This window comes from Pseudoxanthomonas winnipegensis, from assembly GCF_004283755.1.
GTDB lineage: Bacteria > Pseudomonadota > Gammaproteobacteria > Xanthomonadales > Xanthomonadaceae > Pseudoxanthomonas_A > Pseudoxanthomonas_A winnipegensis.
Genome location: NZ_SHMH01000015.1, coordinates 1 through 41262, shown reverse-complemented (window position 1 = coordinate 41262; position 41262 = coordinate 1). Strand labels below are relative to the sequence as shown.

At 66.5% G+C, this 41262-nt stretch carries 55 protein-coding genes; all 55 read left to right on the top strand.

Annotation, left to right across the window (positions count from 1 at the left end; all coding sequences use genetic code 11):
- The first annotated feature begins 591 nt into the window (after positions 1–591).
- The 55 genes from EAT51_RS20005 (at position 592) to EAT51_RS19740 (ending at position 40677) form a co-directional block, all read left to right on the top strand.
- Positions 592–1041 carry a hypothetical protein gene (locus EAT51_RS20005; RefSeq protein ID WP_130561960.1) on the top strand — a complete coding sequence of 150 codons (450 nt, stop codon included), beginning with the start codon at positions 592–594 and terminating at the stop codon, positions 1039–1041.
- A 588-nt stretch (positions 1042–1629) separates the two neighbouring features.
- Entirely contained in the window at positions 1630–1902 is a 273-nt protein-coding gene (locus EAT51_RS20000; RefSeq protein ID WP_130561938.1) for a hypothetical protein, read from the top strand.
- Between the two features lie 1018 nt (positions 1903–2920).
- Positions 2921–3211, top strand: a complete 291-nt coding sequence (locus tag EAT51_RS19995; protein ID WP_130561937.1) for a hypothetical protein — start codon at positions 2921–2923, stop codon at positions 3209–3211.
- A complete protein-coding gene (locus tag EAT51_RS19990; protein ID WP_130561936.1) occupies positions 3211–3579 on the top strand; it encodes a hypothetical protein in 369 nt (122 codons plus the stop codon). Before EAT51_RS19995 ends, EAT51_RS19990 begins: the two co-directional genes overlap by 1 nt.
- A gap of 56 nt (positions 3580–3635) precedes the next feature.
- Positions 3636–3992: a hypothetical protein gene (locus tag EAT51_RS19985; protein WP_130561935.1), complete on the top strand. Its 357-nt coding sequence runs from the start codon at positions 3636–3638 to the stop codon at positions 3990–3992.
- 38 nt (positions 3993–4030) lie between these two features.
- On the top strand, positions 4031–4336 hold the full coding sequence (locus EAT51_RS19980; RefSeq protein ID WP_130561934.1) for a hypothetical protein: 306 nt from the start codon (positions 4031–4033) through the stop codon (positions 4334–4336).
- A gap of 4 nt (positions 4337–4340) precedes the next feature.
- Positions 4341–4739, top strand: coding sequence for a DUF6573 family protein (locus tag EAT51_RS19975; RefSeq protein ID WP_130561933.1), 399 nt, complete (start codon positions 4341–4343; stop codon positions 4737–4739).
- Positions 4740–4807: 68 nt separating this feature from the next.
- Positions 4808–4969, top strand: coding sequence for a hypothetical protein (locus tag EAT51_RS20375; protein ID WP_165422728.1), 162 nt, complete (start codon positions 4808–4810; stop codon positions 4967–4969).
- Positions 4966–5199 carry a hypothetical protein gene (locus EAT51_RS19970; RefSeq protein WP_130561932.1) on the top strand — a complete coding sequence of 78 codons (234 nt, stop codon included), beginning with the start codon at positions 4966–4968 and terminating at the stop codon, positions 5197–5199. The genes EAT51_RS20375 and EAT51_RS19970 overlap by 4 nt, the downstream gene beginning before the upstream one ends.
- A 13-nt stretch (positions 5200–5212) precedes the next feature.
- On the top strand, positions 5213–5809 hold the full coding sequence (locus tag EAT51_RS19965) for a hypothetical protein (protein ID WP_130561931.1): 597 nt from the start codon (positions 5213–5215) through the stop codon (positions 5807–5809).
- A gap of 78 nt (positions 5810–5887) precedes the next feature.
- Positions 5888–6517: a hypothetical protein gene (locus EAT51_RS19960; protein ID WP_130561930.1), complete on the top strand. Its 630-nt coding sequence runs from the start codon at positions 5888–5890 to the stop codon at positions 6515–6517.
- 15 nt (positions 6518–6532) lie between these two features.
- Complete coding sequence (locus EAT51_RS19955; RefSeq protein ID WP_130561929.1) at positions 6533–6739, top strand: hypothetical protein; 207 nt, start codon at positions 6533–6535, stop codon at positions 6737–6739.
- Positions 6736–6933, top strand: a complete 198-nt coding sequence (locus tag EAT51_RS19950; RefSeq protein WP_130561928.1) for a hypothetical protein — start codon at positions 6736–6738, stop codon at positions 6931–6933. The genes EAT51_RS19955 and EAT51_RS19950 overlap by 4 nt, the downstream gene beginning before the upstream one ends.
- Before the next feature lie 18 nt (positions 6934–6951).
- Positions 6952–7311, top strand: coding sequence for a hypothetical protein (locus EAT51_RS19945; RefSeq protein WP_130561927.1), 360 nt, complete (start codon positions 6952–6954; stop codon positions 7309–7311).
- An 877-nt stretch (positions 7312–8188) separates the two neighbouring features.
- Complete coding sequence (locus tag EAT51_RS20475) at positions 8189–8839, top strand: hypothetical protein (protein ID WP_205965183.1); 651 nt, start codon at positions 8189–8191, stop codon at positions 8837–8839.
- A gap of 84 nt (positions 8840–8923) precedes the next feature.
- The gene (locus EAT51_RS20705; protein WP_228258008.1) at positions 8924–9187 is read left to right on the top strand and encodes a hypothetical protein; all 264 of its coding nucleotides are present in this window, start codon (positions 8924–8926) and stop codon (positions 9185–9187) included.
- 402 nt (positions 9188–9589) lie between these two features.
- A complete protein-coding gene (locus tag EAT51_RS19925; RefSeq protein WP_130561959.1) occupies positions 9590–10378 on the top strand; it encodes a hypothetical protein in 789 nt (262 codons plus the stop codon).
- An 837-nt stretch (positions 10379–11215) separates the two neighbouring features.
- Positions 11216–11857, top strand: coding sequence for a ParA family partition ATPase (gene parA, locus EAT51_RS19920; RefSeq protein ID WP_130561958.1), 642 nt, complete (start codon positions 11216–11218; stop codon positions 11855–11857).
- Positions 11854–12186, top strand: coding sequence for a hypothetical protein (locus EAT51_RS19915; protein WP_130561957.1), 333 nt, complete (start codon positions 11854–11856; stop codon positions 12184–12186). Before parA ends, EAT51_RS19915 begins: the two co-directional genes overlap by 4 nt.
- A 232-nt stretch (positions 12187–12418) precedes the next feature.
- Positions 12419–12913, top strand: a complete 495-nt coding sequence (locus EAT51_RS19910; protein ID WP_228258007.1) for a DUF2840 domain-containing protein — start codon at positions 12419–12421, stop codon at positions 12911–12913.
- A 5-nt stretch (positions 12914–12918) separates the two neighbouring features.
- The gene (lepB, locus tag EAT51_RS19905) at positions 12919–13503 is read left to right on the top strand and encodes a signal peptidase I (protein WP_130561956.1); all 585 of its coding nucleotides are present in this window, start codon (positions 12919–12921) and stop codon (positions 13501–13503) included.
- Between the two features lie 4 nt (positions 13504–13507).
- Positions 13508–14098, top strand: a complete 591-nt coding sequence (locus tag EAT51_RS19900) for a lytic transglycosylase domain-containing protein (protein WP_130561955.1) — start codon at positions 13508–13510, stop codon at positions 14096–14098.
- Between the two features lie 292 nt (positions 14099–14390).
- Positions 14391–16517 (top strand): DUF3363 domain-containing protein, encoded by a 2127-nt coding sequence (locus EAT51_RS19895; RefSeq protein WP_228258006.1) that lies wholly within the window; start codon positions 14391–14393, stop codon positions 16515–16517.
- A 4-nt stretch (positions 16518–16521) separates the two neighbouring features.
- Positions 16522–18582 carry an IncP-type conjugal transfer protein TraG gene (traG, locus tag EAT51_RS19890; RefSeq protein WP_130561954.1) on the top strand — a complete coding sequence of 687 codons (2061 nt, stop codon included), beginning with the start codon at positions 16522–16524 and terminating at the stop codon, positions 18580–18582.
- Complete coding sequence (locus EAT51_RS19885; RefSeq protein ID WP_130561953.1) at positions 18579–19070, top strand: hypothetical protein; 492 nt, start codon at positions 18579–18581, stop codon at positions 19068–19070. Before traG ends, EAT51_RS19885 begins: the two co-directional genes overlap by 4 nt.
- Positions 19067–20074: an ATPase, T2SS/T4P/T4SS family gene (locus tag EAT51_RS19880; protein WP_130561952.1), complete on the top strand. Its 1008-nt coding sequence runs from the start codon at positions 19067–19069 to the stop codon at positions 20072–20074. Before EAT51_RS19885 ends, EAT51_RS19880 begins: the two co-directional genes overlap by 4 nt.
- A gap of 224 nt (positions 20075–20298) precedes the next feature.
- Positions 20299–20613 (top strand): TrbC/VirB2 family type IV secretion system protein, encoded by a 315-nt coding sequence (locus EAT51_RS19875; RefSeq protein ID WP_165422729.1) that lies wholly within the window; start codon positions 20299–20301, stop codon positions 20611–20613.
- 1 nt (position 20614) lies between these two features.
- Positions 20615–20881 carry a VirB3 family type IV secretion system protein gene (locus tag EAT51_RS19870; RefSeq protein ID WP_130561951.1) on the top strand — a complete coding sequence of 89 codons (267 nt, stop codon included), beginning with the start codon at positions 20615–20617 and terminating at the stop codon, positions 20879–20881.
- A gap of 69 nt (positions 20882–20950) precedes the next feature.
- Positions 20951–23518, top strand: coding sequence for a helicase HerA-like domain-containing protein (locus EAT51_RS19865; RefSeq protein WP_130561950.1), 2568 nt, complete (start codon positions 20951–20953; stop codon positions 23516–23518).
- Positions 23519–23536: 18 nt separating this feature from the next.
- Positions 23537–24322 carry a TrbJ/VirB5 family protein gene (locus tag EAT51_RS19860; protein ID WP_130561949.1) on the top strand — a complete coding sequence of 262 codons (786 nt, stop codon included), beginning with the start codon at positions 23537–23539 and terminating at the stop codon, positions 24320–24322.
- The gene (locus EAT51_RS19855; protein ID WP_130561948.1) at positions 24316–24777 is read left to right on the top strand and encodes a hypothetical protein; all 462 of its coding nucleotides are present in this window, start codon (positions 24316–24318) and stop codon (positions 24775–24777) included. The genes EAT51_RS19860 and EAT51_RS19855 overlap by 7 nt, the downstream gene beginning before the upstream one ends.
- Before the next feature lie 12 nt (positions 24778–24789).
- Entirely contained in the window at positions 24790–26265 is a 1476-nt protein-coding gene (gene trbL / locus EAT51_RS19850; RefSeq protein ID WP_130561947.1) for a P-type conjugative transfer protein TrbL, read from the top strand.
- Between the two features lie 6 nt (positions 26266–26271).
- On the top strand, positions 26272–26991 hold the full coding sequence (trbF, locus tag EAT51_RS19845; RefSeq protein WP_130561946.1) for a conjugal transfer protein TrbF: 720 nt from the start codon (positions 26272–26274) through the stop codon (positions 26989–26991).
- A 29-nt stretch (positions 26992–27020) separates the two neighbouring features.
- Positions 27021–28040: a P-type conjugative transfer protein TrbG gene (gene trbG, locus EAT51_RS19840; protein WP_130561945.1), complete on the top strand. Its 1020-nt coding sequence runs from the start codon at positions 27021–27023 to the stop codon at positions 28038–28040.
- 15 nt (positions 28041–28055) lie between these two features.
- Positions 28056–29396 (top strand): TraB/TrbI/VirB10 family type IV secretion system protein, encoded by a 1341-nt coding sequence (locus EAT51_RS19835; protein ID WP_130561944.1) that lies wholly within the window; start codon positions 28056–28058, stop codon positions 29394–29396.
- 22 nt (positions 29397–29418) lie between these two features.
- The gene (locus tag EAT51_RS20700) at positions 29419–29778 is read left to right on the top strand and encodes a hypothetical protein (RefSeq protein ID WP_228258004.1); all 360 of its coding nucleotides are present in this window, start codon (positions 29419–29421) and stop codon (positions 29776–29778) included.
- A gap of 10 nt (positions 29779–29788) precedes the next feature.
- Positions 29789–30028 carry a hypothetical protein gene (locus EAT51_RS19825; RefSeq protein ID WP_130561943.1) on the top strand — a complete coding sequence of 80 codons (240 nt, stop codon included), beginning with the start codon at positions 29789–29791 and terminating at the stop codon, positions 30026–30028.
- Positions 30029–30102: 74 nt separating this feature from the next.
- A complete protein-coding gene (locus tag EAT51_RS19820) occupies positions 30103–30357 on the top strand; it encodes a hypothetical protein (RefSeq protein ID WP_130561942.1) in 255 nt (84 codons plus the stop codon).
- A gap of 4 nt (positions 30358–30361) precedes the next feature.
- Positions 30362–32542, top strand: coding sequence for a DNA topoisomerase III (gene topB, locus EAT51_RS19815; protein ID WP_130561941.1), 2181 nt, complete (start codon positions 30362–30364; stop codon positions 32540–32542).
- Positions 32539–32931, top strand: a complete 393-nt coding sequence (locus tag EAT51_RS19810) for a hypothetical protein (RefSeq protein ID WP_130561940.1) — start codon at positions 32539–32541, stop codon at positions 32929–32931. The genes topB and EAT51_RS19810 overlap by 4 nt, the downstream gene beginning before the upstream one ends.
- Positions 32928–33161, top strand: a complete 234-nt coding sequence (locus EAT51_RS19805) for a hypothetical protein (RefSeq protein ID WP_130561939.1) — start codon at positions 32928–32930, stop codon at positions 33159–33161. Before EAT51_RS19810 ends, EAT51_RS19805 begins: the two co-directional genes overlap by 4 nt.
- Before the next feature lie 796 nt (positions 33162–33957).
- Positions 33958–34407 (top strand): hypothetical protein, encoded by a 450-nt coding sequence (locus tag EAT51_RS19800; protein ID WP_130561960.1) that lies wholly within the window; start codon positions 33958–33960, stop codon positions 34405–34407.
- Between the two features lie 588 nt (positions 34408–34995).
- A complete protein-coding gene (locus EAT51_RS19795; RefSeq protein ID WP_130561938.1) occupies positions 34996–35268 on the top strand; it encodes a hypothetical protein in 273 nt (90 codons plus the stop codon).
- A gap of 1018 nt (positions 35269–36286) precedes the next feature.
- The gene (locus tag EAT51_RS19790) at positions 36287–36577 is read left to right on the top strand and encodes a hypothetical protein (RefSeq protein ID WP_130561937.1); all 291 of its coding nucleotides are present in this window, start codon (positions 36287–36289) and stop codon (positions 36575–36577) included.
- On the top strand, positions 36577–36945 hold the full coding sequence (locus EAT51_RS19785; RefSeq protein ID WP_130561936.1) for a hypothetical protein: 369 nt from the start codon (positions 36577–36579) through the stop codon (positions 36943–36945). Before EAT51_RS19790 ends, EAT51_RS19785 begins: the two co-directional genes overlap by 1 nt.
- Before the next feature lie 56 nt (positions 36946–37001).
- Positions 37002–37358, top strand: coding sequence for a hypothetical protein (locus tag EAT51_RS19780; protein WP_130561935.1), 357 nt, complete (start codon positions 37002–37004; stop codon positions 37356–37358).
- Between the two features lie 38 nt (positions 37359–37396).
- Positions 37397–37702: a hypothetical protein gene (locus EAT51_RS19775; protein WP_130561934.1), complete on the top strand. Its 306-nt coding sequence runs from the start codon at positions 37397–37399 to the stop codon at positions 37700–37702.
- 4 nt (positions 37703–37706) lie between these two features.
- Complete coding sequence (locus EAT51_RS19770; protein ID WP_130561933.1) at positions 37707–38105, top strand: DUF6573 family protein; 399 nt, start codon at positions 37707–37709, stop codon at positions 38103–38105.
- Between the two features lie 68 nt (positions 38106–38173).
- Positions 38174–38335 carry a hypothetical protein gene (locus EAT51_RS20370; RefSeq protein WP_165422728.1) on the top strand — a complete coding sequence of 54 codons (162 nt, stop codon included), beginning with the start codon at positions 38174–38176 and terminating at the stop codon, positions 38333–38335.
- Positions 38332–38565: a hypothetical protein gene (locus tag EAT51_RS19765; RefSeq protein ID WP_130561932.1), complete on the top strand. Its 234-nt coding sequence runs from the start codon at positions 38332–38334 to the stop codon at positions 38563–38565. The genes EAT51_RS20370 and EAT51_RS19765 overlap by 4 nt, the downstream gene beginning before the upstream one ends.
- A gap of 13 nt (positions 38566–38578) precedes the next feature.
- Entirely contained in the window at positions 38579–39175 is a 597-nt protein-coding gene (locus tag EAT51_RS19760; RefSeq protein ID WP_130561931.1) for a hypothetical protein, read from the top strand.
- A gap of 78 nt (positions 39176–39253) precedes the next feature.
- Entirely contained in the window at positions 39254–39883 is a 630-nt protein-coding gene (locus EAT51_RS19755) for a hypothetical protein (protein ID WP_130561930.1), read from the top strand.
- Positions 39884–39898: 15 nt separating this feature from the next.
- Complete coding sequence (locus tag EAT51_RS19750) at positions 39899–40105, top strand: hypothetical protein (protein ID WP_130561929.1); 207 nt, start codon at positions 39899–39901, stop codon at positions 40103–40105.
- Positions 40102–40299: a hypothetical protein gene (locus tag EAT51_RS19745; RefSeq protein ID WP_130561928.1), complete on the top strand. Its 198-nt coding sequence runs from the start codon at positions 40102–40104 to the stop codon at positions 40297–40299. Before EAT51_RS19750 ends, EAT51_RS19745 begins: the two co-directional genes overlap by 4 nt.
- Before the next feature lie 18 nt (positions 40300–40317).
- Positions 40318–40677, top strand: a complete 360-nt coding sequence (locus tag EAT51_RS19740; protein ID WP_130561927.1) for a hypothetical protein — start codon at positions 40318–40320, stop codon at positions 40675–40677.
- Positions 40678–41262 lie beyond the last annotated feature (585 nt).

Below are 41262 nucleotides of genomic sequence, written 5' to 3'. Positions count from 1 at the left end.
CAGGCACGCCACGGGGCGCTGGCGCGCTCCTACGCGGCGCAGGGCATGGGCCGGCGCGTCCCCCAGGGCCGCTACCCCGCCCCACCCGAGCACGCCGGCGCAGATCCGCATGCGCGGATTCGCGCCGACGCCCGGAGCATGCCGGCCTGGTCGCCGAAGCGACCTACCGGGCCGGCCCCGAGCACGTCGGCCACCGGCGCGGCCGGGCGCGTGGCCTGGTGGCCACGTCAACCGCCCGGACAGCCCCGCGCCGGCGTCCACCGCACGACCTGGTGCGCGAGCTGGCCAGCGCAAAGCGCCCCCGGCGGCCCTGCCGGGCCACCGCGGGCAGAAGCCAGAGCAGCGGCCGGGATCGCCGCTGCGCGTCGATCGCGCCCGCCCAGGAGCACGCCGGCGCAGATCCGCGTGCGCGGATTCGCGCCGGCGAAATGCGATGAAAGGCAAAGTCCCGGCTTTCCGAGCCGGATCGCGGGCAGCGTGCCGACTGCGCGGAATTGGCGGTTATGTTCGGATTCCCCTTCATCCCGGTAGGGCTTGCAGCCCGACCTTCGCATGTTCGACAATCAAACTTGTATGTTTGATGGGTCGATCATGACAACCGCCATTTCCGTTACCACCCTCGCCGCCTTGGCGGCCGCGGGCGCTTTGCGTGCCGTGCAACTGGTCGGCCAGCGAGGCGGCTATGCCGTGATGGTGCGCGTAGGCCAGACCGAAAATCAATTGCATGGCCAGCGAGGCGAACCCCGCTTGTTCGCGTCGCTCGATACTGCCGCCGCTCAACTGCTGGCCTTGGGCGTGTCGTCGTTTGAGGTGTTGCCGGTGAATTACGTCCGCGATCCGAAACCGTACCGACGGGGCCGGCCCGATGCGATCAAGACGCTGGCAAAGCTCAAGCGTGAATCGAAGTCGGGGTCGCAGAAGAAGCCGAGCAGGCCTAAGCAGAAGAACATCCAGCCTAGTGATCGTGCGCAACTGAAATTGCCGGGATTGCCTCGATTGAGAAAGTCCAAGTCTCCCGAGCAAACCCATTCGCGGGCGTGACCGCAAGCGGTCATCGGCTTGGGGTGCTGCGCACCGATGCCGCGTCCCGCGTCATCGCCAGTCGGCCCTAATCCTCGCCCCTGCGCGCTCCGCTTGCAGAAGCAAGAGCACGCGGGCAAATCAGCCGCCGAACACGCCGGCACTATCGGCCGAGCCAGCCGCCAACCCGGTGCATCGGGCAGGCGCAGGCCTCGCCCTTTCCTTTCGGCCCCTCACGATCAGCATCCCCATCGACACCGAGCCGGTGCAACGCGAGAAGCCGCGGGTCGGGAAGGCCACGCCGCAGCGGAAGTGTGCAATGCCGTTGCAAGGTGTATTCTGGCCACCACACGCGGTCGCGGCCAGCGCGGCGCGGCGGAGTTCGGGTCGCATGGCCATCAACTCCCCCGGATTGTTGGGCGCGTGTGCTGTAACCGTGGCACTGTCGGGCAGCTCGCTTTGCGCGGTAAAGGGGATTCCAGGGTGGCCCGTGTCCTCGCTGCGCTGCGGGCCGCGCCAGCCACCCCTCCACCCCTTGACCGCTCGCTTCACCACCCGATGGCGACCACGCGCACAAGCGCATACCCAACAACCGAAGGAGTTAAGACGATGGCCAAGAACGCTTCCAAATCCGCTGCTGCCCCCGCGCCGGCCGAACGCGACCGCTTCGACGTGGTGACCCCCCACGAATACACCAAGCGCGACGGCGAAACCGGCACCGAATGGTTCCGCTGCGGCGTGGCCTTCCCGACCCAAAGCGGCGGCTTCACGCTCAAGCTGCGCACCGTCCCGGTTGCGGTCGATGGGGAAATCACGCTGATCGTGAAGAAGCGCGAGCCGAGGGAAAAAGACCAGGGCGAGGACTGGAACCTGCCCGAGTAATACGCACCAGGTTGGCGGCTGGGGATTCTCGGCCGCCCGCTTCCGCCGCCGGGGATTCTCGGCGGCTTTTTTTTGCCCGCGCCAAGCAACGGCAACGGCAGGCGGCCGCTGGCCGCCGGCGGATTCCGCTGCGCGAAAAAAGCGGACGCCCCGCCCTGCACTGGCTTTTCGACCAGCGCCGCGATTACCAGCGTCGCCAAGGCCAATGTCCGGCATCCAGCACCCCGGCCTCGATGCGTGCTCATAGTGCGCTTCCTTAGCATCGACGCAGCGTTGTTGATCGCCAGCATGCACCGAACATCGCATGGCGCGGCCGCCGCACAAGGGTTCGCTACGCCGAATCCTCACCCGTTCGCACTCCCTGCGGTCGCTTGCGCTGCGGCTTCCGGGTTCGCCCTTGAACGTCGCCCTTGTCCGCCATGCGCCTTATCGGTGCGCGATCAACAACCCCGCGCCGAAAGGAACGCACTATGAAAAACCGCACGCATCAAGTCCTCAAAACGGTGCTGGAAAACCTGCCGGCCATCATCACGGCCCTGGCGACGCTGGTAACAGCCATCGCGGCGCTGGTCGAAAAACTCAACTAAGGAGGGACGGGGCGAAAGCCCCGTTTTTTTCGCTTCGCTGCATCCGCCAAGAGCAGCGGCCGGGATCGCCGCTGCGCGTCGATCGCGCCCGCCCAGGAGCACGCCGGCGCAGATCCGCGTGCGCGGATTCGCGCCGGCGCACGGCACGGCAGCTATCGCCGCCGCTGATCGCGTTCATTGCCACCCGTGGCGTGTCCAAGCCTCGCATCACCGTCCCCCTTCGCCCCCGCTGAAAGGTAGGCCGGGCGCGCAGTCGTTAAAGGGGCCGCTATCGCTTTCCGGGGCGGCCCGTGTCCTCGCTTCGCTGCGGGCCGCGCCAGCCGCCCCTCCACCCCTTGAACGCCAGCTTGTCCGCCCGGCCGACCTACGCGGGAAGCACGGCGAAGGACGACGGCGACGCGATGGACACCAACCACCACAGGAGGCATGCAATGAACCACGCAAATCACCAGCAACAGCAACATCAAGAGCCGGCTCAGAACTCGGGTTCTGCGATGGGGGGGAAGGAGCGCGAGCAGGCGTTTAACCTGATCTACCGCCACGAGCACCGGGATTTCAAGGGCAGACTGCCGGACGGAACGCGCACGTTGATGAGCTGGGCGCGGTATGGCGGCGGGCTGGTGTCGCTGGACACCATCACCGATGCAGAGCTGGCCGAGCGGTTGCCGTTCGCGCGTACTGCCGAAGCCAAGCGGCGCGGCCTGACGCTGGGGAACCGCTGATGTTTCCCTTGCACTTGGAAATGTGGGATGCCGAGCCGTCGCCGGCGCTGACCGGCCTGCTGGCCAAGGTCGCGCAGCGCGTGGAGGAACGGCCGGAGCTGATGGGCCGGAGCCTGACCGCGTACCGCCTGACTGCCGAGCTGGCCGCTGGCGGCGCTTACGGCAAGCCGGGCATGTTGTGGGATGCCACGCATGTCTGCATCGCTTTCCGCGAGGACGGCCGCATTTACAGCTTGGACGAAGCCAGCGGCCGCAGTTCCGGCGGGTGGATGGGTTCGTGCATCCCGGCGGGCCGCGTCGAGGCCTTCGCCCGCGACTGGCTGGAACAGACCGACCCGCAGCGCACCGAGCAAATCGCCCTGTTTTGATTTTTCGCCCGTGGTGTGCAATAACAATGCACACCACACCTGCCGCAGGAGGAACCATGAACATCCAAGAACGCCAACGCATCGAGAATCGCATCGCCAAGGCCGCCATTGCCGGCCTTCTGGCCGCCGGCTACTTCGTGAGCGTGTACGACGGGGAGGAAGTGGCCTTGCGCCGCTCCCGCGATGCCAAGGCCATCTTTTCCGCGATGGGCGCGACCGATGAGGAAACGCTGATCGCTTACCGCCCGCTCCCGACCACCGACGACGCCCCGCGCTGGGAGCGCGTCGGCTCGGTGTTGTTCGTGTACGGGAACGACGGCTGGGACGTGATCGCAGACCACGCCACCAGCCTGGAAAACGACTTGCAGGCCGCCAACGAGCTGGCCGACGAGCTGGAACGTCGGCACGGCTGATCGCCGACGCCATAGACCACCACAGGAGGAACCAAGCAATGCAACTCATCGACCGAATGGCCGCCAACGTCGAAACCCACTACTGCCCTGCCGACCGGCGCTATCGCGTTGTTCTCGATCCGGCCGAGGCCTGCCCGGACGATCCGGGCAATGGAACCGTTGCGATGGTGTACGGCCCGCGCGAGGCCTGCGCCACGTTCGGATGCGCCAGCGACACCGGCGAGCTGGACTGCGGCGAGCACGAGCTGCCGCCGGCCGTCGCCCGCTGGCTGGAAGAAATCACCGAGTACGTGGACGACTTCACCAATGCCGCCTTCGACGCGGCCCGCAGCAAAGGAGCCTAAGACCATGTTCACCGCCGCCGACCTCATCCATTCCCACACCCGCGCCGACATGCTCGCAGACGGCGACCTGGTGGACGTGTCCACCGTCGCCCGTGAAGCCGGGTTCAAGATTCCCGTGGCCGTTTCCCGCGCCGTGTGGGAGGACTGCATCGCGTGGAGCGATGCAGACACCCGACGCAAGGGCGTGCCGCAGGACGAATCCGGCCGCTTGTGGGACGTGGTGTACATGGCCCGCGTTTTCGCTGCGCGCAACGCGCAGGGCAACCGCGCCGCGTTTCCGGTGTACCGGGTGCCGCGCTCCGGTCGTGGCCAGCGGCCGCGCCTGGTCACCCTGTACCTGCACCTTGGCCACGACGATGACGGCGCGCCGGCCATGACCATCATGCAGCCCCGCGAGGACTGACCTTTTTTTGCCTTGTGGTGTGCAAGCTAATTGCACACCACGGCCCACCCCAGCAGAGGAAACCGAAGATGAGCCAGAGCACGAACCCGAAGCGCACCCGTCGTCCGACTGCCGAGGATCGACTGCGGCAGATCGTCCGCTTGGGCGCGAGCATCCGCGCCACCGCGTGGGAAGCCGCGCAAGCCCAGCTTGCCGCCATCCGCTACGAGCGCCGGCGAGGTGCCGCATGAACGCCGCCCACAACCTGCGCGAGCTGATCGCCGACCACCGACGCCACGAGCGCGCCTGCCGCGAGCACGCGGCCCGACTGCGCCGTGAGGCCCGGCTGCTGCGGGAGCTGCCCGCCGGCGGCGTGCGCAGCCTGCACCGGGCGCACGAGCTGGCGCGCAAAGCCATTGCCCTTGCCGAGCAGGCCGACCACGACCGCGCGGCCGCCGAGCTGCTGGCCACCACCCACTGACCTGGACACGACCATGAATTACCGTTCCCTACCCCATCCCGCCACGCTGACCCCGGAAGATCGCGCCCGCTGGCGCGACATCATCGCGGGGCCGCGCTATGCCCAGCAACCGCACGACCTGACCGACGGCTCGCGCTACTACGTCGCCGAGGAAGCAGGCCGTGTCATCGTGACCGAGTTCCACGGAAAGAGCCTGAAATTCGACCGCTTCGCGTTCCGCTCGCAGGCCGAAGCCGACCACGAAATCGCCCGCTTCACCCAGCGCCGCGAGCAAGTCGCCGCCGCCGGTGCCGAGCGTCGCGCGGCCGCCAAGCGGCCGCACACGCTCGCCGTCGGCGACATCCTGGTTTCCAGCTACGGTTACGAGCAGACGAACGTGGACTTCTACGAAGTCGTCGCCGTGCAGAACCGTACCGTGACCTTGCGCGAGCTGGCCCAGGAGCGCGAGGCAACCGGGCCGATGTCCGGCCATGCCGTCCCCCGCCCCGGCCACTACGTCGGCGAGCCGATCCGCAAGCGGGCCAACCCGCGCAACGGCGTGAAGCTGGCGGCGGGTGTGTACGCACACCCGTGGAATGGCAGTAAAGTTTATTGGTCTAACTACGCTTGACAGCTTGTTTTTTTGCTTGTTGTGTGCAATGATATTGCACGCGAATACATACCCAAAAACCCTTGAAGCGAGGAACACATGAGCACCGACGCCAAAGCCAAGAAGAGCCTCACCGTCCGCGAGCTGCAAGCTATCCTTGCCGACTGCGATCCGGAGGCGACCGTTAGCTTGTCCCTGCCCGGATTCATCGACGAAAGCGACAAGGGTATTGCCGATGACCCCGACGTTCTCGGCACCCAGTACGGCTACACGCCGGAAGTTTCGGCGGGCTTCCTCACCAGCAGGGAGAACCGCGACCAGTTTTTCGATGAGGCCAACAATTGGCGGCCCGGCGTGAAGCCCAACCATGTGACGATCCAGCTTGCCGAGGCTGACACGGAAAGGCTGATCGAATCGCGGAAGCTGGCCATCGAGAGAAGCGTCGAAGAAGAAGGCTTGGAGCCGGAACCCGTCATCGCCGACGCCAACACCGTCATCGTTGACGTGAAGCTCCCGCGTGATCTGCATACCACCATCCGCCGGTTGCTGCACTCCGTGAACGCATCGCACCAGGTCAAGGTCGAGCAGGCCTGCACACATGGCCTGCTGACCGTTGCCGGTGCGCTGGAAATGCTCGCCGAAGACCTGGGCATGGTCGAAACTCGGCCCGGTTCCTGGGAAGGATCGAACATGTCGCAAGTGCTGGCCTCGCACGGCTACAACTACTGATAAAGGAGCTACGCCGTGCCGCTCGCCATGCTTGTGCTGTTCATTCTGTTCCTCGCCGGCGGCCTGGTGTCGCTCGGCCGTGGCAGGATGGCCAGCGCCATGCTTTCGCTGTTCCTCGCCCTGGTGGTGTACCTCTACGGCGCATCGCTGCGCGACAGCCAGGACGCCGGCACCGAGCGCGCCAAAGCCCAAGCCACCCATTCCCAGGGACGGACACCGTGACCACCAACAGCTCGACCCCAATTGACGAGCTGGGCGGCCACTTGGCCGCCATCGCTGACCTGCTGCGAAACCCTGCGGTTCCCGCGCAGCTCGGCCAAGGCCTCACGCGCGAAATCCGCTACGCGCTGGCCAGCTTCCGCGCTCGCTACCCCGAGCAGATGCCCGGCGCGCAGCGGCCGCTCCCCATCGACTGATCGACAAGGGCAACGACCATGACCAACCGGCCGCAACTCGTCCATTCCACCAGCGACGGCATCAAGACGGACATCGACCCCGTGCCGTCATGGGTGCATGTGATTCCCCGGCAAGACGGCAAGCTGCCGACTACCGAAGATGGCCGCCGGTGGCAATGGCTGCGCCTGGACACCATCACCAAAATCTACGCGGAAGTCGCGCTAAGCGGCATCGACGTTGCCGACCACCAGTACCAAATCGTCGTGGTGGCCAGCGGCGAGCAATACCACCCCACTAAGCTGCTGCTGGACGGCAACGAAAGCGGCATGGCCGAGTTCAGGCTGATGGAGCTGGTGAACGCGGCTATGCGCAAGGTCGCCGTGCCGGCGTCGCCCTGACGCCGGGCCAGGTTGGCGCACCGGGAAGGCGGCCGCGGGCCGCCTTTTTTCTGCCCGGCGGATCCGCTGCGCGGATTCTGCCGGCCAGCCGGTCGCGCCTCGATGTCGCCGGCGACGAGCACGGGCCGGCGGCCTGCGGCCGCCGGCCCGCAGCGGCCGCAGGCACGCCACGGGGCGCTGGCGCGCTCCTACGCGGCGCAGGGCATGGGCCGGCGCGTCCCCCAGGGCCGCTACCCCGCCCCACCCGAGCACGCCGGCGCAGATCCGCATGCGCGGATTCGCGCCGACGCCCGGAGCATGCCGGCCTGGTCGCCGAAGCGACCTACCGGGCCGGCCCCGAGCACGTCGGCCACCGGCGCGGCCGGGCGCGTGGCCTGGTGGCCACGTCAACCGCCCGGACAGCCCCGCGCCGGCGTCCACCGCACGACCTGGTGCGCGAGCTGGCCAGCGCACAGCGCCCCCGGCGGCCCTGCCGGGCCACCGCGGGCAGAAGCCAGAGCAGCGGCCGGGATCGCCGCTGCGCGTCGATCGCGCCCGCCCAGGAGCACGCCGGCGCAGATCCGCGTGCGCGGATTCGCGCCGGCGCACGGCACGGCAGCTATCGCCGCCGCTGATCGCGTTCATTGCCACCCGTGGCGTGTCCAAGCCTCGCATCACCGTCCCCCTTCGCCCCCGCTGAAAGGTAGGCCGGGCGCGCAGTCGTTAAAGGGGCCGCTATCGCTTTCCGGGGCGGCCCGTGTCCTCGCTTCGCTGCGGGCCGCGCCAGCCGCCCCTCCACCCCTTGAACGCCAGCTTGTCCGCCCGGCCGACCTACGCGGGAAGCACGGCGAAGGACGACGGCGACGCGATGGACACCAACCACCACAGGAGGCATGCAATGAACCACGCAAATCACCAGCAACAGCAACATCAAGAGCCGGCTCAGAACTCGGGTTCTGCGATGGGGGGGAAGGGCATCGAAGCGATGACCACCGCCGACAAGCTGCGCAACGCACGCATGGACAAGCTGGCGCACTTCCCGGAGCGGGACTATCGCGCAGGCCTCGACGGCATCACGGCCGTGGTGGCGGCGGACGGCGCTTACCCTTGCGCCTTCGGATTCCGGGGCCGTTCGACAAAGCCGGCTTTCCGGTATCGGTTCAAGGATGCAGCCGAGCGCGACAGCTACGCGGCGACATGGCTCACCGCTGAAAACGAGGTGATCGCGCAACGATTGGCCGAGAGGCAGAAGGCGCACACGCTCGCCGTCGGCGACGTGCTTTATTCAAGCTGGGGATGGGAGCAAACGAACATCGACTTTTACGAAGTCGTTGCCGTTCGCGGGGCCGTTGTGGACATCGTTCCGCTACACCAGGACAAGCGTTACACCGGCGACATGACCGGCACTTGCACCCCGCGCCGTGGCAGCTATGCCGGCGACGTGATGAAGGGCAAGCGGCCGAGCGGCAAGAACTCGATCCGCCTGAACAGCTATTCGTGGGCCAGCCCGTGGGATGGCCAGCCGAAGGGCTGGACGAGCTACGCCTGACCCGACCCGGAGCCTGCCCCCGCCACGGCGGCGGGCAGCTCCCCGACTTCACCAACCCACCACCAACAGGAGTAATATCGAATCATGAGCGCCATTCCCAACACCGACGCCGACAAGCTGCACGCCGAAATCGGCAAGATGCTGGCCGAGACTGCCCGCGCCTTGCAGGAAATCCGCGAATCGACGGCGCGCACCGCCAAGGCCGAAGCAGAGACGACCAAGCTCCGCGCCGAATCCAAGTGGCACCCCGTCGTCGTGGCTGCTGGCTTGCTGGGCGGCGGCGGCGCGCTGTTCGCCGCGCTGACCGGCGCAGTTGTCGCCATCACCAAGATGATTGGCGGCGGCTAACGACCGTTCGCCAGTTCGACCAGGTACACGCGAAAGGCCGGGGAAATCCCGGCCTTTTCGCTATGCGGCGGCGTCATCGCATCGTCGGCGCAGGTGTGCATCGTAGTGTGCAATGTGAATACACAGTGCTAACCCCTTGAAATTTGCACACCTCCGGTTCACACTCCCGGACAGTTTGCCGGGCTGGCACCCGGCAAACCGGAACCCCAAAACGAAAAAACCCGCCTTGGCAGGGCGGGTTTTTGAAAGCGAATCCTAAGCGGCAGAGACAAAGAATCCAGCGGACTTGGCGGTCACTGGTTCCAATCCTGCCGCAAGGGCACCCCCTTGTCAACAGGCAGCGATGAATCCGACAGCACCCCAAGCCCGGACACCATCACGCCCCGCACCCGCGGGGCGTAGATGAAGAAACCGGCCACCGCGCACCCTGGGAAGCCCCACAGCGCCCGCCAACATCGGCGGGCCGCTTGGCGTGGGCGGCTTCCCGGCAAGCGGCGGCCGCGGTTCATTGAGGCCGCCAGGGCCGAAATCGAGCGCGCCCTGTTCCACCGCCAGGGCGCGTTCTGGGCCTACTGCCGAACGCGGGCCATCGTCCCGCGCTACGGCCTCGCCCGCTGCCGGGATCGCGTGCGCCAATGGCGCAGCGATGCCGCCGGCAACGCGGGCGTCGTCCTCGATGTCCTGCTCACCAGCGCATCGACCCTGACCGGGTTCGTCGGCACCCCTCGTCCCGGCGGCGGGCGTTACGAGCGCAAGACCGAGGCCGACATCGCCCAGCTCGCGTTCGGCGAGCAGGGCGAATCGGCCCTGCGCCTGGTGCGCTCGGCCGTGGCCGTGCTCACCGCGCTAGGCATCCTGCGCCCCACCAAGCAGGTGCGCAGGATGGTGGACGACAACGAATACCGGAGCGCCGCCGGCGTTCGCTTCGTGAATCTCGACTTCCTGGCCAGGTTGACCGGCACGGCGCACCTGCTGGCCCTCGACCGCCGCCAGGCCGCGCAGCAGCGCGGCCAGCACGCCGCCGCCATGCAGGGCGACGCCGCGCCGGCCGTTGTCGCCCGCGAGCTGGACGCTGCCAGCTCCGTTGCCGCCGATCCGGTGCCGACCAGGCCGCCGCCGAACGGCGACCCACCGGCGGCTCGCAGGAGCGGCCAGCAGCACATCGCCGACATCCTCGACCTGCTGAAATAGCCCGCCGGGGCGGCTCGGCCCTGCCCCGCCCGTTGGAAACCCCGCCAGAACGCCCTCAATCGACGCACAAGCGCGTCTCGGGCGCGTCCTGATGCCTCCCCACCCTCGGCGTCGTCCGCTCCCCGCAGGCGGCCAGAAGCGCCGCCGAAGCCGCATGACCGACTTATCCACAGCACTTGTGCATGACGTTGTGGGCAAGTCGCGTTATTTCTCCTGCTTACTTCGCCGGCCTTCCAGTCGCCTCTGGCTATAAAGCCCTGTCAGTCGCAACAGCTTGATCGGCGTCGCCGTCGCTTCGCGCCGCCGACAACGTTTGAAGCCTTGTCCAGTTGCAGGGGGCTGCGCCCCCTCTGTCCTGCGCTTCTCGCCCCTGCGGGGCTGCGATGCTCGCAACTTCGACTCCCCGGAGAGGGGCGATGCCCCTCTCCCACCGGCTACGCGCCCAAGCGCTCCGTACCCGGAAACATCGCGCGTGCGCTCCGCCGGCGGCTCCCTCACCCCAAAAGCGGGTCAGCAGGGAGTGGGTGGGTGCGGTGTCGGTAGGAACATCGCCCTTTGAGCGGGTATCGGCTTCGGGACGTTCGCCGAGGAAAGGCGTCGCCGGGGGATGAGCTGCGGCGCATGACCAGGTGCAAACGCCCCCGGAACGAACACGAGCGCAGGACGTTCCACGAATAGAACGCCAGCAGCTGGATTCCGCCGTCATTGTTCCGTCAGTGCGACGCCAGATGCATGCTTGCATGCTTGATTTCGTGCCAGCTTGCAGGCTTGCATGCAGCGCGCTATGGTATTGCACACTCGCAGGCAGCGAGTAACCACCAATCAGGAGCGCAGCGCATGAAAACCGTAGCCGTAGCCGTCCAGAAAGGCGGCGCAGGCAAGACCACCATCGCCGTCCACCTTGCAGTTGCGGCCGAGCAAGCCGGCTTGCGCGTTGCGCTGGCCGACACTGATCCGCAGGGTTCGGCCAAGACGTGGGCGGAGACGCGGAAGGCCTCGACGTTGGAAGTCGTAGCGATTACGTCGGCGAACGTCGGGAAGGCGGTGCAGGCCGCCGCGGAGGAAGGTTATGACCTGCTGATCGTGGACACCCCGCCCCACGCATCGGCCGGCATCGCGGCAGCGTTGGAGCATGCCGACCTGGCACTGATGCCGATTCGCCCCAGTCTGCTAGACCTGGCCGCCGCGCCGGCGTCCATTCGCCTGCTTCACGCGAGTGGCAAACCGGGCGCGTTCATCCTGTCCAGCGCGCCGATCCGCGCGAGCGAAACCCGCGAAGTGGAGCGAGAGCTGGCCAGCACCGGCATCCCTGTATTGCAGACCGTCATCCACGACCGCACGGCGTACCGGCGCGCCCTCGCCCACGGGCAAGCCGTCGCCGAGTTTGAACCGACCGGGAAGGCGGCCTTTGAGATACGCGCCCTATGGCGTGAAGTGAACGCCCTACTCGCCACCACGACGGAAGGAGGCAACGCATGAGCACCGGACTGTCCGGCCGATTGGCTGCCCTGGACAAGAACCACCCCGAGAAGCCGGCGCGTGAGCGGCCGGCGCGACCGGCCGCCGAGAAGCCGGCACGCAAGGCGCGGCCATCGTCGGCCAAGGTCATGCCGAAGGCCGGCGCTAACCGCACCATCACCGTTCGCTACCTGACTGCCGACGACCTCAAGCGGCTGGGCGAATTCCGCTACACCCACAACATGAACGTGCAGGACATCGCCATCAAGGGAATCTCGATGTTCCTGGAATCGTTCGGGCTGGCCCCTCTGTCCGCACTGGCCGATCCCGACCCAACACCGGAGGAATGAGCATGCAAGCATGCAAGCCGGTTGGCATGCTTGATTGCACGCATGCAAGCATGCCAATCCACGGGCACACCAATGACGTGCATGCAAGCCTGCAAGCTGGCACGAAATCAAGCATGCAAGCATGCAAGCCGCCACGCATGCAGCCCGGACGGAAGCATGCAAGCGTGCAAGAACTCACGCATGCAAGCATGCATGCATGCCGCATCGGTGATGCTGGTAGGAGCATGCAAGCATGCAAGCAGTCACGCATGCAGCCATGATCGCGGGCGCGGAGGTGGTCGAGGCCTTCCAAAAGGGCAGGGCGAATCGCCGTGTACTGGCCGGCAAGCCCCGGCACGCCGGGCCGTGGGTGGTCGGCGAGGATGGTACGCGCCGCCGCTTGCTGCGCTTCGCGCCGGGCGACCGTTTCGCGCTGGACTTGTGGGAACAAAACGACTTCGGAACGACGCGCTGGCGCGTGGTGTTGTGCGAGGCGTTGCGGCCCGGAATGGAGGGTGTGAGCGTGCCGTCTGTACGCCCTAATGTCGCCATTCTGGCCGACATAACGGGTGCAACGCGGGTGCGTGGATACGTCGCGTGGCTGGCCCTGAATGCGGCAAAAATCGGGAACCTAGACCGGCTACAATTGGCCCGTATAGAGCAGTTTTTTCAACGCATGCCACTGGCGCGGTTGAAGGTTTACACCGCCGACGTGAGAGCCAAACTACCACGGAAAAGGAAGGTTTAAGGCACATGCAGACCCATCGAAGCAAGACCCGGAAGGGGCTGAAAATTGGGCTGGCACTGGCCCTGATCGTCCCGCTTACTGCGTGCGCGGCTGCGCTCGGATTGTCTGCGCTCGGGTACACGTTCACCGCCAATCTTACGCCCAGCATTGCGGAAGGAATCTACCTGCTGAACCACAACAACCGCACAGCAGAGCGAGGCCGAATCGTCGCGTTCAAGCCCCACAATGCAGCGGCGCAATACGGGTACGAGCAGGGATGGATGAAACCCGGAAGCTGGTACATCAAGCGCGTTGCCGCGGTCGCCGGGGATACCGTTTGCGTAGGTTCGGAAGCAACCGTTGCCACGCCCAGCGAACCCGGCAAGCCGGCGACGTTCACGCGCATCGGCCCGGTAGCTGACACCGACAGAACCGGGAAGCCGCTACCGCACGAACTGAAAGGATGCAGCCGCGTCCCTCCTGGTCACTTTTTCCCGGTAGGGGACGGGCTTCCCAACAGCTATGACGGGCGCTATTACGGGTTCGTTCCGGTGTCAAATATCGACGGGAACCTGACTGCAATCTGGACACGCGGGCCGGTGAAGGAGTGACGACATGGCCGACCTTGCATCCCTGATTCTAGCGTGCTCCATAGGCGTGCATCCGCAGACCGTGCAGGCCATCATCCAGCACGAAAGCGGCGGCAATCCCTACGCCATCAATAACCAAGTGCGCAGCTACTACCCGTCGAACCTGAACGACGCCAAGCGGATTGCTTACGAGCAGATCGCGGCAGGCCGAAGCACGGACATAGGCCTGATGCAAGTGAACTCGCAGCACCTGCGGCGGTACAACGTGACGCCGGAGGCATTGCTAGACCCCTGCACGAACATCCGCATTGGAACCACAATCCTGCGGCAGAACTACGCGCAGACATGGGCCAAGTACCAAGCCGAAAAACCCGCTCTGCTGGCCGCCTTGTCGATGTACAACACGGGCAATGAAACACGCGGAATGCGGAATGGATACGTGTCCAAAGTCGCGCGCGTGGCCGGCGTGCCGGTAGCGTTTCCCGCAAGCGGGAATGGCACCGGCAGAGGCAACATCGACGCCCAAACTCCTGCTGTTCCCGTGGTGTATCCGAGGACAGCGCCAACCGGGTTTCCGGGGACTGGCCCGAAGGCTGCGCCACCCCCATCACGCTGACCCGCTTTCGCTTGTCTGGCGGGTAGGGCAACAGCCACGTCCAGGGCGGGCGCAGAGGCCGAAGCAACAGCATCTTCCCGCCGGCGGCCGCAGGTCGCGGGGTGTTGACCAGGTGCGGGAGGGTTTCAGGCGTCGGGAGGGGAAACGGAGGGGCGGGAAGATTAGGGCAAGATAAAAGTGTGTGTGGTAGGTTGGTTCTAATAGCCTGAAATTCAAAGAAATTATTTACTACATTGACGGTTGACCATGTTGTAAGTTACAACATAGTCCATCCTCGGCGTGGAGCGGTGCTATGGCAGGGGCGGGCAACACCAAATCCAGCGGCCCACAGCGTGGTCAGGGCGAAGGCGCAGCACCGGCGCGGAGCGCCGAGACACCGCTGCGCGTTCGCCTGTCCAAGGGCCGACAGGCGCGCAACAACGCCCAGGTCAACGAGGTCATTAGCCGGGTCAAGAGCGCGGCAAAGCGGGCGGCACGAACCGGGCGTGCATCCGGCGCGAACAAGCACCATGCCGGGCGCGGTGCCGGTGTCCGCACTAGTGCCGGAAATCGGCAGCAGGGTGTCACCGTCAAGGCCCGCGTACAGGCATCGCCTCGCGTCGGGAGCAAGGCCGCGATGCAGCGCCATGTTGACTACGTGCAGCGGCACGGCGTTGACAAGGATGGCGGGCCTGCACGGCCATTCACCGAAGGCGGGGAGCTGACCCGAGACGACACGGCGGCGTTCGCAGAGCGTGCCGCTGAAGATCGTCATTCGTTCAGGTTCATTGTCTCGCCGGAGAACGGGGCCGACATGAACCTTGAAGGCTACACACGCGAGCTGATGCAGAAAATGGAGCAGGACTTGGGGACGCGGCTTGACTGGATGGCCGTCGCTCACCACGACACCGACAATCCCCACGTCCATATCATCGTGCGCGGCGTCGATGACAAGGGCGGCGACCTTGTAATCAGCCGCGACTACATCAGCAATGGCATGCGCGAGCGGGCGCGGGAGCTGGCGACGCGCGAGCTTGGCTACCGGACGGACATGGACATTTACCGTTCCGCCGCCAAGGAGGTTGGACAGGAGCGTTGGACAGGCCTCGACGCATCCATGATGCGTGAGCAGCAGACGCGCGCCAGCGGCATGATCGAAGCCGGGCGCGTGCCTGCCGATGCCTTCCAGAACGCACAGCGTCAGCTACGCTTACAGCGGCTCGCGGTGCTGCGGGAACACGGCTTGGCAACCGAACACGCGCCCGGACGTTGGACGATCCACGAGAAGGCACCGGAGGCGATGCGGGCGATGGCCCAGCAGCGCAAGCTGGCGACAGACCTCAAACCCCACCTCGACGCCGAGCACAGCCGGAGCGGCATGCTGGCGGACAAAGAAAGTCTCAAGGTCGCACCCGTGCGGGGCATCGTGCTGGATCGGGGATTGGCGGACAAGCTATCGGGGACGGAGTACGTCATCGTCGGCGGCTTCGACGGCCAGGTGCATTATGCGACGCTTGGCATACATGCCGAGCGCCACATGCCCGAGCGCGCCCGCGTCGGCGACACCGTGACGCTTGGGACGTACACGCCGCCCGCCGCCACGTCGGCCGACAAGAACGTATTGCGGCGGTTGCAGGACGGTGTTTACAGCCCGTCCCGACACCTGGACGAAGTGCGAGGCTGGGATCAAACGAAACTGCCCGGCGGAGCGACGCCGGAAGCGTATGTTGAGGCGCACGCCCGGCGCATGGATGCGCTGGCCAGCCGCGGCCACGTCCAGAAGCTGCAAGATGGCACCTACCGCGTGCCGGCCGACCTGCCGGAACGGCTTGCCGGCGACCCCGCGCTAGGGCGCGACAAGAATGCTTTCGTGCGCCTGGACGTGGACGGCAAGGGGCCGCTGCGCCGGCAATCCCAGCTCCTGGCGCGGACGTTCCTGGACGACGAGCTGGCGAGCGGACGACTGGAACAGCTCAAGGGCAACGGCATCCGCACCCGCGCCCAGGTGCAGTTTCTGGAAGCATTGGAGGCACGCGCCGACCGGCTGGTGGAGCTGCGCATGGCCGAGCGCACGCCTACCGGGATCCGGCTGGCGGCCGGATTCTCGGAGGCGATGCGCGAGCGCGAGCTGGCCGAGGCGCAGCAACGGCTCGCAGCGAAGTACGGGCAGCCGGTGAACCTGGACATGGCCAGGCGCTTCCACGGGAAGGTGCAGGCCATCGAAAACCTGCCGAGCGGGCCGCATGCCGTCATCGTCCAGAACGGGACGTTCGCCGTGGTGCCGGCGAAGGACGGCTTGCAGCGCCAGCTCGGGAACAACGTGGCGGTGCAACTGGCGCAGGGCCAGAGCATGAGCCAGGCCTTCCAGTCGGTACGCATCCGGTTCGCCGCGATGGACACGCTGGACAAGGGCAAACTGCTGGGACTGACACGGAGCTAAGGACATGGCCGGAGCCATCAAGCAACGAGAGAAAACCCGCCACGCCGGCGGACTGCGCGGCGGCCCCATCGTGGCCTGCCTGGTCTGCATCTTCGCGGGCGTGTGGGCGGCGGGGCAGTACGTCGCCTATGCGCTGGCTTACCAGCCACAGCTCGGACGGCCGTGGCTGCGGCTGGGCGAGCACGGCCTGTACGCACCGTGGTCATACTTCCCGTGGCTTTGGAATTACAACGCCTACGCGCCCGAAATCTTCACGCACGGCATCTACATCGTCGCCGGGTTCGTCGCCGTCGGCTTCGGCGTCATGGTCGCGGTTGCCATTTACCGCACCCGCGCCCAGGAGGCGGCCACCACGCACGGGTCGGCGCGCTGGGCCAAAGCGCAGGAAATCGAAAAATCGGGGCTGCTGGGCAATGCCGGCGTGGTGCTCGGCATTACCGACGAAGGCGAATACCTCACCCACAACGGCCCCGAACACCTGGAAGTCACCGCGCCGAGCCGGTCGGGCAAGGGCGTTGGCATCGTCGTGCCGACGCTACTCAACTGGCAGGAGAGCGTCGTCGTCAACGACATCAAGGGCGAGAACTGGGAGCTGACCGCGGGCTACCGGAGCCGGATCGGGTACGCGCTGAAATTCAACCCCGCCCAGCGCGACACCTGCCGCTACAACCCGCTAGCCGAAATCCGGCCCGGCGACAACGAAGTGAAGGACGCGCAGAACGTCACGGACATGCTTGTTGACCCCGACGGCAAGGGCAAGCCCGACCATTGGAGCAAGGAGGCGGATTCGTGGCTGCTGGCCGTCGTGCTGCATGTCCTGTACGCCGAGCCGAACAAGACGCTGACCGGAATCGCCATGTTCCTGGACAACCCGGAGCGGACGATTGAGGCGACGTTGCAATACATGCTCGACACCAAGCACCGCGACGGGCGAGTGCATCCCGTCGTGGCGATAGGAGCGAGGGCAATGCTCAATAAGAGCGCGAACGAGCGCAGCGGCGTCCACTCGACGGCTCGCAGTTTCTTCAACCTCTACTACGACCCCATCGTGGGCGCGGCGACCAGCGAAAGCGACTTCCGCATCACCGACCTGATGCGGGCGAAGTACCCGCTTTCGCTGTACCTGATAAGCCCGCCGAGCGACAAGTCCCGGCTGCGGCCGCTGTTCCGCCTGATGCTGCAACAGATCACGCGGCGGCTCACCGAGGAATTGCACCCGGAAGGCAACAAGCACCGGCTGCTGCTGCTGGTGGACGAATTTCCCTCGCTTGGGAAATTGGAGTTCTTCGAGGAAGGCCTGGGATTCGTCGCCGGCTACGGCATCAAGTGCATGATGATTAACCAGAGCTACAACCAGATCGTCAAATACTACGGCCCGAGCAACACCGTCATGGACGGCGCGCACATCCACGTTTGGTATGCGCCGAACACCGACGAGACGGCCAAGCGAATCAGCGATTCGCTTGGCATGACCACCGAAATCCACCAGCAGACCAACTACACCGGCGGCCGCCTTTCCGGTTGGCTGGGCCACGTCATGGTGTCCAACCAGGAATCGGCGCGGGCCTTGATGACGCCGGGCGAAGTGCGCGAAATGCCGCCGGACAAGGAAATCGTCGTGGTCGCAGGCCTGCCGCCGATCATGGCGAAGAAAATCCGCTATTACAGCGACGAGCGGTTTAGCCAGGTGGTGCCGCCGACCGATCCGCGCGGGCGCGTGCTCGACCCTGCGCACAAGTACGCGCCGCCGGCCGACACCAGGGCGAGGCCTTACCCCTATGGGCCGGCCGCGCCCGTCAACCCGTGGAGCCAGGTCAAGCCCGCGGTGATGCCGGTCGCGGTGGCCGCATCGTTGCAGCCTGCCGTTGCCGATGCCCGCGACGTGGCGAAAACCCCGGAACCGGAGCAGAACCAGGAACCGGAGCAAGAGCAGCAGCCGGCCGCCGAGCCGATGCTTGATGCCGACGACGGCGCGGCCGCTGGCCGCGAGCACGTCGTCAGCCCCGCCGCCAAGGCCGACGGCATGGATGCTGCCGATGGCGACATCGACTACATGCTGCCATGAAGATGTCTCCCGGCAAGGTGGCTTTGCACACCCAAATAGATGGCCGCTTGATGAGCTTGGCCAAGCGCGAAGCGATGGAGCGGCGTATTCCGCTGCGCGCCGTCGTGGAGGCGGCGCTGGCCGAACGCTACGACCCCGAGCACGCCAAGGCCGAGGAAATGCTGGTGCTCAAGGAGCTGCGGGCGCTGCGGAACGAAGTGCGCAACGTCCACTTCGGGAATCAGATGCTGGTGGAGCTGACCACGCTCACCACCAAGAACCTGTTCGCGCGGCTACCGGCGGCGACCCCGGCGAGCAATGCCGCCGGCGAGGGCTTCTACAACGCCCTCATCGCGTCGGTAGAGCGGATTTTTAGCGGTCGCACGCCGCTGCTGGACAAGCTCACGGCTTCGCTCCTGCGCTCGCAGACCGACGCCGAGTTCGACGCGCTGGCCAAGGCGACCGAAACGCCAGACGACACCCCACACGAAACGGACGACACCCCATGAACGCGGCACACCCCACGAGCATCACCCGCCACGGCCGACTGCTGGAAATGATGAAGTCCGCGCTCGGCGGTGCCATCGGCGAACTGCTGGACGACGACGCGGTGGAGGAAGTCCGGGTCAACCCCGACGGCCGCCTTTGGTACGCGAAGGACGGCCGCCGGATTTGCCACGAGCATACGCTCGACGTGAGCACCCGCGCCCGCGTCATCAAGATCGTGGCCGATCACGTCGGCGAGATTGCCGACAAGGACAACCCGAGCTTCCCGGCCGAGCTGCCCGAATCGGGTTACCGATTCCACGCGGTACTGCCGCCGGAATCGCCCGACGGCCCCACCTTCGTGATCCGCAAGAAAACCAGCTTGCGGCTCACCCTGGACGACTACGTTGCCAGCGGGCAGCTCACCACCGAGCAGCGCGACCTCATCGTGAAAGCCATCCACGACCGTGACAACATCGCCATTGTCGGCGGCACCAACACCGGCAAGACCACCTTCGCCAACGCGATGCTGCGCGAGCTGGGCCGCGTCACGGGTCGCGTCATCACGATTGAGGACACGCTGGAACTGCAAGTGGAAGCCGATGAAGTGGTGCGCCTGCGCACCGTGCGCAACCGCGAGCAGATCACCCGAAGCATGACCCACCTCCTGCGCGACACCCTGCGGATGACGCCTGACCGGCTCATCGTCGGCGAGGTGCGCGGGCCGGAAGTGATGGACATGCTGGACGCCTGGAACACCGGCCACCCCGGCGGCCTCTGCACCATCCACGCCAACAGCGCGAAGGAGGCTTTGGAGCGCATCGAGGACTTGCTGGTGCAAGGCGGGTTCCTGCCGGTTCCGCGCAAGATCGCCCGCACCATCCAGCTCATCGTGAGCATCGGGTTCGTGTCCATCGACACACCCGAGGGGCGGAAGTCGGTGCGGCGCGTGCGCGAAGTGCTGCGCGTGGCCGGCATCGAGGCCGGGCCAGCGGGCCACGAATACAAGTTCGTGGCCGCGATCTGACCCGCCCGCCGGCGCGGCGGCCAGTGAGGGTTTTCCTACACATGATGTAGGAAAAGTCCTACAAGGCTTCAAGCCAAAATCCCTTGTTGTGGCAGCGTTTCGCAGCACATTGCACGGTGTGCAATGGCGTGCTAGATTCGCGCCTGCGATGGTGTGCAATGTTTTTGCAACCAATCGCAGGGACGAGAATCACATTGCCACCGACAACTCCAAGGGATACCACGATGAAGCTCCGCAACACTCGCACGCTCCAACTGTTCACACTGGCCTGCCTGCTGGTGCCGGCCGTCGCCTTCGCCGGCGGCTCCGGCATGCCGTGGGAAGGCTGGCTCGACCAAATCCTCAACAGCATCACCGGGCCGGTCGCCAAGGCCATCGGCGTCATCGCCATCGTCGGTTGCGGCCTGGGCATCGCCTTCTCCGAAGGCGGCTCCGGCATGCGCAAGCTGCTGATGGTGTGCCTCGGCCTGTCCATCGCCTTCACCGCCGCGTCGTTCTTCCTGAACTTCCTCGGCTACGGCGGCGGCGCGGTGTTCTGACATGGACGAGAACGGAAACCCCGAAGGCTACGAGGTTCCAGTCCATCGGGCGCTTTCCACGCCCCGGCTTGTCGCGGGTATCCCCCGCGACATAGCCATTGTGGCGTTCACGATTGCCGCGGCCCTGGTGTTCGGCCTGCAATCGTGGTGGAGCGTCCCGCTCTACATCCTGATCCACGTCGGCCTGGTCGTCCTCACCAAATACGACACCCAATGGCCGGAGGCGTTGAAGCGCGCCTTGCGGCTGAAAACCCACTACCGCGCATAGCGGACAGACGGCGGCGAGGATCCGCATGCGCGGATCGACGCCGGCGACCACCCCAGCGAAGGCCAACCCATGCAGCGACTTCCGAAATACAGCAACGAACCCACCGACATCGGCGACCTGCTGCCGTGGGCGTACCTGGTCGCCCCCGGTGTGGTGCTCAACCGCAATGCGTCGCTCATCACGACGCTGCGGTATCGCGGCCCCGACCTCGATTCAGCGACCAAGTACGAACTGATCGCGGTATCGGCGCAGATGAACAACCTTTTCCGCCGGCTCGGCGACGGTTGGTTTTTCCAGATCGACGCGCAACGCACCCCCAGCACCAGCTACCCCAGCGGCGAGAACTTCCCCGATCCGATCACCTACATGATCGACGAGGAACGCCGGTCGGTCGCCGAGACGGGCGTGCACTTCGAGACGAACTACTACTTCACGCTCGGCTGGCTTCCACCGAAGGCCAGCGAAAGCGCCGCCCGCGCCTGGTTCTTCACCGACCCGGACGGCCAGCGCAAGAACGCGGCCAGCCGCGACCGGCAGACCATCACCGACTGGCTGGACAAGTTCCTGGTGGAGCGCACGCGCCTGCTGGAAGCCTTCACCGCGATCCTGCCGGAAGTCCACGCGCTCGATGATTCCGAGCTGCTGACCTACCTGCACGACACGATCAGCACCAAGCGCCACCCGGTGGTGCCGGGCGACGTGTCGCAGGAGCTTTGCCGCGTGCTGCCCGACACGCCCCTGATCGGGGGCAAGGAGCCGCGCCTGGGCAAGCACTACATGGGCGTCATCACCGTGCGCCAGTTCCCGACGCACACCACGCCCGGCATCCTCGACCGCCTGAACCGGCTCGGCATGGCCTTCCGCTGGGTGACCCGTTGGGTCGCCCTGGACAAGGCCACCGCCGACAAGGAAATGAAGAAAATCCAGCGTGAGTGGTTCAGCGGCCGCAAGTCGTTCATGGTCATCCTCAAGGAGCTGATGAGCAAGTCCGAATCGGCGCTGGAAAACCCCGAGGCCTTGGCCAACGCCGCCGACGCCAACGCGGCGATGCAGGAGATCGCCGCCGAGGCGGTCGGCTACGGGTACTTCACGCAATCGTTGATCGTGCTCGACAGCGATCCGCGCCGGCTGGAAACGAAGCTGCGCGCCGTGGAGCGCGAAATCAACGGCCTGGGCTTCGTCACCGTGGACGAGGCCCGCGATGGCAACGCCATTGATGCGTTCCTGGGCGCGGTGCCGGGCAATGCGCAGCACAACATCCGGCGGCCGATGGTATCGACGCTGAACCTCGCTCACGCGATGCCCAGCTCCGGCGTGTGGGCCGGGCCGGTCTATTGCCAGAACGACTTGTTCCCCGGCAACAGCAGGTTGAACCACTCGCCGGCGCATATCTTCGCGGTCACCGGCGGCACCGCGCCGTTCCGGTTCAGCACCTATGTGGGCGACGTGGGCCACACCCTGATCGTCGGGCCGACCGGCGCGGGCAAGTCGGTATTCCTCAACACCGCAGAGGCGCAATTCCGGCGCTACGAGGACGCCCAGGTTTACATCTTCGATAAGGGCGGCAGCTCGCGCATCGTGACCGACAACGTGGGCGGCACGTTCTACGACCTGGGCGGCGTCGGCAGCCCGGCCTTCCAGCCGCTTGCTGACGTGGACAACGATCTTCAACGCTCCTGGGCGCAGGAATGGCTCATCGACATCATCATCGGCGAGGGCATCGAAATGAACCCGCAGCGCAAGCGGGCCATTTGGGATGCCCTGAATGAAATGGCCGTCGGCCCGCGCGAGCAGCGCACCATTTCAGCGTTCACGGTGCTGGTGCAAGACCCCGACATCAAGCAGGCCTTGCATCCGTTCACCGTGGACGGCGCGCACGGCCACTTGCTGGACGCCACGCACGATGACGTGTCGCTCGGTAGCTGGCTGGCTTTCGAGATGGAAGAACTGATGAATACCCCGCAGGTGGTCATGCCCGTCCTGTCCTACCTGTTCCACAAGCTGGAACAGCGCTTCGACGCCAAGCGGCCGAGCATGCTAGTCCTCGATGAGGCGTGGCTGTTCCTCGACCACCCGGCGTTCTCGGCCAAAATCCGCGAATGGCTCAAGGTGCTGCGCAAGGCCAACGTCGCCGTGTGGTTCGCTACGCAGAGCCTTGCCGACGTGGCGCAGTCCAAGATTCTGCCCACGCTGATCGAAGCGTGCATGACCAAGATATTCCTGCCGAACAAGAGCGCCCGCAACGAGGAAGTCGCCGGCGTCTATCGCATGTTCGGCCTGAACGATAAGCAGCTCGACATCATCGCCAACAGCACGCCGAAAAGCGACTACTACCTCACCAGCCCGCAGGGCAACCGCCTGTTCTCGCTCGGCCTTGGGCCGCTCGCACTGGCGATTTGCGGCGCAACGGGCAAAGAAATCCAGCGGGAGGCCTTGGCCATCCGCAGGAACACCACCGGCACGCGCGAGTTCAACGAGGCCTACCTCGCGCACCTGGTCAACAAGCACGATCAGGAGCAGTTGACCAAGCCGGCGGGCGAACGGACGGCCTCCCCCTTGCAATGGGCGCTCGACTTCGTGCGCTCATTGGACGGCGGCAACGCAGCACCATCCCGCGACACCACCGCAGCAGCCTAACCATCAAGGAGAACGAACATGAAAGTCCGTAGCGCAACCGCCGCACTCACCTTCGCCATCGGGATCGCCCTCGCCGGCGGCTCGGCCGTGTACGCCCCGCCGGCGCAGGCCATCGTCTGCGCCAATTGCAGCAACCTGGTCACGCAGTTGATGCAGCAGATTCAGGAAATCTCGGCCTACGCCAAGCAGGTGGAGCAATACAAAACCCAGCTCGACCAGCTCAACCTGCAAATCCAGCAAGTCGCCAACGACGCCCGCAATCTCGCCTCGCTGCCGACCAATATCTTCGGGCAGTACCAGCAGGTGTTCGATTCCTACAAGCAGAGCATCAACCAGCTTCGCGGCAGCATGTCGAACCTTGCGAACACCCGCGATATGTTCGCCCAACGCTTCCCGGAAGTGACCGGCGACACCACGTTCCAGCAGCTTTCGCAACTGACCGACCAGTGGCGCACGCAAGGGCTGAACAACGTGGAGGATGCGCTTTACAGCGGCGCGGCAGTGCTCGATTCGCTGGCCAGCACCAACCAGCAGTTCAACACGCTGGGCCAGGCTTCGCAGGCCGCCAATGGCGCGCTGGAAGCCACCCAGGCCGGCAATCAGATCAACATGCTGGTCGGGCAGGAAATGATGAAGCTCAACGCGCAAACCGCCGCGATGAATCAGGCGATCCTTGAGGAACAGGCTCGCCAGATCGCAGGGGATCGCGTTACCCAGCGCAACATCGACAACGCTTACAGCGGCGGAAAGGCTTACGACAAGTCCAGCGCGCCCGCCGCCAACAGCGTGTGGGGTTGGTGGTGAAGGGCCGCACCCTGGCCCTGGTCGTGGTGCTTGTTGCGGCCATCACGGGCTGCAACAAGCATCCAGCCGACGCCGCCAAGGTCGAAGAAGCCAAGCAGGCCGTTGCCGCCGGCAAGCCTTGCGAGGCGTCGGCCACCTGCGAGGCACCCAAGCCCTTGCCGGGGTCGATCCCCAGCAAGTGCGGCTGCGCGCTGCTGTTCGATGACGAGTGCCGGGCCATCATCGACAGCGCCTACGGCCGCAGCGCCGCGGACAACCTGAAAAGCAGGCTGGACACCGACCGCGCCTACGGCGATCCGGCGCAGAAGCAATGCCCGTCGCCGGCGGCCGCAGCCAAGCCAGCGAAGCAGACCGACGCCTACGCCCCGTCCACCACCGAACCGGCCAAGCCGGTTTCGGAATGGTGGCCGGCCGCGGAGCCGGCCAAACCCAGCAGCGCGCCCAAGACCGAATAAGGACTTCCCACGATGGACCCGACCACCACCGGCTTCCTCACACAACTGTTGCAGAACTTCCAGAACGTGTTCGCCAATGGGTTCGGGATCATCACGCCCCGCGCCCAGGCGATCATCGGCACGCTGGCGGCCCTGGAAATCGCCATCGCGGCGCTGTTCTGGGCCGTGCGAGGCGAGGACTTCACCGCGCCGTTCCTGCGCAAGCTGCTGCGCATCGGCTTTTTCGCGTTCCTGGTGGCGTCGTGGCCGACGCTCACCCAGGGCACCGCGCAAGGCCTCGCGCAGATCGGCTCAATGGCTGGCGGCGGCGGGACGCCGCTGGTGAATGACCCGAGCAAAATCCTCGACCAGGCAATGGTGGTCATCAAGCCCATTGAGGACGAAGTGAAGCGAATCCAAGATGGGCCGTGGTATCAGAAAATCGCCGTGTTCGCGGTGGTGATCCAGTACACCATCGCCGAGCTGTCCGTGCTGGTCGCCTTCGTCATCATCGCCATCACCTGCCTGCTGACGCAGATCGAGTTCGCGCTGGTCGCGGTGCTCGGCCTGATCCTCGTCCCTTGGGGCATAAGCAACCACACATCGTTCCTCGCCGAGAAGGCCATCGGCGCGGTCATCGCGCAAGGCGTGAAGCTGATGGTGCTCAGTTTCATCATCGCAGTTTACGGCGGCGTCCTAAACACGTTCGCCTTGCAACCCGCGCCACCGCTCATGGACACCTGGCTGCTGGCCGCATCCGCTTTCGTCATGGCCATCATCGCCGTCCACGCGCCCGCCGTCGCCGGCGGCTTGTTGTCCGGCTCGCCGTCCCTCACCGCCGGCAGCGCCGCAGGCGTCGCCATCGGTGCCGGTGCCGCCGCACTCGGCGCGGGCGTCGGTGCCGCTGCCCTCGGGAAGATGGGCGCGGCCAGCGCCGCCAAGACCATCACCGCAGCGGGACAGATCCACGGCGCGGGCAGCGCGGCCGCCGCCGGCAGCACTGGCGCCGGCGCTGCTGCGCTCGGCTCCATCGTGTCCAACCCCGGCGTCCGCGGCGGAATCATGGCCGGCATGATGTCGGCCAGCACCACCAAGACCGGCCAAGCCGTCGCTTCCGGCATACAGCGCGCCGCGAACTCCCGCCTGGGCCAAGCCGCGATCAAGTACGGCGGCCAGGCTGCGGCCGCCGTCGATAAGGGCGTAACCGCCACGGCCAAGTACGGAGCGGCCGGCTTGAAGCAGGCCGGCCAGATCGCCGCCCAACCCCTCACCAGCGCCGGCTCGGGCGTCAAGGAAGCCTGGTCGCAAGGCGTGGCCGCCGGCAGCGGTGGCCCCGCGCCAACCGCCGCCGGTGCGCCCTCGCCGGAAAGGCTGGAAGCCGGCAAGAGCAAGTTCAACAGCGCCGCGACGGTCGCAAAGGCGACGACCACCGCGGTTAAAGGAGCCACGTCCACCAGCAGCGGCGGCAGCGGCAACCCCTCGATTCGCCCCACCAATGATGAGAGCTAACCACGCATGAGCAGCACCAAGGACTTACTGCAAACGCCCGTCGGCCAGCGTCCAAGCTCGCCGCCGATGTCCCCGCACCACGATTCGGCCCGCAAAGGCTGGAACGATCGGCTGGAAAAATCCGAGAGCGACAAGCGCGCATGGCGCTGGGCCGCCGTGGGTGGCTTCGTGTTGTCCGTCGGCATGGCCGCCGGGCTGATCGCGGCCGCGAATCGGCCGCCGCCGAAGCCGCTTATTGCCCGCGTCAACGTGGACGGAAGCCCCCAGGCCGTCGGCTACGCCACGCCGAACTACACGCCCAGCGCGACGGAAATCCGCTACTTCCTCAAGCATTGGGTTGAACTTGTCCGCACCGTGCCGCTCGACCCGGTGGTGGTCAAGTCCGCATGGAATGAAGCCTATGCGTTCATGACCCCGGCATCGGCGAACAAGCTCAACGCGGAAGCGCGGGTTCCCGGTTCCAGCATGAGCAAGGTCGGCCGCGAGACCGTCATCACGCAAGTGACTTCCGTGGTGCCGGTGTCCGCCGACAGCTACCAGGTTCGCTGGCTTGAAACCAGCTTCACTGACCAAGGCCAGGTCAACGACAAGGCGACGTGGACTGCCACGTTCACCATCAAGCAGAGCACGCCCGACCCGAAGATCGAACTCATCAACCCGCTGGGCCTGTTCATTACCGACTTCAACTGGCAACGCGACATCGGCAGCGCCGGCACCGCCCCGTGATTTTTTTTCCGCCTACGATTGCAAGGACTATGCAAACCATGAAAACGCACATTGCCCTACTGCTTCTGCTGACCGTCGGCGTTGCCAATGCGCAGACCACGCCGTCCGTTCCCGCCATCACGACCGCGCTCAACGACACCAACCCCGCGCCGGCCGCCACGGCACCGCTCGCTGCGACGACGCCGGCGGCTCCCGCCGCCACGGCCTCGCCTGCTGCGCCGGCCTACGTCCCCGCGCCGGTGCGCTACGAAACCGTCTCGCCTCGCGTGGCCAAGGCCCGCGCCGACTTCGACAGCAAGCAGCGCGCCCAGGTCGCCGAGTACGTCGCCGAAGCGCGCCAGGTGCCGACCAGCCGAAGCACCGCCAACGTCGGCGGCCAGACGGTGTTTAACTACCAACCCGGCGCGCTTTACACCATCTACGTCGGTGCCGGCCGCCAGACCGTCATCGACTTGCAGCCGGGCGAACAGCTCACCGCCGAAGTCAACGGCTCGGACACTGTTCGCTGGCTGATTAGCCAGGCGTCCAGCGGTTCCGAACAAGGCGAACAAACGCACCTGGTGCTGAAAGCGGTCGATGCAGGCCTGACCAACGACCTGTTCATCGCCACCAACCGCCGCACCTACATCGTGACGGCGCGCAGCGTCGCCGATTGGGGCATGCCCAGCGTGTCGTGGCAGTACCCGCTCGACACCTGGAAGAAACAGCAGGTGGCGGCGGCCAAGCGTGAATCGGTAGAGCCGGTCGGCGCTTCGCCCGAAGCGCTGCACTTCAACTACGACATCAGCGGCCGGCGCAGCTATTCGTGGCGGCCGGTGCAGGTGTTCGATGATGGCGCGCAGACCTACATCCGCATGCCCGCGTCGCTCAACGCCACGGATGCGCCCGCGCTTTTCATCATCGAGAAAGGCGAGCCGCTGATGGTCAACTACCGCGTCAAGGGCGTGGCCGACGGCAACACCGGCCCGACCTACATTGTGGATCGCGTTTTCGACCGGGCCGAGCTGCGCGTCGGCGCAAAGCAGGCCATCACCATCCGCCGCCGCTAAAACGCAAGGTGCAGCATGCAGACCACGAATGAAATCCCGGCCGACGACGACCGCGACCCGGTGACCGGCGAAGCCACCGGCGGCTACACGCCGCCGGAAGATGCGCCGATCCCGCTGGCCACGCCCAAGCCCAAGATCAAGACCCTGGACAAGAAGAAGGTCGGCATCCTCGCCGGCGTCGCCGGCGTGTTGATCGCCTTCCTGTTCGTCCAGGCCTTCACGACCAAGCCCAAGCAGAACGCCAAGGAGGAAGAAGCGCCATCCGGCGGCATGTCTGCCAAGCCGGAGGCCTACAACGCCCTGCCTGGCGACTACGCCACGGCCGCGCAACAGCGGGCCGCGCGTGCGCCGAAGCTGGGCGACCCGATGCCGGGTGAAATCGGCCAGATGCAATACGATTCCCAGCAGCGGGCCGCAACGCAGGCCTACGGCGGCGGCACGCAGCGGCAGACGGCCGCCGAGCAGTTCGCCGCCCAGCAGGAGCTGGAACGGCTGCAACGGGCCGCCAATGCCCGCTACGCCAAGACCAGTTTCCAGCAAAGCGCCGGGCTGGGTGGCGCGACCAATGCCGCCCAGCAGGCCTTCGGCGGCCTGCCGCCGACATCGCCGGACGCCTTGCAGCAGCAAATGCTCGCCGCCCAAGCCGCGGCGGCGGCGGCCGCCGCCGGAGGCGGTAACAAGACCGCCCGCGACGATGCCAACCGACAGGACGACAAGCGCGACTTCACCAACGAGCGCCGGGATACCGGCACGCTGCAAAGTCCGCTCACGCCGCCGGCGACACCGACCGTCGTAAGCGCCGGCACGCTCATCCCTGCCCTGTTCCTGACCGGCATCAATAGCGACTTGCCGGGCCAGATCACGGCGCAGGTGTCCCAGCCGGTCTATGACACGCCCACCGGCCGCCACGTCATCATCCCCCAGGGCGCGGTGCTGATCGGCTCCTACGATTCGCGGGTGACGTTCGGCCAGAACCGCGTCCTGCTGGTGTGGCAGCGGCTGCGCTTCCCCAACGGTTCCAGCCTCGACCTGGAAGCCATGCCGGGCGTTGACCTGTCTGGATACGCCGGAGTACGGGACAAGGTGAACAACCATTGGGGCAAAGTAATCGCCAGCGTTGTCCTGTCCAGCTCCGTGGCGGCCGCCGTCGCCGTCGCCGAGGGCGACAGCTATTCGGCCTTTGAGCGGGACGCGGGCCAGGCCGCCGCCCAAGGTGCGGCGCAGCAGATCAACCAAGCCGGTTCCCAACTCGTTCAGCGCAGCATCAACATCCAGCCGACCTTGGAAATCCGGCCCGGCCAGCGGGTCGCCGTCATGGTGAACAAAGACTTGGCCCTCTCCCCGTATGTCCCGTGAAGCCAGTGACCGAAACAGTGCAATGTCGTTACACTCCGAAGGCTTTACCAACCAGCCAACGGAGCCAAAAGCTATGCCTGCAAAAGCCACTCGCCGTCAAGTCGTTGCGAGCGTGGCACCTAAGCAGATGAAAGCGATTGACCGCGATGCGCAGCGTGCCGGGCTAAGCCGGCGCATGTTCATGCAACAACTCACGGAGGAATTTCTGCATAGACCCACCGAGTTAGTCGCCGGCGGTATTTACCGCAAGCCCGACCGAGAACGACTGCGCTTTCATCTGTCCACCCCGCTGCACAACGCCGTCAGCAAGTACGCGAAGAAGGAAGGCGTCACCATCAGCGTGGTCATCACTACCGCCGTCAACAACCATTACCCGATCTAGGAGCAACAACATGGCCCGCAAGCCGTCGGCGCTGCCGAAAATCCCCGTCAAGACCGAACGTGTCACCAAGCGCCTGCAATTCGACCCACTGCTGGTGCGGCGGGTCGAAGCGTTCTGCGACTTCTACGCGCAGGCCGCAGGTGCCAAGCCCGACTGGAACGACGCCGCCGTGGCACTGATCGAGCACGCGCTCGACGGCAACCGCGACTTCGCTGCGTTCTTTGCCGAGCGCAACAAGCCCGGCGCGTGACCACGCCGGGCCGTCCCGTTTTCGTGCGACCGCGCCCAGGGCGCGGCGCACGAAACAACCGCCGGAGCAATCGCATGAGCACGAACGAGAAAAGCATCGCCTTCCGCATCGGCGAACTGCTGTATGCAATGTCGCAGTGGTCGCGGCCTGCCCGCGCCAGCATCGTGATCGTCGGCATGCTGGCCGCCATCGCGCTTTTCTGGCTTGGCCATCCCTTCCTGGCCATCGTCTCCGGGTTCGTCGCACTCGGCCTGTTCTGGCTGCTGATGTCGCCACCCGTGCAGGTGGCCGACGCCGGCGATGAAGCGGCCAACGACGCGGAGCACTGAACCCATGCGCCTATGGATATGTGAGAAGCGCGACCAGGCGCAGCACATCGCCCCGCTGCTGGGCAATCCCAAGCCAGGCCACGGCTACATCGACACCGACGACGGCCGCGTCGCCTGGGCGCGTGGCCACCTGCTGGAACAGGTCGGCCCGGCCGCCTACGCGAAAGCCTGGGAGGCGTGGAGCTTCGACGTGCTCCCGATGATTCCCGACCAATGGAAGCACCAGCCGAACCCCGAGAAGGAGCGCGAGCTGGGCGTCCTGCTGGCCAACATCCCCAAGGCGTCGGAAATCATCATCGCCACGGACTGCGGGGCCGAAGGTGAAGCCATCGCCCGCGAGCTGCTCGACCACGCCGGCTATCGCGGCCCGGTTCGCCGGCTTTGGTACTCCGCCCTCGATGCCGCCAGCCTGACCAAGGCCATTGCCGCGCTGCGCCCCGGCGAGAGTAGCGAACCGTTGTATTGGGCGAGCCAGGCCCGCGCACGCGCCGACTGGCTCATGGGCATGAACCTGACCCGCGCCTACACGCTTCGCTCCCGCGCCGCCGGCGGCAAAGGCCCGCGCCACATCGGCCGCGTGATGACGCCCACGCTTGCCCTTGTGGTGCGCCGTGATGCGGAAATCGAAGCGTTCCGCGAGGCCACCTACTACGAAATCGAAATCACCGCCGAAACCGCGCTGGGCGCGAGCGTGACGCTCACGCACGCGCCGGCGGACGAGAGCCGAATCTTCAACCGCGCCGACGCCGAAGCCATTGTTGCGGCCGTCACCGGAGCCAGTGGCCCCATCGCCGTCACGCACCAGGACAAAGCGCAGAAACCGCCATCCCTGATGACGCTTTCCCGCTTCCAGAAGCTGGCATCCCGTCGGTTCGGATGGAGCGCCGACAAGACGCTGGAAATCGCGCAAAGCCTGTACGACAAGGAGCTGACCACCTACCCGCGCACGCCCTGCGCGTTGCTTCCCAACGAGCAGGAGGCGGAAATCCCGCGCGTGCTGTCCGCCTTGGGCCAGGTGCCGGGCCTTGCCCGCCACGTCGCCGAGCTGACCGTCAACAAGCCGACGATCCGGCCGACGGTGTTCAACTCCGCAAAGATGGAGGAAAAGCGAGAGGAGCACCACGCGATCATCCCGACCGGCGAACCGCTGGCCGGCCGTGAGGTAAGCGACGACGAGCAAGCCGCTTACCTGCTGATCGCACAGCACTACCTCGCCGCGCTGCTGCCGGACTACACCTTTCACGAAACCCGGATGACGCTCGACGCCGGCGGCGTGTCCTTCACCACCAGCGGTCGCGTGCCCGTCGGGCAGGGCTGGAAGGCCGTCTTTGGCGCTGACCCCGACGCCGACGACGACGAGGCGCAAGCCACTTCCACCCTGCCCGACATCGCCGACGGCACACGCGCGAATGTCGCCGCGGCCGCTTTGCGGCCGAAGAAAACCCGGCCGCCCAAGCGATACACCGAGGGCGACCTCATCGGCGACATGCTCGATGTCGGCAAGTTCGCCACCAACCCCGAAGTGCGCAAGCGGTTGAAGGAGAACGCGGGCATCGGCACCGAAGCCACGCGCGGCAGCATCATCAAGAACCTGCGCGAACGCGGCTACCTGGAACCGCAGGGCAAGTTCATCGTGAGCACGCCGCTGGCCCGCGAGCTGATCGGCATGTTGCCCGCTCCGCTCACCGATGCTGCGACGACGGCGTTGTGGGAGGAAAAGCTGGACGAACTTCGCCGCGGCACCGTTCCGGTGTCCGCCCGCGACGAATTCGTTTCCAAGATCGCCGCCAACGTCGCCCGCATCATCGAATCGGTGCGTGGCGACGCCGCCAAGGCGGCCGCCAACCGCACCCCAAGCGAGGGCCAGGTGCGCTATGCACGGGCGATTGCCGTTGCGTTGGGCGTCCCGCTGCCGGCGGACGTGGAAACGTCCCACGCCGCCGTGCAGGCGTTCCTCGACGCCCACAGCGACGCCTACGGCAATCTCCCGCCAAGCGAGAAGCAGCTCGCCTTCGCGGAAAAGCTCGCCGGCGAGAAGGGCGTCGCGCTGACCGACGAACAGCGCAGCTCGCGGGCCGCGCTGGGCGCGTTCCTCGACCTGCACGCCCCCAAGGACAAGGCCGCCAAGCCGGCGACGAAGAAACCCGCCGCCAAGACGGCCAAGAAGCGAAAGGCGAAAGCATGAGCATCGACTACACCGACGAGCTGGCCGCGCTGGTGCTGTTCACCGGCAACACCGCGCTGGCGATACGCCAATACAGCGCCTACCGGGCCGATGCGAACCTCGCCAGCCGAACGGCTGCGCTCGATGTCATGTGGTTGTCAGACATCCTGCACAACTTCGACGCTATCGGCCGGAGCGTGTTGCAGGCCGACCATGAACACGTCGCGTTCATGGCCGGCCTGCTGGCCCAGCAGTTCCAGGATCATTTGCACACCGATCCAAACGACCCGGAATCGCCAGCGGCCGCGTTCGCGCGTAACGCCCGCAACGTCGATCTGCGCAGCGCCATCACGACGTTGACCCAGCTCCAGGCAAAGGCGGCGGCCGCTGCCGAGGAAGCGGCCGTTTGAAGCTGCTGCGCCACCCCGTGCTCGCCCTGGTCAAGGGCATGATCGCCGCCGGCGGCTGCTGGCTCGCACCGCTCCCCATTGCCTACCCGATGATCGCCACCGGGCAATGGTCGGCGTGGCGGGTGGTGCTGGTGATCGCTTTCGCCGTTCTCGGCCCGCTGGTCGGCCGCGTCATCGCACGCTCGACGCTGGCCAACTGGCGCAACCGCGCCGTGCCGGCGTCGCCCTGACGCCGGGCCAGGTTGGCGCACCGGGAAGGCGGCCACGGGCCGCCTTTTTTCTGCCCGGCGGATCCGCTGCGCGGATTCTGCCGGGCAGCCGGTCGCGCCTCGATGTCGCCGGCGACGAGCACGGGCCGGCGGCCGGCGGCCGCACACCGGCCCGCAGCGGCCGCAGGCGGGCCGTGCAGCCCTTGCGGCCTGCCCTTGCCCGCCCCAGGCACGCCACGGGGCGCTGGCGCGCTCCTACGCGGCGCAGGGCATGGGCCGGCGCGTCCCCCAGGGCCGCTACCCCGCCCCACCCGAGCACGCCGGCGCAGATCCGCATGCGCGGATTCGCGCCGACGCCCGGAGCATGCCGGCCTGGTCGCCGAAGCGACCTACCGGGCCGGCCCCGAGCACGTCGGCCACCGGCGCGGCCGGGCGCGTGGCCTGGTGGCCACGTCAACCGCCCGGACAGCCCCGCGCCGGCGTCCACCGCACGACCTGGTGCGCGAGCTGGCCAGCGCAAAGCGCCCCCGGCGGCCCTGCCGGGCCACCGCGGGCAGAAGCCAGAGCAGCGGCCGGGATCGCCGCTGCGCGTCGATCGCGCCCGCCCAGGAGCACGCCGGCGCAGATCCGCGTGCGCGGATTCGCGCCGGCGAAATGCGATGAAAGGCAAAGTCCCGGCTTTCCGAGCCGGATCGCGGGCAGCGTGCCGACTGCGCGGAATTGGCGGTTATGTTCGGATTCCCCTTCATCCCGGTAGGGCTTGCAGCCCGACCTTCGCATGTTCGACAATCAAACTTGTATGTTTGATGGGTCGATCATGACAACCGCCATTTCCGTTACCACCCTCGCCGCCTTGGCGGCCGCGGGCGCTTTGCGTGCCGTGCAACTGGTCGGCCAGCGAGGCGGCTATGCCGTGATGGTGCGCGTAGGCCAGACCGAAAATCAATTGCATGGCCAGCGAGGCGAACCCCGCTTGTTCGCGTCGCTCGATACTGCCGCCGCTCAACTGCTGGCCTTGGGCGTGTCGTCGTTTGAGGTGTTGCCGGTGAATTACGTCCGCGATCCGAAACCGTACCGACGGGGCCGGCCCGATGCGATCAAGACGCTGGCAAAGCTCAAGCGTGAATCGAAGTCGGGGTCGCAGAAGAAGCCGAGCAGGCCTAAGCAGAAGAACATCCAGCCTAGTGATCGTGCGCAACTGAAATTGCCGGGATTGCCTCGATTGAGAAAGTCCAAGTCTCCCGAGCAAACCCATTCGCGGGCGTGACCGCAAGCGGTCATCGGCTTGGGGTGCTGCGCACCGATGCCGCGTCCCGCGTCATCGCCAGTCGGCCCTAATCCTCGCCCCTGCGCGCTCCGCTTGCAGAAGCAAGAGCACGCGGGCAAATCAGCCGCCGAACACGCCGGCACTATCGGCCGAGCCAGCCGCCAACCCGGTGCATCGGGCAGGCGCAGGCCTCGCCCTTTCCTTTCGGCCCCTCACGATCAGCATCCCCATCGACACCGAGCCGGTGCAACGCGAGAAGCCGCGGGTCGGGAAGGCCACGCCGCAGCGGAAGTGTGCAATGCCGTTGCAAGGTGTATTCTGGCCACCACACGCGGTCGCGGCCAGCGCGGCGCGGCGGAGTTCGGGTCGCATGGCCATCAACTCCCCCGGATTGTTGGGCGCGTGTGCTGTAACCGTGGCACTGTCGGGCAGCTCGCTTTGCGCGGTAAAGGGGATTCCAGGGTGGCCCGTGTCCTCGCTGCGCTGCGGGCCGCGCCAGCCACCCCTCCACCCCTTGACCGCTCGCTTCACCACCCGATGGCGACCACGCGCACAAGCGCATACCCAACAACCGAAGGAGTTAAGACGATGGCCAAGAACGCTTCCAAATCCGCTGCTGCCCCCGCGCCGGCCGAACGCGACCGCTTCGACGTGGTGACCCCCCACGAATACACCAAGCGCGACGGCGAAACCGGCACCGAATGGTTCCGCTGCGGCGTGGCCTTCCCGACCCAAAGCGGCGGCTTCACGCTCAAGCTGCGCACCGTCCCGGTTGCGGTCGATGGGGAAATCACGCTGATCGTGAAGAAGCGCGAGCCGAGGGAAAAAGACCAGGGCGAGGACTGGAACCTGCCCGAGTAATACGCACCAGGTTGGCGGCTGGGGATTCTCGGCCGCCCGCTTCCGCCGCCGGGGATTCTCGGCGGCTTTTTTTTGCCCGCGCCAAGCAACGGCAACGGCAGGCGGCCGCTGGCCGCCGGCGGATTCCGCTGCGCGAAAAAAGCGGACGCCCCGCCCTGCACTGGCTTTTCGACCAGCGCCGCGATTACCAGCGTCGCCAAGGCCAATGTCCGGCATCCAGCACCCCGGCCTCGATGCGTGCTCATAGTGCGCTTCCTTAGCATCGACGCAGCGTTGTTGATCGCCAGCATGCACCGAACATCGCATGGCGCGGCCGCCGCACAAGGGTTCGCTACGCCGAATCCTCACCCGTTCGCACTCCCTGCGGTCGCTTGCGCTGCGGCTTCCGGGTTCGCCCTTGAACGTCGCCCTTGTCCGCCATGCGCCTTATCGGTGCGCGATCAACAACCCCGCGCCGAAAGGAACGCACTATGAAAAACCGCACGCATCAAGTCCTCAAAACGGTGCTGGAAAACCTGCCGGCCATCATCACGGCCCTGGCGACGCTGGTAACAGCCATCGCGGCGCTGGTCGAAAAACTCAACTAAGGAGGGACGGGGCGAAAGCCCCGTTTTTTTCGCTTCGCTGCATCCGCCAAGAGCAGCGGCCGGGATCGCCGCTGCGCGTCGATCGCGCCCGCCCAGGAGCACGCCGGCGCAGATCCGCGTGCGCGGATTCGCGCCGGCGCACGGCACGGCAGCTATCGCCGCCGCTGATCGCGTTCATTGCCACCCGTGGCGTGTCCAAGCCTCGCATCACCGTCCCCCTTCGCCCCCGCTGAAAGGTAGGCCGGGCGCGCAGTCGTTAAAGGGGCCGCTATCGCTTTCCGGGGCGGCCCGTGTCCTCGCTTCGCTGCGGGCCGCGCCAGCCGCCCCTCCACCCCTTGAACGCCAGCTTGTCCGCCCGGCCGACCTACGCGGGAAGCACGGCGAAGGACGACGGCGACGCGATGGACACCAACCACCACAGGAGGCATGCAATGAACCACGCAAATCACCAGCAACAGCAACATCAAGAGCCGGCTCAGAACTCGGGTTCTGCGATGGGGGGGAAGGAGCGCGAGCAGGCGTTTAACCTGATCTACCGCCACGAGCACCGGGATTTCAAGGGCAGACTGCCGGACGGAACGCGCACGTTGATGAGCTGGGCGCGGTATGGCGGCGGGCTGGTGTCGCTGGACACCATCACCGATGCAGAGCTGGCCGAGCGGTTGCCGTTCGCGCGTACTGCCGAAGCCAAGCGGCGCGGCCTGACGCTGGGGAACCGCTGATGTTTCCCTTGCACTTGGAAATGTGGGATGCCGAGCCGTCGCCGGCGCTGACCGGCCTGCTGGCCAAGGTCGCGCAGCGCGTGGAGGAACGGCCGGAGCTGATGGGCCGGAGCCTGACCGCGTACCGCCTGACTGCCGAGCTGGCCGCTGGCGGCGCTTACGGCAAGCCGGGCATGTTGTGGGATGCCACGCATGTCTGCATCGCTTTCCGCGAGGACGGCCGCATTTACAGCTTGGACGAAGCCAGCGGCCGCAGTTCCGGCGGGTGGATGGGTTCGTGCATCCCGGCGGGCCGCGTCGAGGCCTTCGCCCGCGACTGGCTGGAACAGACCGACCCGCAGCGCACCGAGCAAATCGCCCTGTTTTGATTTTTCGCCCGTGGTGTGCAATAACAATGCACACCACACCTGCCGCAGGAGGAACCATGAACATCCAAGAACGCCAACGCATCGAGAATCGCATCGCCAAGGCCGCCATTGCCGGCCTTCTGGCCGCCGGCTACTTCGTGAGCGTGTACGACGGGGAGGAAGTGGCCTTGCGCCGCTCCCGCGATGCCAAGGCCATCTTTTCCGCGATGGGCGCGACCGATGAGGAAACGCTGATCGCTTACCGCCCGCTCCCGACCACCGACGACGCCCCGCGCTGGGAGCGCGTCGGCTCGGTGTTGTTCGTGTACGGGAACGACGGCTGGGACGTGATCGCAGACCACGCCACCAGCCTGGAAAACGACTTGCAGGCCGCCAACGAGCTGGCCGACGAGCTGGAACGTCGGCACGGCTGATCGCCGACGCCATAGACCACCACAGGAGGAACCAAGCAATGCAACTCATCGACCGAATGGCCGCCAACGTCGAAACCCACTACTGCCCTGCCGACCGGCGCTATCGCGTTGTTCTCGATCCGGCCGAGGCCTGCCCGGACGATCCGGGCAATGGAACCGTTGCGATGGTGTACGGCCCGCGCGAGGCCTGCGCCACGTTCGGATGCGCCAGCGACACCGGCGAGCTGGACTGCGGCGAGCACGAGCTGCCGCCGGCCGTCGCCCGCTGGCTGGAAGAAATCACCGAGTACGTGGACGACTTCACCAATGCCGCCTTCGACGCGGCCCGCAGCAAAGGAGCCTAAGACCATGTTCACCGCCGCCGACCTCATCCATTCCCACACCCGCGCCGACATGCTCGCAGACGGCGACCTGGTGGACGTGTCCACCGTCGCCCGTGAAGCCGGGTTCAAGATTCCCGTGGCCGTTTCCCGCGCCGTGTGGGAGGACTGCATCGCGTGGAGCGATGCAGACACCCGACGCAAGGGCGTGCCGCAGGACGAATCCGGCCGCTTGTGGGACGTGGTGTACATGGCCCGCGTTTTCGCTGCGCGCAACGCGCAGGGCAACCGCGCCGCGTTTCCGGTGTACCGGGTGCCGCGCTCCGGTCGTGGCCAGCGGCCGCGCCTGGTCACCCTGTACCTGCACCTTGGCCACGACGATGACGGCGCGCCGGCCATGACCATCATGCAGCCCCGCGAGGACTGACCTTTTTTTGCCTTGTGGTGTGCAAGCTAATTGCACACCACGGCCCACCCCAGCAGAGGAAACCGAAGATGAGCCAGAGCACGAACCCGAAGCGCACCCGTCGTCCGACTGCCGAGGATCGACTGCGGCAGATCGTCCGCTTGGGCGCGAGCATCCGCGCCACCGCGTGGGAAGCCGCGCAAGCCCAGCTTGCCGCCATCCGCTACGAGCGCCGGCGAGGTGCCGCATGAACGCCGCCCACAACCTGCGCGAGCTGATCGCCGACCACCGACGCCACGAGCGCGCCTGCCGCGAGCACGCGGCCCGACTGCGCCGTGAGGCCCGGCTGCTGCGGGAGCTGCCCGCCGGCGGCGTGCGCAGCCTGCACCGGGCGCACGAGCTGGCGCGCAAAGCCATTGCCCTTGCCGAGCAGGCCGACCACGACCGCGCGGCCGCCGAGCTGCTGGCCACCACCCACTGACCTGGACACGACCATGAATTACCGTTCCCTACCCCATCCCGCCACGCTGACCCCGGAAGATCGCGCCCGCTGGCGCGACATCATCGCGGGGCCGCGCTATGCCCAGCAACCGCACGACCTGACCGACGGCTCGCGCTACTACGTCGCCGAGGAAGCAGGCCGTGTCATCGTGACCGAGTTCCACGGAAAGAGCCTGAAATTCGACCGCTTCGCGTTCCGCTCGCAGGCCGAAGCCGACCACGAAATCGCCCGCTTCACCCAGCGCCGCGAGCAAGTCGCCGCCGCCGGTGCCGAGCGTCGCGCGGCCGCCAAGCGGCCGCACACGCTCGCCGTCGGCGACATCCTGGTTTCCAGCTACGGTTACGAGCAGACGAACGTGGACTTCTACGAAGTCGTCGCCGTGCAGAACCGTACCGTGACCTTGCGCGAGCTGGCCCAGGAGCGCGAGGCAACCGGGCCGATGTCCGGCCATGCCGTCCCCCGCCCCGGCCACTACGTCGGCGAGCCGATCCGCAAGCGGGCCAACCCGCGCAACGGCGTGAAGCTGGCGGCGGGTGTGTACGCACACCCGTGGAATGGCAGTAAAGTTTATTGGTCTAACTACGCTTGACAGCTTGTTTTTTTGCTTGTTGTGTGCAATGATATTGCACGCGAATACATACCCAAAAACCCTTGAAGCGAGGAACACATGAGCACCGACGCCAAAGCCAAGAAGAGCCTCACCGTCCGCGAGCTGCAAGCTATCCTTGCCGACTGCGATCCGGAGGCGACCGTTAGCTTGTCCCTGCCCGGATTCATCGACGAAAGCGACAAGGGTATTGCCGATGACCCCGACGTTCTCGGCACCCAGTACGGCTACACGCCGGAAGTTTCGGCGGGCTTCCTCACCAGCAGGGAGAACCGCGACCAGTTTTTCGATGAGGCCAACAATTGGCGGCCCGGCGTGAAGCCCAACCATGTGACGATCCAGCTTGCCGAGGCTGACACGGAAAGGCTGATCGAATCGCGGAAGCTGGCCATCGAGAGAAGCGTCGAAGAAGAAGGCTTGGAGCCGGAACCCGTCATCGCCGACGCCAACACCGTCATCGTTGACGTGAAGCTCCCGCGTGATCTGCATACCACCATCCGCCGGTTGCTGCACTCCGTGAACGCATCGCACCAGGTCAAGGTCGAGCAGGCCTGCACACATGGCCTGCTGACCGTTGCCGGTGCGCTGGAAATGCTCGCCGAAGACCTGGGCATGGTCGAAACTCGGCCCGGTTCCTGGGAAGGATCGAACATGTCGCAAGTGCTGGCCTCGCACGGCTACAACTACTGATAAAGGAGCTACGCCGTGCCGCTCGCCATGCTTGTGCTGTTCATTCTGTTCCTCGCCGGCGGCCTGGTGTCGCTCGGCCGTGGCAGGATGGCCAGCGCCATGCTTTCGCTGTTCCTCGCCCTGGTGGTGTACCTCTACGGCGCATCGCTGCGCGACAGCCAGGACGCCGGCACCGAGCGCGCCAAAGCCCAAGCCACCCATTCCCAGGGACGGACACCGTGACCACCAACAGCTCGACCCCAATTGACGAGCTGGGCGGCCACTTGGCCGCCATCGCTGACCTGCTGCGAAACCCTGCGGTTCCCGCGCAGCTCGGCCAAGGCCTCACGCGCGAAATCCGCTACGCGCTGGCCAGCTTCCGCGCTCGCTACCCCGAGCAGATGCCCGGCGCGCAGCGGCCGCTCCCCATCGACTGATCGACAAGGGCAACGACCATGACCAACCGGCCGCAACTCGTCCATTCCACCAGCGACGGCATCAAGACGGACATCGACCCCGTGCCGTCATGGGTGCATGTGATTCCCCGGCAAGACGGCAAGCTGCCGACTACCGAAGATGGCCGCCGGTGGCAATGGCTGCGCCTGGACACCATCACCAAAATCTACGCGGAAGTCGCGCTAAGCGGCATCGACGTTGCCGACCACCAGTACCAAATCGTCGTGGTGGCCAGCGGCGAGCAATACCACCCCACTAAGCTGCTGCTGGACGGCAACGAAAGCGGCATGGCCGAGTTCAGGCTGATGGAGCTGGTGAACGCGGCTATGCGCAAGGTCGCCGTGCCGGCGTCGCCCTGACGCCGGGCCAGGTTGGCGCACCGGGAAGGCGGCCGCGGGCCGCCTTTTTTCTGCCCGGCGGATCCGCTGCGCGGATTCTGCCGGCCAGCCGGTCGCGCCTCGATGTCGCCGGCGACGAGCACGGGCCGGCGGCCTGCGGCCGCCGGCCCGCAGCGGCCGCAGGCACGCCACGGGGCGCTGGCGCGCTCCTACGCGGCGCAGGGCATGGGCCGGCGCGTCCCCCAGGGCCGCTACCCCGCCCCACCCGAGCACGCCGGCGCAGATCCGCATGCGCGGATTCGCGCCGACGCCCGGAGCATGCCGGCCTGGTCGCCGAAGCGACCTACCGGGCCGGCCCCGAGCACGTCGGCCACCGGCGCGGCCGGGCGCGTGGCCTGGTGGCCACGTCAACCGCCCGGACAGCCCCGCGCCGGCGTCCACCGCACGACCTGGTGCGCGAGCTGGCCAGCGCAAAGCGCCCCCGGCGGCCCTGCCGGGCCACCGCGGGCAGAAGCCAGAGCAGCGGCCGGGATCGCCGCTGCGCGTCGATCGCGCCCGCCCAGGAGCACGCCGGCGCAGATCCGCGTGCGCGGATTCGCGCCGGCG

What these genes read in the sequence shown, in the direction of transcription:
- EAT51_RS20005 (WP_130561960.1), top strand. Translation starts at nt 592, where the DNA reads ATGACAACCGCCATTTCCGTTACCACCCTCGCCGCCTTGGCGGCCGCG.
- EAT51_RS20000 (WP_130561938.1), top strand. Translation starts at nt 1,630, where the DNA reads ATGGCCAAGAACGCTTCCAAATCCGCTGCTGCCCCCGCGCCGGCCGAA.
- EAT51_RS19995 (WP_130561937.1), top strand. Translation starts at nt 2,921, where the DNA reads ATGAACCACGCAAATCACCAGCAACAGCAACATCAAGAGCCGGCTCAG.
- EAT51_RS19990 (WP_130561936.1), top strand. Translation starts at nt 3,211, where the DNA reads ATGTTTCCCTTGCACTTGGAAATGTGGGATGCCGAGCCGTCGCCGGCG.
- EAT51_RS19985 (WP_130561935.1), top strand. Translation starts at nt 3,636, where the DNA reads ATGAACATCCAAGAACGCCAACGCATCGAGAATCGCATCGCCAAGGCC.
- EAT51_RS19980 (WP_130561934.1), top strand. Translation starts at nt 4,031, where the DNA reads ATGCAACTCATCGACCGAATGGCCGCCAACGTCGAAACCCACTACTGC.
- EAT51_RS19975 (WP_130561933.1), top strand. Translation starts at nt 4,341, where the DNA reads ATGTTCACCGCCGCCGACCTCATCCATTCCCACACCCGCGCCGACATG.
- EAT51_RS20375 (WP_165422728.1), top strand. Translation starts at nt 4,808, where the DNA reads ATGAGCCAGAGCACGAACCCGAAGCGCACCCGTCGTCCGACTGCCGAG.
- EAT51_RS19970 (WP_130561932.1), top strand. Translation starts at nt 4,966, where the DNA reads ATGAACGCCGCCCACAACCTGCGCGAGCTGATCGCCGACCACCGACGC.
- EAT51_RS19965 (WP_130561931.1), top strand. Translation starts at nt 5,213, where the DNA reads ATGAATTACCGTTCCCTACCCCATCCCGCCACGCTGACCCCGGAAGAT.
- EAT51_RS19960 (WP_130561930.1), top strand. Translation starts at nt 5,888, where the DNA reads ATGAGCACCGACGCCAAAGCCAAGAAGAGCCTCACCGTCCGCGAGCTG.
- EAT51_RS19945 (WP_130561927.1), top strand. Translation starts at nt 6,952, where the DNA reads ATGACCAACCGGCCGCAACTCGTCCATTCCACCAGCGACGGCATCAAG.
- EAT51_RS20475 (WP_205965183.1), top strand. Translation starts at nt 8,189, where the DNA reads ATGAACCACGCAAATCACCAGCAACAGCAACATCAAGAGCCGGCTCAG.
- EAT51_RS20705 (WP_228258008.1), top strand. Translation starts at nt 8,924, where the DNA reads ATGAGCGCCATTCCCAACACCGACGCCGACAAGCTGCACGCCGAAATC.
- EAT51_RS19925 (WP_130561959.1), top strand. Translation starts at nt 9,590, where the DNA reads ATGAAGAAACCGGCCACCGCGCACCCTGGGAAGCCCCACAGCGCCCGC.
- parA (WP_130561958.1), top strand. Translation starts at nt 11,216, where the DNA reads ATGAAAACCGTAGCCGTAGCCGTCCAGAAAGGCGGCGCAGGCAAGACC.
- EAT51_RS19915 (WP_130561957.1), top strand. Translation starts at nt 11,854, where the DNA reads ATGAGCACCGGACTGTCCGGCCGATTGGCTGCCCTGGACAAGAACCAC.
- EAT51_RS19910 (WP_228258007.1), top strand. Translation starts at nt 12,419, where the DNA reads ATGCAAGCAGTCACGCATGCAGCCATGATCGCGGGCGCGGAGGTGGTC.
- lepB (WP_130561956.1), top strand. Translation starts at nt 12,919, where the DNA reads ATGCAGACCCATCGAAGCAAGACCCGGAAGGGGCTGAAAATTGGGCTG.
- EAT51_RS19900 (WP_130561955.1), top strand. Translation starts at nt 13,508, where the DNA reads ATGGCCGACCTTGCATCCCTGATTCTAGCGTGCTCCATAGGCGTGCAT.
- EAT51_RS19895 (WP_228258006.1), top strand. Translation starts at nt 14,391, where the DNA reads ATGGCAGGGGCGGGCAACACCAAATCCAGCGGCCCACAGCGTGGTCAG.
- traG (WP_130561954.1), top strand. Translation starts at nt 16,522, where the DNA reads ATGGCCGGAGCCATCAAGCAACGAGAGAAAACCCGCCACGCCGGCGGA.
- EAT51_RS19885 (WP_130561953.1), top strand. Translation starts at nt 18,579, where the DNA reads ATGAAGATGTCTCCCGGCAAGGTGGCTTTGCACACCCAAATAGATGGC.
- EAT51_RS19880 (WP_130561952.1), top strand. Translation starts at nt 19,067, where the DNA reads ATGAACGCGGCACACCCCACGAGCATCACCCGCCACGGCCGACTGCTG.
- EAT51_RS19875 (WP_165422729.1), top strand. Translation starts at nt 20,299, where the DNA reads ATGAAGCTCCGCAACACTCGCACGCTCCAACTGTTCACACTGGCCTGC.
- EAT51_RS19870 (WP_130561951.1), top strand. Translation starts at nt 20,615, where the DNA reads ATGGACGAGAACGGAAACCCCGAAGGCTACGAGGTTCCAGTCCATCGG.
- EAT51_RS19865 (WP_130561950.1), top strand. Translation starts at nt 20,951, where the DNA reads ATGCAGCGACTTCCGAAATACAGCAACGAACCCACCGACATCGGCGAC.
- EAT51_RS19860 (WP_130561949.1), top strand. Translation starts at nt 23,537, where the DNA reads ATGAAAGTCCGTAGCGCAACCGCCGCACTCACCTTCGCCATCGGGATC.
- trbL (WP_130561947.1), top strand. Translation starts at nt 24,790, where the DNA reads ATGGACCCGACCACCACCGGCTTCCTCACACAACTGTTGCAGAACTTC.
- trbF (WP_130561946.1), top strand. Translation starts at nt 26,272, where the DNA reads ATGAGCAGCACCAAGGACTTACTGCAAACGCCCGTCGGCCAGCGTCCA.
- trbG (WP_130561945.1), top strand. Translation starts at nt 27,021, where the DNA reads ATGCAAACCATGAAAACGCACATTGCCCTACTGCTTCTGCTGACCGTC.
- EAT51_RS19835 (WP_130561944.1), top strand. Translation starts at nt 28,056, where the DNA reads ATGCAGACCACGAATGAAATCCCGGCCGACGACGACCGCGACCCGGTG.
- EAT51_RS20700 (WP_228258004.1), top strand. Translation starts at nt 29,419, where the DNA reads ATGTCGTTACACTCCGAAGGCTTTACCAACCAGCCAACGGAGCCAAAA.
- EAT51_RS19825 (WP_130561943.1), top strand. Translation starts at nt 29,789, where the DNA reads ATGGCCCGCAAGCCGTCGGCGCTGCCGAAAATCCCCGTCAAGACCGAA.
- EAT51_RS19820 (WP_130561942.1), top strand. Translation starts at nt 30,103, where the DNA reads ATGAGCACGAACGAGAAAAGCATCGCCTTCCGCATCGGCGAACTGCTG.
- topB (WP_130561941.1), top strand. Translation starts at nt 30,362, where the DNA reads ATGCGCCTATGGATATGTGAGAAGCGCGACCAGGCGCAGCACATCGCC.
- EAT51_RS19810 (WP_130561940.1), top strand. Translation starts at nt 32,539, where the DNA reads ATGAGCATCGACTACACCGACGAGCTGGCCGCGCTGGTGCTGTTCACC.
- EAT51_RS19800 (WP_130561960.1), top strand. Translation starts at nt 33,958, where the DNA reads ATGACAACCGCCATTTCCGTTACCACCCTCGCCGCCTTGGCGGCCGCG.
- EAT51_RS19795 (WP_130561938.1), top strand. Translation starts at nt 34,996, where the DNA reads ATGGCCAAGAACGCTTCCAAATCCGCTGCTGCCCCCGCGCCGGCCGAA.
- EAT51_RS19790 (WP_130561937.1), top strand. Translation starts at nt 36,287, where the DNA reads ATGAACCACGCAAATCACCAGCAACAGCAACATCAAGAGCCGGCTCAG.
- EAT51_RS19785 (WP_130561936.1), top strand. Translation starts at nt 36,577, where the DNA reads ATGTTTCCCTTGCACTTGGAAATGTGGGATGCCGAGCCGTCGCCGGCG.
- EAT51_RS19780 (WP_130561935.1), top strand. Translation starts at nt 37,002, where the DNA reads ATGAACATCCAAGAACGCCAACGCATCGAGAATCGCATCGCCAAGGCC.
- EAT51_RS19775 (WP_130561934.1), top strand. Translation starts at nt 37,397, where the DNA reads ATGCAACTCATCGACCGAATGGCCGCCAACGTCGAAACCCACTACTGC.
- EAT51_RS19770 (WP_130561933.1), top strand. Translation starts at nt 37,707, where the DNA reads ATGTTCACCGCCGCCGACCTCATCCATTCCCACACCCGCGCCGACATG.
- EAT51_RS20370 (WP_165422728.1), top strand. Translation starts at nt 38,174, where the DNA reads ATGAGCCAGAGCACGAACCCGAAGCGCACCCGTCGTCCGACTGCCGAG.
- EAT51_RS19765 (WP_130561932.1), top strand. Translation starts at nt 38,332, where the DNA reads ATGAACGCCGCCCACAACCTGCGCGAGCTGATCGCCGACCACCGACGC.
- EAT51_RS19760 (WP_130561931.1), top strand. Translation starts at nt 38,579, where the DNA reads ATGAATTACCGTTCCCTACCCCATCCCGCCACGCTGACCCCGGAAGAT.
- EAT51_RS19755 (WP_130561930.1), top strand. Translation starts at nt 39,254, where the DNA reads ATGAGCACCGACGCCAAAGCCAAGAAGAGCCTCACCGTCCGCGAGCTG.
- EAT51_RS19740 (WP_130561927.1), top strand. Translation starts at nt 40,318, where the DNA reads ATGACCAACCGGCCGCAACTCGTCCATTCCACCAGCGACGGCATCAAG.